Annotated in this window: 40 protein-coding genes; 19 read left to right on the top strand and 21 right to left on the bottom strand. The window is 73.2% G+C overall.

Translation table 11 applies throughout. The annotated features are described in order from the left end of the window. From ACFC02_RS24425 to ACFC02_RS24410, 4 genes are all read left to right on the top strand, one after another. On the top strand, positions 1–371 hold a 371-nt coding region (locus ACFC02_RS24425; protein WP_376361072.1), incomplete at its 5' end, for an alpha-glucosidase C-terminal domain-containing protein. 31 nt (positions 372–402) lie between these two features. Next, positions 403–1,791, top strand: coding sequence for a maltokinase (locus ACFC02_RS24420; protein WP_376361069.1), 1,389 nt, complete (start codon positions 403–405; stop codon positions 1,789–1,791). Positions 1,792–1,795: 4 nt separating this feature from the next. After that, entirely contained in the window at positions 1,796–4,018 is a 2,223-nt protein-coding gene (glgB, locus tag ACFC02_RS24415; protein ID WP_376361066.1) for a 1,4-alpha-glucan branching enzyme, read from the top strand. A 128-nt stretch (positions 4,019–4,146) separates the two neighbouring features. Further along, entirely contained in the window at positions 4,147–5,235 is a 1,089-nt protein-coding gene (locus ACFC02_RS24410) for a glutamate--cysteine ligase (RefSeq protein WP_376361063.1), read from the top strand. 2 nt (positions 5,236–5,237) lie between these two features. Here the strand turns inward: ACFC02_RS24410 and ACFC02_RS24405 are convergent, their stop codons facing one another. Then, positions 5,238–5,471: a DUF6480 family protein gene (locus ACFC02_RS24405; RefSeq protein WP_376361060.1), complete on the bottom strand. Its 234-nt coding sequence runs from the start codon at positions 5,469–5,471 to the stop codon at positions 5,238–5,240. A 263-nt stretch (positions 5,472–5,734) separates the two neighbouring features. Between ACFC02_RS24405 and ACFC02_RS24400 the strand changes: the two genes are divergently transcribed. Beyond that, positions 5,735–6,169, top strand: a complete 435-nt coding sequence (locus ACFC02_RS24400) for an ATP-binding protein (protein WP_376361057.1) — start codon at positions 5,735–5,737, stop codon at positions 6,167–6,169. A 31-nt stretch (positions 6,170–6,200) separates the two neighbouring features. Here the strand turns inward: ACFC02_RS24400 and ACFC02_RS24395 are convergent, their stop codons facing one another. Then, positions 6,201–6,572: a PRC-barrel domain containing protein gene (locus tag ACFC02_RS24395; RefSeq protein WP_376361054.1), complete on the bottom strand. Its 372-nt coding sequence runs from the start codon at positions 6,570–6,572 to the stop codon at positions 6,201–6,203. 149 nt (positions 6,573–6,721) lie between these two features. Between ACFC02_RS24395 and ACFC02_RS24390 the strand changes: the two genes are divergently transcribed. The 3 genes from ACFC02_RS24390 to ACFC02_RS24380 all read left to right on the top strand — a co-directional run bounded on the left by ACFC02_RS24390 (position 6,722) and on the right by ACFC02_RS24380 (position 11,198). Next, the gene (locus tag ACFC02_RS24390; protein ID WP_376361051.1) at positions 6,722–7,126 is read left to right on the top strand and encodes an STAS domain-containing protein; all 405 of its coding nucleotides are present in this window, start codon (positions 6,722–6,724) and stop codon (positions 7,124–7,126) included. A 223-nt stretch (positions 7,127–7,349) separates the two neighbouring features. Next, positions 7,350–8,723 (top strand): NAD(P)/FAD-dependent oxidoreductase, encoded by a 1,374-nt coding sequence (locus tag ACFC02_RS24385; protein ID WP_376361048.1) that lies wholly within the window; start codon positions 7,350–7,352, stop codon positions 8,721–8,723. Between the two features lie 252 nt (positions 8,724–8,975). After that, positions 8,976–11,198 carry an FUSC family protein gene (locus ACFC02_RS24380; protein ID WP_376361087.1) on the top strand — a complete coding sequence of 741 codons (2,223 nt, stop codon included), beginning with the start codon at positions 8,976–8,978 and terminating at the stop codon, positions 11,196–11,198. 43 nt (positions 11,199–11,241) lie between these two features. On the opposite strand, the gene ACFC02_RS24375 is transcribed toward ACFC02_RS24380, so the two are convergent. The 3 genes from ACFC02_RS24375 to ACFC02_RS24365 form a co-directional block, all read right to left on the bottom strand. After that, positions 11,242–11,682, bottom strand: a complete 441-nt coding sequence (locus tag ACFC02_RS24375; protein WP_360977696.1) for a hypothetical protein — start codon at positions 11,680–11,682, stop codon at positions 11,242–11,244. 156 nt (positions 11,683–11,838) lie between these two features. Beyond that, a complete protein-coding gene (locus ACFC02_RS24370; protein ID WP_376361045.1) occupies positions 11,839–12,702 on the bottom strand; it encodes a SigB/SigF/SigG family RNA polymerase sigma factor in 864 nt (287 codons plus the stop codon). A gap of 219 nt (positions 12,703–12,921) precedes the next feature. Continuing rightward, complete coding sequence (locus ACFC02_RS24365) at positions 12,922–13,359, bottom strand: ATP-binding protein (protein WP_376361042.1); 438 nt, start codon at positions 13,357–13,359, stop codon at positions 12,922–12,924. A gap of 533 nt (positions 13,360–13,892) precedes the next feature. Between ACFC02_RS24365 and ACFC02_RS24360 the strand changes: the two genes are divergently transcribed. Beyond that, a complete protein-coding gene (locus ACFC02_RS24360) occupies positions 13,893–14,345 on the top strand; it encodes a cyclic nucleotide-binding domain-containing protein (protein WP_360977704.1) in 453 nt (150 codons plus the stop codon). A gap of 58 nt (positions 14,346–14,403) precedes the next feature. Here the strand turns inward: ACFC02_RS24360 and ACFC02_RS24355 are convergent, their stop codons facing one another. After that, positions 14,404–15,714: an MFS transporter gene (locus ACFC02_RS24355; protein ID WP_376361038.1), complete on the bottom strand. Its 1,311-nt coding sequence runs from the start codon at positions 15,712–15,714 to the stop codon at positions 14,404–14,406. A gap of 254 nt (positions 15,715–15,968) precedes the next feature. Here ACFC02_RS24355 and ACFC02_RS24350 point away from each other — a divergent pair, with 254 nt between their 5' ends. Continuing rightward, a complete protein-coding gene (locus ACFC02_RS24350; protein WP_376361036.1) occupies positions 15,969–16,220 on the top strand; it encodes a WhiB family transcriptional regulator in 252 nt (83 codons plus the stop codon). A gap of 37 nt (positions 16,221–16,257) precedes the next feature. On the opposite strand, the gene ACFC02_RS24345 is transcribed toward ACFC02_RS24350, so the two are convergent. The 6 genes from ACFC02_RS24345 to ACFC02_RS24320 all read right to left on the bottom strand — a co-directional run bounded on the left by ACFC02_RS24345 (position 16,258) and on the right by ACFC02_RS24320 (position 23,421). Then, positions 16,258–16,731 (bottom strand): DUF6098 family protein, encoded by a 474-nt coding sequence (locus ACFC02_RS24345; RefSeq protein WP_376361033.1) that lies wholly within the window; start codon positions 16,729–16,731, stop codon positions 16,258–16,260. Between the two features lie 109 nt (positions 16,732–16,840). Next, a complete protein-coding gene (locus ACFC02_RS24340; protein WP_376361031.1) occupies positions 16,841–18,712 on the bottom strand; it encodes a sensor histidine kinase in 1,872 nt (623 codons plus the stop codon). Further along, positions 18,709–19,401, bottom strand: a complete 693-nt coding sequence (locus ACFC02_RS24335; RefSeq protein ID WP_376361028.1) for a response regulator transcription factor — start codon at positions 19,399–19,401, stop codon at positions 18,709–18,711. Before ACFC02_RS24335 ends, ACFC02_RS24340 begins: the two co-directional genes overlap by 4 nt. Before the next feature lie 104 nt (positions 19,402–19,505). Continuing rightward, positions 19,506–20,924 carry a M1 family metallopeptidase gene (locus ACFC02_RS24330; RefSeq protein ID WP_376361084.1) on the bottom strand — a complete coding sequence of 473 codons (1,419 nt, stop codon included), beginning with the start codon at positions 20,922–20,924 and terminating at the stop codon, positions 19,506–19,508. 172 nt (positions 20,925–21,096) lie between these two features. Then, positions 21,097–22,797 carry an FAD-binding dehydrogenase gene (locus ACFC02_RS24325; protein ID WP_376361025.1) on the bottom strand — a complete coding sequence of 567 codons (1,701 nt, stop codon included), beginning with the start codon at positions 22,795–22,797 and terminating at the stop codon, positions 21,097–21,099. 15 nt (positions 22,798–22,812) lie between these two features. Next, positions 22,813–23,421: a TetR/AcrR family transcriptional regulator gene (locus ACFC02_RS24320; protein WP_376361081.1), complete on the bottom strand. Its 609-nt coding sequence runs from the start codon at positions 23,419–23,421 to the stop codon at positions 22,813–22,815. 291 nt (positions 23,422–23,712) lie between these two features. Between ACFC02_RS24320 and ACFC02_RS24315 the strand changes: the two genes are divergently transcribed. Then, complete coding sequence (locus ACFC02_RS24315; protein WP_376361022.1) at positions 23,713–24,459, top strand: MBL fold metallo-hydrolase; 747 nt, start codon at positions 23,713–23,715, stop codon at positions 24,457–24,459. A gap of 10 nt (positions 24,460–24,469) precedes the next feature. Beyond that, the gene (locus ACFC02_RS24310) at positions 24,470–25,705 is read left to right on the top strand and encodes a DUF4032 domain-containing protein (protein WP_376361019.1); all 1,236 of its coding nucleotides are present in this window, start codon (positions 24,470–24,472) and stop codon (positions 25,703–25,705) included. Between the two features lie 18 nt (positions 25,706–25,723). Here the strand turns inward: ACFC02_RS24310 and ACFC02_RS24305 are convergent, their stop codons facing one another. Then, positions 25,724–26,596: a universal stress protein gene (locus ACFC02_RS24305; RefSeq protein WP_376361016.1), complete on the bottom strand. Its 873-nt coding sequence runs from the start codon at positions 26,594–26,596 to the stop codon at positions 25,724–25,726. Between the two features lie 232 nt (positions 26,597–26,828). Here ACFC02_RS24305 and ACFC02_RS24300 point away from each other — a divergent pair, with 232 nt between their 5' ends. Genes ACFC02_RS24300 through ACFC02_RS24290 form a run of 3 tightly spaced genes read left to right on the top strand, consistent with a single transcriptional unit; the run spans position 26,829 to position 30,336 of the window. After that, entirely contained in the window at positions 26,829–28,505 is a 1,677-nt protein-coding gene (locus ACFC02_RS24300; RefSeq protein ID WP_376361013.1) for an FAD-dependent oxidoreductase, read from the top strand. Further along, positions 28,502–29,977, top strand: coding sequence for an ATP-binding protein (locus ACFC02_RS24295; RefSeq protein WP_376361010.1), 1,476 nt, complete (start codon positions 28,502–28,504; stop codon positions 29,975–29,977). The genes ACFC02_RS24300 and ACFC02_RS24295 overlap by 4 nt, the downstream gene beginning before the upstream one ends. Next, a complete protein-coding gene (locus ACFC02_RS24290) occupies positions 29,974–30,336 on the top strand; it encodes a UBP-type zinc finger domain-containing protein (RefSeq protein WP_376361007.1) in 363 nt (120 codons plus the stop codon). The genes ACFC02_RS24295 and ACFC02_RS24290 overlap by 4 nt, the downstream gene beginning before the upstream one ends. A 79-nt stretch (positions 30,337–30,415) precedes the next feature. On the opposite strand, the gene ACFC02_RS24285 is transcribed toward ACFC02_RS24290, so the two are convergent. Next, positions 30,416–32,215 carry a M4 family metallopeptidase gene (locus ACFC02_RS24285; RefSeq protein WP_376361004.1) on the bottom strand — a complete coding sequence of 600 codons (1,800 nt, stop codon included), beginning with the start codon at positions 32,213–32,215 and terminating at the stop codon, positions 30,416–30,418. A gap of 331 nt (positions 32,216–32,546) precedes the next feature. Between ACFC02_RS24285 and ACFC02_RS24280 the strand changes: the two genes are divergently transcribed. The 4 genes from ACFC02_RS24280 (at position 32,547) to ACFC02_RS24265 (ending at position 36,640) form a co-directional block, all read left to right on the top strand. Beyond that, on the top strand, positions 32,547–33,842 hold the full coding sequence (locus ACFC02_RS24280) for a serine hydrolase domain-containing protein (protein WP_376361001.1): 1,296 nt from the start codon (positions 32,547–32,549) through the stop codon (positions 33,840–33,842). A gap of 50 nt (positions 33,843–33,892) precedes the next feature. Further along, a complete protein-coding gene (locus ACFC02_RS24275) occupies positions 33,893–34,570 on the top strand; it encodes an AIM24 family protein (protein ID WP_376360999.1) in 678 nt (225 codons plus the stop codon). Between the two features lie 97 nt (positions 34,571–34,667). Then, positions 34,668–35,630, top strand: a complete 963-nt coding sequence (locus tag ACFC02_RS24270) for a threonine/serine dehydratase (protein WP_376360996.1) — start codon at positions 34,668–34,670, stop codon at positions 35,628–35,630. Between the two features lie 38 nt (positions 35,631–35,668). Beyond that, complete coding sequence (locus ACFC02_RS24265; RefSeq protein ID WP_376360993.1) at positions 35,669–36,640, top strand: LLM class F420-dependent oxidoreductase; 972 nt, start codon at positions 35,669–35,671, stop codon at positions 36,638–36,640. A gap of 42 nt (positions 36,641–36,682) precedes the next feature. Here the strand turns inward: ACFC02_RS24265 and ACFC02_RS24260 are convergent, their stop codons facing one another. The 7 genes from ACFC02_RS24260 to ACFC02_RS24230 all read right to left on the bottom strand — a co-directional run bounded on the left by ACFC02_RS24260 (position 36,683) and on the right by ACFC02_RS24230 (position 42,834). Continuing rightward, positions 36,683–37,183 carry a DUF6328 family protein gene (locus ACFC02_RS24260; protein WP_376360990.1) on the bottom strand — a complete coding sequence of 167 codons (501 nt, stop codon included), beginning with the start codon at positions 37,181–37,183 and terminating at the stop codon, positions 36,683–36,685. 133 nt (positions 37,184–37,316) lie between these two features. Then, positions 37,317–38,300: an aldo/keto reductase gene (locus ACFC02_RS24255; protein WP_376360987.1), complete on the bottom strand. Its 984-nt coding sequence runs from the start codon at positions 38,298–38,300 to the stop codon at positions 37,317–37,319. Positions 38,301–38,408: 108 nt separating this feature from the next. Continuing rightward, entirely contained in the window at positions 38,409–39,614 is a 1,206-nt protein-coding gene (locus ACFC02_RS24250) for an FAD-dependent monooxygenase (RefSeq protein WP_376360984.1), read from the bottom strand. Positions 39,615–39,761: 147 nt separating this feature from the next. Next, positions 39,762–40,463, bottom strand: a complete 702-nt coding sequence (locus tag ACFC02_RS24245) for a ribonuclease H (protein WP_376361078.1) — start codon at positions 40,461–40,463, stop codon at positions 39,762–39,764. 42 nt (positions 40,464–40,505) lie between these two features. Beyond that, entirely contained in the window at positions 40,506–41,303 is a 798-nt protein-coding gene (locus tag ACFC02_RS24240; RefSeq protein ID WP_376360981.1) for a VOC family protein, read from the bottom strand. Positions 41,304–41,390: 87 nt separating this feature from the next. Beyond that, the gene (locus ACFC02_RS24235; protein WP_376361075.1) at positions 41,391–41,870 is read right to left on the bottom strand and encodes a TetR-like C-terminal domain-containing protein; all 480 of its coding nucleotides are present in this window, start codon (positions 41,868–41,870) and stop codon (positions 41,391–41,393) included. Between the two features lie 76 nt (positions 41,871–41,946). Next, the gene (locus tag ACFC02_RS24230) at positions 41,947–42,834 is read right to left on the bottom strand and encodes an alpha/beta fold hydrolase (protein ID WP_376360978.1); all 888 of its coding nucleotides are present in this window, start codon (positions 42,832–42,834) and stop codon (positions 41,947–41,949) included. Positions 42,835–42,972 lie beyond the last annotated feature (138 nt).

The following is a 42,972-nucleotide window of genomic DNA, read 5'->3' as shown; positions in this document are numbered from 1 at the left end:
ACGTCGAGGCCTCCATGTCCTCCCCCTCGTCGCTGCTGCACTGGACCCGCCGCATGATCGAGATCCGCAAGCAGAACCCCGCCTTCGGCCTCGGCACCTACACCGAACTCCAGTCGTCCAACCCCGCCGTCCTCGCCTTCCTGCGCGAGTACAAGGACGACCTGGTGCTCTGCGTGCACAACTTCTCCCGCTTCGCCCAGCCCACCGAACTCGACCTGCGCGCCTTCGACGGACGGCACCCGGTCGAGCTGATCGGCGGCGTCCGGTTCCCCGCCATCGGGGAGCTCCCCTACCTGCTGACGCTCGCGGGCCACGGCTTCTACTGGTTCCGGCTCACCAGAGCCGCATCCCGGATCGGCCGACGAGTCTGACCGTGCGGCCGAGACGAAAGGAGGCGTGACCATGACGAAGACCGCATCCCTCCAGCCGAGCAGCCCGGGCGTCGCCGACCCCATGGCCTCGCTCGGGTCGCTGCTGCGCGCCTGGCTGCCGCGGCAGCGCTGGTTCGCCGGCAAGGACCGGCCCGTCACCGACCTCAGGCTGCTGTCGATGACGGAGCTTTTCCCGGGCTGTCTGCACCTGCTGGTCCACGCCGAACACGCGGGGCTCGCCACCGGCCACGGCGGCGTCCCCGCCCCGGCCGGCATCTTCGCGCCGCCGCCGGCCGACTGCTACCAGCTGCTGCTCGGCGTACACCAGGAGCTGTCCCCGCGGCTGCACCGCGCCTTCATCGGCCGGCCGGCGGAGGGACCGCTGGCGGGGTACGCGGTCTACGACGCCCTGTGCGACCCGCGGTCGGCGCAACTGCTGCTGGAACGGCTGCGCCACCCCGGCGGCGCGGGACCGCTGCGCTTCGAGGCTGACCCGTCCGCGCTGATCCCGGGCGGTCTGGTGCCCCGGCTGCTGGACGCCGAGCAGTCCAACACCTCCATCGTGTACGGCGACGAGCTCATCCTGAAGGTCTTCCGCCGTATCCAGCCCGGCGTCAACCCGGACCTGGAGGTGCCCTGGGCGCTGGCCCGCCAGGGGTGCAGCCGGGTCCCCGCCCCGGTGGCCTGGCTGCGCACCACCCGGCCGGAGGAGGCCACCCTCGGTGTGCTCCAGCCGTTCCTGCCGGACGCCGCGGACGGCTGGACCCTGGCCCTGCGGGCCCTGGCCACCGGCGACGACTTCACCACCCAGGCGCACCAGTTGGGGCAGGCGACGGCCGAGGTGCACCTGGCGCTGGCCGACGCCTTCCCGACCGCCGGGCACCGGGAGGTCGCCCGCACGGCGGTGGCGATGACCGAGCGGCTGGAGGCGGCCGCACAGGCGGTGCCCGGGCTCAGGCCGTACGCCACCCGGCTGCGCACCGCGTTCGCCGCGCTGGCCAGCTGCGACGCCGGACCGCCCGCCCAGCGCGTCCACGGCGACCTGCACCTGGGCCAGGTGCTGCGGGCCGGACGCGAGTGGTTCGTCATCGACTTCGAGGGCGAGCCGTCCCGTCCGCTCGCCGAGCGCCGCACCCCCGAGTCCCCGGTGCGGGACGTGGCGGGCATGCTGCGCTCCTTCGACTACGCCGCCCGCCAGCGCCGCCCCTGGCGCCCGGAGTGGGCGCGCCGCTGCCGGGAGGCGTTCTGCGCCGGCTACGCGTCCCGGGCCGGCTGGGACCCCCGTAAGAAACACGCCCTGCTGCGGGCCTACGAGACGGACCGTGCCGTGTACGAAGTGCTGTACGAGGCCCGGCACCGCCCCGACTGGCTCGCCGTACCGATGGCGGCGATCGAACGTCTCGCCGTGAGAGGAGGCTGAACCCGTGGCACTGCGCGACACGTCACTTCCCGAGCCGTCCGGCTCCGTCCCGCCCGTGGCGGAACGGGCCCTGACGGCTCCGCCCCTGGACCCCGCCGACCGGGGCCGCCTGCTGTCCGGCGCCCACCACGACCCGCACGCGCTGCTCGGCGCGCACCCGGTGCCGGGCGGGGTCGCCTTCCGGGCGCTGCGCCCGTTCGCCCGCGCGGTGAGCGTGGTGACCGGCGGCGGGCGCACCCCGCTCGTCTCCGAGGGCGACGGCCTGTTCTCGGCCCTGCTCCCCCTCGACGCGATCCCCGAGTACACCCTCGTGGTCGGCTACGAGCAGGAGGAGTACGAGGTCCACGACCCCTACCGCTTCCTGCCCGCGCTCGGCGAACTGGACCTGCACCTGATCAGGGAGGGCCGGCACGAGCAGTTGTGGAAGGCGCTGGGGGCCGAGCCGATGACCCACCAGGGGGTCGACGGCACCCGGTTCACGGTGTGGGCGCCCAACGCCCGCGGCGTGCGGATCGCCGGTGACTTCACGTACTGGGACGGCACCGCGTTCCCGATGCGCTCGCTGGGTGCGGCGGGTGTGTGGGAGCTGTTCCTGCCGGGCGTCGGCGAGGGCGCGCGGTACAAGTTCGAGATCACCTCGCAGTACGGCGGCCGGTTCCTGAAGGCCGACCCGATGGCCCGCCGCACCGAGGTGCCGCCGGACACGGCCTCCATCGTGACGGCCGCGCACCACGAGTGGGGCGACGCCGAGTGGATGGCACACCGCGGGGACACACCCGTGCACGAGGCGCCGCTGTCGGTGTACGAGGTGCACCTGCCGTCGTGGCGCAAAGGGCGGACGTACCGCGAGCTGGCCGAGGAACTGCCCGCGTACGTCAAGGACCTGGGTTTCACGCACGTGGAGCTGATGCCGGTCGCCGAGCACCCCTTCGGCGGCTCCTGGGGCTACCAGGTGACCTCGTACTACGCCCCGACCTCGCGGCTGGGCTCCCCGGACGACTTCCGGTACTTCGTGGACGCCTGCCACCGGGCCGGGATCGGCGTGATCATGGACTGGGTGCCGGCGCACTTCCCGAAGGACGACTGGGCGCTGGCCCGCTTCGACGGCGACCCGCTGTACGAGCCCGGGAACGCGCAGCGCGCCGAGCACCCCGACTGGGGGACGTACGAGTTCGACTTCGCCCGTACCGAGGTGCGCAACTTCCTGGTCGCGAACGCCGTCTACTGGTGCGAGGAGTTCCACATCGACGGGCTGCGCGTGGACGCCGTGGCCTCCATGCTCTACCTGGACTACTCGCGCGACTCCGGGCAGTGGACGCCCAACCAGTACGGCGGCCGGGAGGACCTGGACGCCATGGCGTTCCTCCAGGAGATGAACGCCACCGTCTACCGGCGGGCGCCGGGCGTGGTGACGATCGCCGAGGAGTCCACCGCATGGGGCGGCGTGACCGCGCCGACCGACCGCGGGGGGCTGGGGTTCGGCCTGAAGTGGAACATGGGCTGGATGCACGACTCGCTGCAGTACATGAGCAAGGAGCCGGTGCACCGCAAGTACCACCACCACGAGATGACGTTCTCGATGGTGTACGCCTACAGCGAGAACTACGTGCTGCCGATCTCCCACGACGAGGTGGTGCACGGCAAGCAGGCCCTGGTGTCGAAGATGCCCGGCGACTGGTGGCAGCGACGGGCGAACCACCGGGCGTACCTGGGCTTCATGTGGGCCCATCCCGGCAAGCAACTGCTGTTCATGGGGCAGGAGTTCGCGCAGGGCGGTGAGTTCTCCGAGGAGCACGGGCCCGAGTGGTGGCTGCTGGAGGAGGGCAACTGCGCGGCGGGCGACCACCGCGGGGTGCGGGACCTGGTGCGGGACCTCAACACGCTGTACCGGGACACTCCGGCCCTGTGGCAGCGCGACACGCGGCCCGAGGGTTTTCGCTGGGTCGCGGTGGACGCCGCCGACGACAACGTCTTCGCGTTCCTGCGCCACGACGCGGCGGGCGCCCCGCTGCTGGCGGTGTCGAACTTCTCCCCCGTGGTCCGCGAGGGGTACCGCCTGGACGTGCCCGCCGACGCCACCGCCTGGTGCGAGATCCTGAACACGGACGCCGCACGCTACGGAGGCGGCGACGTCACCAATGAGGACCCGGTCAAGCCGGAGGACGGGCACATCCGTCTCACTCTGCCGCCCCTGGCCACCTGCTGGCTGACCCCGTACCCCGCCTGAGGGCGTACGGTTACCGGCCGGCCGCCGGATTCCGCGCACCGCACCGGGTGTCCGGCGGCCGCCCCGGGGCAGTCGGGTCATGCGACCCGGCGCCCGGCCGGTGTCACGGGAGGGAAGGGCGGCAAGAGGTGCGGACCGTCGGAGTGGAGGAGGAACTCCTCCTGGTCGACCCGGACAGCGGCGAGCCGAAGGCACTGTCGGCCGCGGTGCTCGCCCGCGCGGAGGCGGCCGACGCGGGCCAGGACGTGTTCGAGAAAGAGCTGTTCGGCCAGATGCTGGAGTTCGCCACGCATCCGCAGACGGACATGGCCGAACTCGGCGCGGAGATCGCGCGCTGCCGCAAGGAGGCGGCCCGGCACGCCGGGGAGATCGGCTGCGCGGTGGCCGCGCTGGCCACCTCGCCGCTGCCGGTGAGCCCGACCATCAGCATGAACCGCCGCTACCGGTGGCTGGCCGAGCAGTACGGCATCGCGACCCGGGAGCAGCTGGTCTGCGGCATGCACGTGCACGTGGCCGTCGACTCGGACGAGGAGGGCGTGGCGGTCGTGGACCGCATCCGGCCGTGGCTGCCCGTGCTGCTCGCGATCAGCGGCAACTCGCCCTTCTGGCAGGGCAAGGACACCCGCTACGACAGCTACCGCAGCCGGGTCTGGGACCGCTGGCCCTCGGCCGGGCCGACCGAGCTGTTCGGCTCTGCGGAGCGCTACCACCGGCTGGTCGCGGACATGGTCGCCACCGGGGTGATCCTCGACGAGAAGATGGCGTACTTCGACGCACGGCTCTCGGAGCGGTACCCGACGGTGGAGATCCGGGTCTCGGACGTGTGCCTGCGCGCCGGCACGGCCCGTCTCGTGGCCACACTGGCCCGCGCCCTGGTGGAGACCGCCGCCCGGGAGTGGCGGGCGGGCGGGGAGGCCGCGGACCACAGTGTGAGCCTGCTGCGGCTGGCCGCCTGGCAGGCGGCCCGGACGGGACCGGGCGGGGAACTGCTGCACCCGCGGACCATGCGGCGGCTGCCCGCGGAGTCGGTGCTGCGGGACCTGCTCGACCAGGTCTCCGGCGCCCTGGCCGACGCCGGTGACCTCGAGTGGGCGCGCGAGGGCCTGGACACGCTGCTCGCCCGGGGCAACGGCGCCCGCGCGCAGCGTGAGCTGATGGAACGGACCGGCAGCCTGCGGGACGTCGTCACCGAGTGCGTGCGCCTCACCCAGGAGTGAGCTCAGAAGATCAGGGCCAGGGCGTACGCCAGGAAGCCGGCGGCGACCAGCAGGACCAGGAGCAGGATGAGGACGAGGGGGGCCTTCGCCCACCCCCTGGAGGTGGCCTCGGGCTCGCGGGGGCCGGCCTGGGGCATGCTGCTCTCGGCGGGCGGGGTCTCGCCGGGCGGCACTCCGCCGCCGGGTTCGAGGCCGGACGTCCGTTCCGGATCGGGATCTGGATTGACGTGACTCATGTCCTCCGAGTCCCCACTCCTGCCTTCCGACTCCTGTGTGGGCCGCCCCGGATTCCGTGGCCGCCGGCCCCGGTCCCGCGAACGGGCCGCTTCCCGCTCTCGGCCTTCGGTGCGGCCCGGCCCGGCCGCACCGAAGGCGCGTCATTGCTGAGACCGGCGCCACGGGACGGCGACGCGTAGCCTCCCCGCCCTCGGGAACTAGACAGGGGACGAACGAAAGGGCCGCAGACGACGCCCTGCGCACGCCGGGCAGGGAAGGCGAGATGGCAACCGAGCCGCATGGGGAAGACACACTGGCCACCGAGGGCATACCGAGCCGCACCGCTCGCTTCGCGGGCGAGCTGCACCATGTGACGGGTGCGCGGCTGGCCGCGGAGGAGTTCCTGGACGACCTCGCGCGGTGCGCGCTGCCCGCGGCCCCCGAGCACTGGGACGACATCCTGCTGGTGGTCACCGAGCTGGCGGCGAATGCCGTGCAGTACGCGCCGGGGCCGTTCGTGCTGCGCCTGCGCCGGACCTTCGACGGGGTGCACGTGACGCTGAGCGACACCAGCACCACGGCACCGGCGCCGCGCCCCTTCCATCCCAGCCGGGGCGGCGGCGGCATCGGCTGGCACCTGATCCACACGCTCAGCGACCAGGTCAGCGTCGTCGTCACCGACCACGGCAAGGACGTGCACGTCTTCCTGCCCTGGTGAGCCCGGGGCCGGGCCGCGTCAGGCGGGCCCGTCAGGCGGGGCTCCTCCCCTCCGCTCCCAGCCGGTGGTAGTACTCCCCCACCCGCGTCAGGTAGTCCCGGTCCAGCGTCTCGCTGTCCGTGCGGAACCGCGGCGCCGCCTTGATCTCCGCCCGGGAACAGGCGACCTCCACCCGCCGCTCGGCCGCAACGACCCGGCGGACGGTGCCCGCGGGGACGAGCACGCTGCGGCCGAACACCCAGACGCCGGTGTCCACGACCAGATGCCGCATCCCGGAGCGTTCCGCCTCGCGGTCCACGTGGCCGATGGTGCCGTCGTGGGCGACGACGGTGAAGCCGGTCAGGTCCAGGTCCTCGCTGCGGCCGGCCTCCGGCGGATACGACCAGATTCCCTCGATGGTCACGCTGCCCCTTCCTCTCTCGGTGCCTCCACAGCACCCCTTACCCTGCGCGGTGGGCCGCATTCGACGAGTGGGGTGCGCGTCCGGGCGCGTATGGCCGGCCGGTTGCGGGGTAGACGCGGGGGCGCAGTCCGCATTCGTTGGAGGTAGTCGTGTCACTTGCCCAGAACCCGCTGTCCGTCGAGGTCACCCTCGTCCGGGAGGACGTAGCCCTGCTCGCGGTCGAGGGCTACCTGGACGTCGACACCGCGACCGAACTTCAGGCTCACCTGGCCAACCAGCTCCACCACGGCCGGCGGCACTTCCTGCTGGATCTCGCGGGAGTGCCGTTCATGGACTCCTCCGGCATGAACATCATCCTCCGGGTGTACCAGGAGGTCCGCGAACGCCCGGGCAGCGTGCACATCATCGCGCCCACCCCGGCCGTGCGGCGGATCCTCGACCTGACCGGTGTCAGCCTCACGGTGCCGGTGTCGGAGACCGCCGAGGAGGCGCTGGCGCGGGTCGACGAACCCGCCGGGGCGGCCCTCGACGACTCCGCCGGCCGGCCGGACTGAGGCCGGGGCGGCCGGTCGCGCCGTGGTGCCCGGTACGGCCGGTGCGGTCGTTTCTGGTGCGCCGACGGGCGGGGGCGGGCATGGTGGTGATCGACACGAGTGTGCGATCGCCGTGCCCGGCCGGCGGGAGGACCGGGCGGTTCGGCGGGAGTGATGAGGTGCGAAGCAGCGACCCAGGGGCAGGCGCATGACGTCGAGGCACACCGCTGGAGCCGCAGAAGGGATGAACACCGTGACACGACCCAGGATCCTGGTGGTCGGAGCAGGTTTCGCCGGCGTGGAGTGCGTCCGCCGTCTGGAACGCACCCTGTCGCCCAACGAGGCCGACGTCACCCTGGTGACGCCGTCCGCCTACCAGCTGTACCTGCCGCTGCTGCCCCAGGTCGCCTCCGGCGTGCTGACGCCGCAGTCGATCGCCGTCTCCCTGCGCCGCAGCAAGAAGTACCGCACCCGGATCATCCCGGGCGGTGCCATCGGCGTGGACCTGAAGGCCAAGGTCTGCGTCATCCGGACCATCACCGACCGGATCGTCGACGAGTCGTACGACTACATCGTGCTGGCCCCCGGCAGCATCACCCGTACGTTCGACATCCCCGGTCTCACCGACCACGCCTTCGGCATGAAGACGCTCGCCGAGGCCGCGTACGTCCGTGACCACGTCATCACCCAGCTGGACCTGGCGGACGCCAGCGACGATCCGGTCGAGAGGGCCGCCCGGCTCCAGTTCGTGGTCGTCGGCGGCGGCTACGCCGGCACCGAGACCGCCGCCTGCCTGCAGCGCCTGACGCACGCCGCCGTCAAGCGCTACCCGCGTCTCGACCCGGCGCTGATCAAGTGGCACCTGATCGACATCGCGCCCAAGCTGATGCCGGAGCTGGGCGACAAGCTGGGCCGCAGCGCCCAGGAGGACCTGCGCCGGCGGGGCATCGAGATCTCGCTGGGCGTCTCCATCGCCAAGGCGGGCCCGGAGGAGGTCACCTTCACCGACGGGCGCGTGGTGCCCACCCACACCCTGATCTGGACGGCGGGCGTGGTGGCGAGCCCGCTCATCGCCACCCTCGGCGCGGACACGGTCAAGGGGCGGCTCGCGGTCACCGCCGAGATGTGCCTGCCCGGTTACGACGGGGTGTTCGCGCTCGGCGACTCCGCGGCCGTCCCGGACCTCGCCAAGGGCGACGGCGCGGTCTGCCCGCCGACCGCCCAGCACGCGATGCGGCAGGGCAGGCGCGTCGCGGAGAACGTCGTCGCGGCACTGCGCAACCAGCCCCTGCGGCGCTACGAGCACAAGGACCTCGGTCTCGTCGTGGACCTGGGCGGCGCGGACGCGGTCGCCAAGCCGCTGGGCGTCGAACTGCACGGCCTGCCCGCCCAGGCGGTGGCCCGCGGCTACCACCTCGGGGCGCTGCGCACCAACGTCGCCAAGGTGCGGGTCGGAACGAACTGGCTGCTCAACGCCATCGCGGGCGACGATTTCGTCCGCACCGGTTTCCAGGCCCGCAAGCCGGCCAAGCTGAAGGACTTCGAGTACACCGACGCGTACATGACGGCACAGCAGGTGCAGGAGTACGTCGAGAAGAACCGGACCCGGGCGCTGTGACCCGGCCCGGGGCCGCTGGCGCCGCGTCCCGGCCCCGGGTGCGGTGACGACCGACCCGGCTCCGGACGCGGTGCCGCGGCCCCGCGTGCGGTGACGCCGCGCGGGCGGCGCGCCGCCCGCCCCCGGCCGGGCCGCGAGAGGCGGTCCGGCCGTGGCGTGCGATGCTGGAGAAACGGATCATCACGAAGGTCCACGGGGATCGGGAGAGAGTACGGCGGCGTGAGTGCAGCGGAGGGGTCGGTCTGGGCACGGCTGCGGGATCGCGTCACGGCGTCCGATCCCGGGCTCCTGCGGCTGGCCGCGGGGTCCAGGACGGCCGGTTCGATAGCGCTGACCCTGGCGGTGCTGGGCGCCCTGCGCGTTCCCGTCCCCCACCTGGTGGCCGGCGCGATCGCCTCGATGGCGGCCACGTTCGCCATCCGGGAGAAGCAGCGCTCGCAACAGGCGGTGACGCTCGCGCTCGGGCTCCCCGTGGCCCTGGCGTCCGTGTCGCTGGGGGCGCTCCTCAACACGCGCGTGGTGGGCGGGGACGTCTTCTTCGTCGTACTGATCTTCTCCGCCGTCTACAGCCGCCGCTTCGGCGACCGCGGCAACGCGCTGGGCCTGATCGGCTTCCAGGTCTACTTCATGTCGCTGTTCGTCGGCGCCACCGCGGGGACCCTGCTGTCCCTGTACACCGTCGTCGCGATCGCGTTCGCGTCCAGCGCGCTGGTGCGGTTCCTGATCGTCTACGAGACTCCGGCGGGCATCCTGCTGCGCCTGCGCGAGGCCTTCAGGGTACGGCTCGCCCAATTGGTGGCCGCCCAGCTGGAGCTGCTGGACGCCGGTCCCGAGGACGCCGACAAGGCCCTGGAAGCGGTGCGCGAGGGCACCGCCCGGCTGCACGAGACGGCCCTGATGATCCAGGGCCGCCTGGAGCAGGGCACCTCCGACGAGTCCATGGCCCGGCTGGTGCAGCGGCGCATCGCGGGTGCCGAGATCTCCGCCGAGCGGCTGGGGCTGCTCCTGCTGAACGCCCGCAGCAGCGAACGCACCGACACGCTCACCCTCCACCTGCCCGGCGCGCCCGTCCCCTCGGGCGGCAGGCTGCCGGTGCGCGAGGAGGCCACCGAGACGCTGCGCCGCGATCTGGCGGCGCTGCGCATGCTGGTACTGCGGCCCGTCGGCGAGGGCGGCGGCACGGCCATGACGCACGTGCGCAACCGGCTCCTCGGCTACCGCGAGGAGGAGAACCTGCCGGCCGCCTCGGCCGCCGTGCAGGACGTCTTCCGCGGCATCGGCGAGGCCGCCCGCGCGGTGCTGGGCCTGCGGACCGCGCTGGGCGGGCCGCAGGACGAGTCCGACGACACACCGGCCACCACCCGCTCGCGCGAGGAGCTGGACGCCGAGGACGCCGCCATCGAGGGCGCCGAGGCGGGCGAGAAGGCGCTGGAGGAGCCCGCCACCGGGTTGCGGCGGCCCACCACACGGGCCGCGGTGCAGGTGGCGCTGGGCTCGTCGCTGGCCATCGTCGGCGGCGAGTTCCTCTCCAGCCAGCGCTGGTACTGGGCGGTGCTGACCTGCTGGATCGTCTTCATCAACACCTCGTCCACGGGCGAGATCCTGGTCAAGGGCTACCGCAGACTGCTGGGCACCGTCCTCGGTGTGGTGGCCGGTATCGTGCTGGCCGGGCTCGTCGGGCCGCACACGTGGCCGGCGCTGGCCCTGGTGCTGCTGTTCGTCTTCGCGATGTTCTACACGGCGCCGCTGTCGTACACGCTGATGTCGTTCTTCGTCACGGCCGCGCTGGGTCTGCTGTACACGCTGCTGCACACCTACAGCCTGTCGGTGCTGCTGCTGCGCATCGAGGAGACGGCGCTGGGGGCGGCGTGCGGGATCATCGCGGCCGCGGTGGTGCTGCCGGTGCGCACCGACCGCCGTACGGACGAACTGCTCGTCACCGTCCTGGAGCGGCTCTACGACGTCACCGGCACCGCCGTGGATCAGCTGAGCGGCGGCCGGCAGGCCGATCTCCTCGACCAGGCGCGCGAGCTGGACCAGGCGCTGAGCGATCTGCGCGGCGCCGTCCAGCCGCTGACGCACCCGATCACACCGCTGCGGGCGCGGCGCAACACCGCCCAGTACCTGCTGGCGCTGCTGGAGACCTGCGCATACCACGCGCGGTCGCTGGCCGCGACCGCCGAACTGCTGCCCACCCATCCGTCGATAGCGGCGGACCCGCGGTTGCGCCAGGCGTGCCGCCGGATCACGCACAACATCGCGGCGCTCACCGCGCACGTGGCGGACGAGCAGAAGGCGCCGGAGATCGAGACGGGCCCGAGCATCGCGTCCCTCCTGGAGACGGGCGCGACCCCCGGCACCCCCCGCTACGGCCGGATCACCGACCGGGTGCTGCGGCATCTGCAGCGCCTGGACGAGGGCGTGGTCGGCCTGGCCCGGCCGCTGGGCGTCCGGGTGCCTGCGCCCAAGCGGTGAGCCGGAGAGCGGTGGGGCGGGGGCCTGCTGTGCGGAGGGTGCCTCAGAAGTCCGTGGGCAGGTCGCTGGCGGCGGCGATGCCGCGCAGTTCCTCGGTCTCGCGGTGCCGGTCGCGGATGTAGTCGGCGATCTCCGTCAGGCGGGCCGGGTCCGCGGCGGTCGCGGCGTCCGTGACCACCCGGACCGGGCCGGTCTCCTCGATGTCCAGGACGACCAGCTCGTTGTCCAGCCGCCCCGTGACCGCGGTGGCGATGACCAGGGCCGCCTCGTCGCGCACCTGTTGCGGCAGGCCCTGGCTCTGCGGTCCGTCCAGCGGGAAGTCCGTGGTCGGCACCCCTTGGTCCCCCTGTTCGTGGATGGCGCGCAGCACCGGGTCGACGACCGTGAGCAGAAGCTCGTAGTCGTCCTCGGGCATCCGGATCCGCAGCAGGTCGAGGTACACCTCCACGGCCCGGTCGTCGGGCGGAAGCTCGTCATCGTTCATCTGCCCCGGGTTCCCCGAGCGAGGACGCTCAGACGTCCGTGCCTGTCGGGCCCGGCGCGGCAGGCGCGTGACACGGCTGTGCGCAGTGCGCTACCGGCGCGTTCCGGTACCGCACTGCGCACCTGCGGGGACCGGGCACCGCCCTGCCCGTGCCGGTCAGAGCGCGTCGGGGCGCGAGCCGCCGGGGCGCCGGCCGGACCGCTCCGCGAGGACCTCGTCGCGCACGCGGGCGCAGCTGCGGCTGATGAGCCGCGAGACGTGCATCTGCGAGATGCCGAGCCGGTCGGCGATGCGGCTCTGGGTCATGTCCTCGAAGAAGCGCATGTAGAGGATGGCGCGTTCGCGTTCGGGAAGCCGGCGCAGTCCTGCCTTGGCCGACTCGCGGTCGACGACGACGTCGTACGAGGTGTCGGCCGCGCCCAGCGTGTCGGCGAGACTGTAACCGTCGGCCCCGGAGGACATCTCGGCGTCCAGGGACAGGGTGCTGAAGCTGTCCAGCGCCTCCATCCCGGTGCCGACCTCCTCCTCCGTCAGCCCGGTGTGGGCGGCGACGGCCGCGATCGAGGGCTCGGGGCTGCCGGGGTTCTGGGTGAGTTCACGGCGCGCCACACGCACCTTGTTGCGCAGTTCCTGGACCCGGCGGGGGACGCGCAGCGCCCACATCCGGTCCCGGAAGTGCCGCTTCACCTCGCCGGTGATCGTCGGCACGGCGTAGCTCTCGAAGGCCCCCCGGTCCGGGTCGAACCGGTCGATCGCCTTGACCAGCCCCAGCGCCGCCACCTGCCGCAGGTCCTCGATCGACTCGCCGCGGTCGCGGAAGCGGCCCGCGATGCGATGGGCCATGGGGAGCCAGGCGGTGACGAGTTCATCGCGGACCGAGTCCCGTTCGGGCCCCTCGGGCAGAGCCGCGAGGCGCCGGAACAGGGCCTCGGTCTCGGGTGCGTCGTCGTGCTGCCGCCGGGGAGGAGCGGTCTGGTCGTCGGGGGTGCCGGAACGGCTTGTCGATATGTCGATCAGCATGCGGAATCGCTCCTGAACGGTGGTTTCAGGTATGTACCGCGGGAGGCGGGGCATGGCCCGGGCGACCTGGAGGGCCTCCGGAGCACTCATGCCGCTCCCGCCGGCGCGCCTCCGGTCCGAAGCACGAAATTCCGTCTGCCCGGGGGTGGGAGGAACAAACTCCGCTTCACGGACTTCTTTGCAGCGGGCAACGCTCCTCAGGGTTTCGGGGGGATCACCTCAGGTCAGGGGCACCACGGCGCTGATGCATTTCCCGCCCGCGGGCAGATCGCAGACCTGGACGTCACGGGCCAGCCGGCACACGATCGGCCAGCCACGGCCGCCGCTGCGGCGCCGCCCCTGCGGGTCCTCCGGGGGCCGGGCCACCGGGAGCCGGTCACTGCGGTCGCTCACGCAGACCCGGACGTCGGGTCCGAGGACGTCCACGTGGAAGTCGGTCACCCCGCCGCCGTGCAGGATGGCGTTGGTGGTGAGTTCGGAGGCGACGAGCTGGGCGTCGGTGACGGCGTGCGCGTCACACGGCGGATGACCGGCTCGGCAGCATTCGGTGATCACGTGCGCCACGGCCCGCCGCGCGTCGGCCGGCCTGCACGGTCCGGGCCGGCCCTCGACGGACGGCGGCTCCACGACCGGGGTGGTCCTGTGCTTCTCGCACATCTCCTCGCTCCCTGGGTGGTGGTCGGGTTCTGCGGACGGGGCGGACTGCGACGGACCGGGACCGCGTCGGCCTCCTGAATCCGGCTAGCCCTCGCGGGCGCGGCCAAACATCCGCCGGCGAAGGTGACGGGAGAGCCATCGCAGTGCCGGGAAACGGGTACGCGGAAGGGTACTGCCGGTGCGGCGGGCCCGGACGCGCCGCTGCCGCACATCCACCCGCCCCTTCTGGCGGGTGCCGCACACGGTCCCCCTGCGGGGCAAAAACGAGTGAAACCGGTCACTCACCCCCTTCTCGACCGAGGAGAACGACCGAAAATGGTTTACGGTTCATTCATACGCGGCGACGGGGTCGACCCCACAGCGGTCCCCCGCACGCCCGCGCATACGGCCCTGGCTGGCCTCCCCCGTCCAGCCAGGGCTCTTTCATGCCCCAGGTCAGCTCGTCACCCGTCGAAGTGCCCCACAGCCCCCCGGCCGCTGAAATGGGCGTAGGCAGATGCGCGGAACCGAACGCCGGTGAGGAGTACCGGGTCATGACCAAAGCGATAAAACTGCTCACCGCCCTCCCCCGCAAGCAGCGCGAACGCCTCATGGAAGTCGCGCGGGAGGTCTCCTTCCCGGAGGACACCCGGATCTTCGAGGCGGGCGGCACCGCCGACCGCTTCTGGGTGATCCGTACCGGGGCCGTCCACCTCGACCAGCAGGTCACGCCCACCCGCAAGGTCACCGTGGCGAGTCTGGGCGCGGGCGACCTGCTCGGCTGGTCCTGGCTCTTCCCGCCCTACGAATGGGACTTCGGCGCCGAGGCCTTCAGCCAGGTGCGCGCCTACGAGTTCGACGGCTCGGCCGTGCTGGCGCTGTCCGTGGAGGACCCGCTGCTGGGCCTGTCCCTGGTGCGGACCGTCGCGGAGATCCTCGCCCACCGGCTGGAGACGACCCGGGGCAGGCTGCTGGAGCAGTACACGATCCCCCGGCGGGGCATGTAGCACGCCGGGCAGAGCCCCCGCTCCGGCCCGGGGCCCCCGCCCGGCGTGCGCGCCGTCATCAGATCCGGTAGCGGCGCAGCGCCGGCACGGCAGCCGCCAGTACCAGCATCAGGGCGACGACCAGCAGCCCGCCGCCGACGACGGCGGCGCGCGGCCCGAAGGCCGAGCCGGCCGTGCCGTGCAGCACGTCGGCCAGGCGCGGACCGCCCGCCACGACGACCGTGAACACCCCCTGCATCCGGCCGCGCATCTCGTCGGTGGCGGCGGACAGCAGGATCGCGCCGCGGAAGACCATGGAGACCATGTCGGCGACTCCGGCGGCGGCCAGGAACGCCACCGCGATCCACAGGTTGCGGCTCAGGCCGGCCCCGGCGACGGCCGCGCCCCAGGCCGTGACCGCGCCGATCACCATCCAGCCGTGCCGGCGTGCCCGGGAGAAGGTTCCGGAGAACAGGCCGCCGGCCACCGCGCCGACGGGGACGGCCGCGAACAGCAGACCGAGCGCGAGCCCTTCGCCGTAGGGCGCGAAGGTCTCGGCGGCGAGCTGCGGGAACAGGGCTCGGGGCATCCCGAAGACCATGGCGATGATGTCCGCGAGGAAGGACAGCAGCAGCACCTTGTGCCCGGAGATGTAGTGGAAGCCGGCGGCGATCTCGCGCACCCCGGCCCGCCGTCGGTCCGTGCCCGTCAGCGGCGGCAGGGAAGGCAGGCGCCACACGGCCCACACCGTGACGCACAGGGCCACGGCGTCGACGAGGTACAGCTCGGGCAGCCCGATGACCGGTATCAGCGCGCCGGCCAGCAGCGGTCCCGCCACCAGTCCGGTCTGCATGACCGTGGAGCCCAGGGCGTTGGCGGCGGGCAGTTCCTCCTCGGGGACCAGGCGGGCGATGGAGGCGTTGCGGGCCGGGGAGTTCAGCCCGAAGAACGCCTGCTGGCAGGCGAGCAGCACCATGAGCACCGCCACCGAGTCCAGCCCGGTCAGGGCCTGCACCCAGAACAGCAGGGAGGTGACGGCGATACCGCAGTTGGTCACCAGGAGCAGCTTGCGGCGGTCCACGGTGTCGGCGACGGCGCCGCCCCACAGCGCGAAGACGACCATCGGCACCAGACCGGCGAGGCTCGCGTAGCCGACCCACGCCGAGGAGCCGGTGATGTCGTAGATCTGCTTGGGCACGGCGACGGCCGTGAGCTGGCTGCCGACCGCCGTGACGATGGTGGAGGACCACAGCCTGCGGAAGGCGGGGCGGCGCAGCGGGCGGGTGTCCATGGCCCAGCGGCGCCAGCCCCGGCGGTCCTCCCCGGCCGGGTCGGGTCCGTCGCCGGTCTGTGACGGGCTGCTGCTGTCGGTGCTCTCGCTGGTGTCCACGGCTTTCCTGGTTGCTCGTTACATCTTTCGGTCCGGGGTTCACTATCGCAGCCCAGGCGGTGTCGTTCGCACACGCGTTCCGGACAGCGGACGGTTCCGGCGGCCCGGCCCCGGGGGGGGCTTGGGTGTGTGGGGATTGTGCGAAGGTCCGCCGAGGGCGCGGGAGCGCTGTTTCACGCCGCGGCGCCGGGTGACCCGACGGCGAGCACTACTTGCCGAGACACGGACAATTCTTCGATCGCAGGTGACTTTTCATGGAGAACTGGCGCGAGCACGCCGCGTGCCGCCACGAGGACCCCGATCTGTTCTTCCCGATCGGCACCACGGGTCCGGCGCTGGTGCAGACGGAGCAGGCGAAGGCGGTGTGCCACCGCTGCCCCGTCCGGGAGCAGTGCCTGGAGTGGGCACTGGAGACGGAGCAGACCCTCGGGGTGTGGGGCGGGACGAGCGAGAACGAACGGCGCGCGCTGCGGCGGCGGACCGCGGCCCGCCGGCGGCACGGGTAGGCACGCCACCGGCCCGGGCAGCGGCCCCGGACCGGTGTCAGCGGCCCGAGCGGCGCAGCGTCCCCCACCTCGCCGCCTGCCGGGACACCTCGACCCGGGCGGCGTCGATGACCTGGCCGTCGATCCAGCACAGCGGGCGCACGTCGACGACCAGCGGCTCGTTGTCCGGGCCGCGGCCCGTCTCCCGGCCCTCCAGGGCCCAGGGGCGGACGCCGGGGCCCTTGTCGTGGGGCAGGTGGGCGTAGTCGTGGAGCCGGCGCGCCACCCACAGTTCGACGGACCGGCCCTGCCACCAGTCCTCCACGTCGAGCGGGTTGGCCGACAGGCCGGGCATGCGGACGCCGGTCAGCTCGTCGGTGCTGGAGGTGGCGCCCAGATCGGTGGCCGGGCCCCGCGACCAGCGGACGTACAGGCCGCTGTGCCGCTCGACCAGGGCTGCCAGGCCGGACAATGACCGCACCACCGGCAGGTCGTTGGGTGCGCTCAACTCGTGGTCTGCCTCCTGCCTCATGGGTGCGCTCAACTCGTGGCCTGCCTCCTGCCTCACCTCGGTGAGCCCCTTCCTGTTTCCACCTCGGTCGGCCCTCCTGGCCCACCTCAGGAGGCCGGGGTACCCGCGATCAGCCGCCGGAATCGACCGGCGTGCCGCCGGGTGCGTCGCCGGAAGTCGCGGGCAGGCGGAGCGTGAAGACGCTCCCGGTGCCGGGCTCGCTCGCCGCCGTGGTGGTCCCGCCGTGGGCGTCGACCAGCTGACGGACTATGGCGAGGCCGAGCCCGCTGCCGCCGGTGCGGCGGCTGCGCGACTTCTCGGCCCGCCAGAACCGGTCGAAGACGTGCGGCAGGTCCTCGGGGGCGATGCCGGTGCCGGTGTCGGTGACGGAGAGGACCGCGTCGTCGCCGTCGGCGCGAGCGGCCAGGGTGACGGTGCCGCCCGCGGGCGTGTGACGCAGCGCGTTGGAGACGAGGTTGCCGAGCACCTGCCGCATGCGCACGGGGTCGGCGTCCAGGCAGGGTTCGCCCGCGCCCTCGGTGCGCAGGGCGACACCCGCGGTCCGGGCGGCGACCCGGTGGGCGGCGGTCACCTGGTCGAGCAGGTCACCGGCGTCGAGCGGTTCCCGGTGCAGGCGCAGGGTGCCGGCGTCGGCGGCGGCGAGGTCCTGGAGGTCGTCGATGATGCGCTGGAGGACCAGGGCCTCGTCGTGCAGGGAGGCCAGCAGGGCCGGGTCGGGTTCGACGAGGCCGTCCCGGGCCACCTCGAGCCAGCCGCGGATGTTGGTGAGCGGGCTGCGCAGTTCGTGGGCGATGTCGCTGACCATGGCCTTGCGCTGGGCTTCGAGACGCTCGCGGCGTTCGGTCAGCTCGTTGAACGTGCGGGCGAGCAGACCGGTCTCGTCGCGGGTGGTGACGGGGACCCGTACGTGCTGGTCCGGCGGCTGCCGGGCGGCCTCGGTCAGGGCACGCAGGGGCCGTACGAGCCTGCTCGCGACCACGGCGGTGACGGCGACGGTGACGGCGAGCACCAGAGCGGCGGCTCCGACGACCTTGGCCTTGTTGGCGGGTGACATGACGAATCGGGGCGCCGTCCGGTCGCCGCCGCCCAGGAAGAGCTGCGCGGTGGGGGCGACGTAGGGGTCGAGCTGGGCGCGGTAGGCGTCGTCGGCGCACTGCTGCGCCTTCTGCATCTGCCCGTCGTCGGCCCCTTCGGCGACCTTGGCGACGAGGTAGCGGCTGCCGGGTCCCGCGTGCCCGGGGTCGAAGGTCAGGAACATGCCGAGGTCCGGGTCCAGACCGGCGCGGGTGATGCAGCCGCGGGCCAGGCGCCGGAGGTCGTTCAGGCCTCGCTGCTCGGTGGGCGTGGGGGTGTTGAGGGCGCCGTCGGCGCACTGGTCGGGCACGTAGGCGGTGCCCTGAGCGCCGTCGGTGCCGACGAGGTAGGGGCGTCCGCCCGGGGTGTGCCGGATCGTGGTGCGGATGCCGTTGGCCGCGAAGCAGCTCTGCCGTTTCACGGCGAGCCCGTCGATGCGCGCGCGTTCGCCGGCCGGCAGCAGATAGGGGCCGACCGCCCGCGGGTCGACGCCGCTGAGCTGGGCGCCGCGCTGGGTGTAGGTGTCGGTGTGGAGGGGGTCGACGGTGGCGGCGGGGCTCGGCGGCAGCGGGCTGCCGTGCGGTGCGGAGTCGGCGACCGGGGCGTGGTCGGAGGTGGTCAGCGCGATCCTGCGGCCGGTTCGCCGGGCCAGTTCACGGACCGTGGGCCCGACGCCCTTCCAGTCGGGGTGGCCGGCCGCGTAGCCGCTGAGCCGGGCGAGGATGGCCACGTCGTCGGCGAGGTCCTGGCCCTGTTCCTGCCGCAGCGCGCTGGTGGTGGTCTGCACGGCCAGCCAGGCCGTCGCCGCGACCGAGCACCCGGCGATGAGGACGGAGGCGATCAGCAGGCGCACCAGCAGCCGCTTGCGCAGCGGTATGCCGCCGTCGGCCGCGGACCGCTTCGTCACGCCGCGCCGTTCAGTTTGTAGCCGACGCCGAAGACGGTCAGCAGCCGGGCCGGTCTGCGCGGATCGGCCTCCAGCTTCTTGCGCAGGTTCATGATGTGCACGTCGACGGCCCGTTCGGTCGAGGACCGGTCCAGGCCGCGGGTGCGGCCCAGCAACTGCCGCCGCGTGAAGACCCGGTCGGGTTCGCCGGTCATGGCGAGCAGGATCGCGAACTCGGCCGGGGTGCACACCACCGGCCGCCCCTCGCACCACACCTCGTGCCGAACCGGGTCGACGGCGAGCCCGGCGGCCCGCAGGACAGGATCCTCACGCCGTTCGCCGGCCCGGCCGCTGCGGCGCAGCACGGTACGGATGCGGGCCATCAGTTCGCGCGGGCTGTACGGCTTGGTCATGTAGTCGTCCGCGCCGAGTTCGAGGCCGAGCAGGACGTCGTCCTCGGTAGAGCGGGCGGTCAGCATCAGCACCGGGACGTCGCCGTCGCGGCGCAGCGCCCGGCACACCCCGAAACCGTCGATCCGGGGGAGCATCAGGTCCAGCACGACCAGGTCGGGCCGCTCCAGCCGGGCCGCCTCCAGGGCGGCCCGGCCGTCGTGAACCACGGTCGCGGTGTGCCCCTCCCCCACCAGGGAGCGGCGTATGAGTTCGGCCTGCATCTCGTCGTCCTCGGCGACCAGCACATGTGCGCACACCTGGCGGATCCTAAGCGGTCTGCGGGCCGGTGAGGTCACGGCACCAACGAGTGATCATGTGCCGATCCTGGCCGACACATGTGAGGAACTCGTCAGGGCCGGGGTCAGGGCGTGGCCGGCTTGCCGGGGGTGTCCAGCCAGGTGCGGAACAGGGTGTCCAGGTCCTTGCCGGAGAGCCGTTCGGCGAGCGCGGTGAACTGGGCGGTGGTGCCGTGTCCGTCGCGGTGGTCCGAGGCCCAGGCGCGCAGGATCCGGAAGAAGGCCGGGTCGCCCACCGCCCCGCGCAACTCGTGCAGGGTCATGGCGCCGCGCGCGTAGACGGGGGCGGCGAAGATGTTCCGGCCGCTGCCGGGGTCGCCGGGCGGGAAGGCCCACAGCCCGTCGCTCGCCGGGCGGGCGTACAGCGCGTCGAACTCGTGCTGGGCACCCGGGCCGCCGTGCTGCTCGGCGTAGAGCCACTCGGCGTAGGTGGCGAAGCCCTCGTTGAGCCAGATGTCCTGCCAGCGGGTGAGGGAGACGGAGTCGCCGAACCACTGGTGGGCGCTCTCGTGGACGAGGGTGCTCAGGTCGGGTGCCGAGTCGTAGACGGGGCGGGTCTGGGTCTCCAGCGCGTAGCCGACGTCCGGCGCGTGGTCGACGATGGATCCCGCGGCCCGGAACGGGTAGGGCCCGAAGAGCCGGCTCTCCCACTCAAGGACCGACGGCAGTTGTTTCAGCACGGGCGCCGCGTCGGCCGCTTCGCGCGGGTCGACGGCGTTGTAGACCTTGATGCCGTCGCGGGTGGTGTACTGCTCGACGCGGAACCTGCCCACGGTGGCGGTGGCCAGGTAGGCGGCCATGGGCTCCGTCTGGCGCCAGCGGTAGGTGGTGCGGGCGTGGGCGGTGCGGCTGCCGAGGAAGACGCCGTTGGCGACGGCGGTGCGGCCCTGGGGGACGGTGATCGTGAAGTCGTACGACGCCTTGTCCAGGGGGTGGTTGTTCGCCGGGAACCAGGTCATGGCGCCCTGCGGCTCCCCGGCGACGAAGGCGCCGTCGTCGGTGGGGATCCAGCCGTCCGGGGAGCCGTCGGGGTCGGTGACCGGCTCGGGGGAGCCGCTGTAGGTGACGGTGACCTGGAAGCGGTGGCCCGCGCGCAGGGCGGCGCGCGGGGTGACGACGAGTTCCTGGCCGTCGCGCCGGTGGGCGGCCTTGACGTGGTCGACGAGGACCCCGGTGACGTCGAGGCCCTTGAGGTCCAGGTCGAAGCGGGTGAGCCGCTGGGTGGCCCGGGCGGTGAGGACGGCGGTGCCGTCGAGGTGGCGGCTGTCCGGGTCGTAACGCAGCGTCAGGTCGTAGTGGGAGACGTGGTAGCCGCCGTTTCCGGCGAGCGGGAAGTAGGGGTCTCCCGCGCCGGGAGCACCGGCCGCCGCGGAACCGGCGGACGCGGGGCGGGCGGACGTGCCGGGGGTGCCCACGGGGCCGGCGGCGGCGGGTCCGCCGGCGGCCAGCAGCGCCGCGACCGCGACGGGAACGGCGGCGGTCAGGGCGCGTGGGGCGGGGCGGTGCTTGCCGGGTGGCGTCACGGTGTCTCCTCGGAAGGGGGCTGGGGCGGCGTGTGATCAAGGGCCCCCAGACTAGGACCCTCCTGACGCGTCGCGGCAGTACTGCGCGGCCCGCCCGCCGGCCCGGGGAAGGGGGGTGGGCCGCCGCGTCCGTTCAGGCTGTCTGGGCGGCCGCCGCGCGGCCGGCCGCGCGGCCCGAGAAGAGGCAGCCGCCGAGGAAGGTGCCCTCCAGCGCGTTGTAGCCGTGGACGCCGCCGCCGCCGAAGCCGGCGACCTCGCCCGCCGCGTACAGGCCGTCCACGGGCTGCCCGTCGGAACCCAGCGCACGGGAGTCGAGGTCGGTCTGGATGCCGCCGAGGGTCTTGCGGGTCAGGATGTGCAGCTTGACGCCGATCAGCGGTCCGGCCTCGGGGTCGAGGACGCGGTGCGGTGCGGCGACCCTGCCGAGCCGGTCGCCGACGTAGCGGCGGGCGTTGCGGATGCCCTGCACCTGGGCGTCCTTGCTGTACGGGTTGGCCATCTGCAGGTCGCGGGCGGTGACTTGGCGGCGCACCTCGGCGGCGTCGAGCAGCGGCCGGTCGGTCAGTCCGTTCATCTTCTCGACGAGCTCTTCGAGGGTGCCGGCGACGACGAAGTCCGCCCCGTGCCGCAGGAAGTCCCGCACGGGTCCCGGCGCCCCCTTGCCGAGCAGCCGGTCGCGCAGCACCGCCTTGCGGTCCTTGGCGGTGATGTCGGGGTTCTGCTCGGAGCCCGACAGCGCGAACTCCTTCTCGACGATCCTGCGGGTCAGCACGAACCAGGAGTGGTCGTGGGCGGCGATGTCCTCGGTGGTGCGCAGGTGCCGCAGGGTGCTCAGTGTGTCGTAGCCCGGCAGGCAGGGGTCGGGCAGCCGGCGGCCGAGGGCGTCGAGCCAGATCGAGGAAGGCCCGGGCAGGATGCGGATTCCGTGGCCGGGCCAGACGGGGTTCCAGTTGCGCACCCCCTCGGTGTAGTGCCACATGCGGTCGCGGTTGACCAGCCGTACGCCGGCCGCCGCGCTGATGTCGAGCATCCGGCCGTCGACGTAGGCGGGGACGCCCGTGACCATGCGGGCCGGCGGGGTGCCGAGCCGCTCGGGCCAGTAGCGGCGGACGATCTCGTGGTCGGCGCCGATGCCGCCGCTGGTGACGATCACGGCCTGGGCGGTGAGTTCGAAGGCACCGCGCTCCTCGCGGCTGGAGGGGACGCCGCGGGGCGCGTCGTCCGGGGCGAGCACGGTGCCGCGCACCCCGCGTGCCGCGCCGCCCTCGACGACGAGTTCGTCCACCCGGTGGCGGTGGTGGAAGGTGAGCAGTCCGTCCTGGGCCGCCTGGAGGGCGTACCGGACGAAGGGTTCGACGACACCCGTGCCGGTGCCCCAGGCGATGTGGAAGCGCGGTACGGAGTTGCCGTGGCCGTCGGCCCTGAGGTCGCCGCGCTCGGCCCAGCCGACGGTGGGCAGCAGGCTGATGCCGTGCCCCGCCAGCCAGGAACGCTTCTCCCCGGCAGCGAACTCGACGTAGGCACGGGCCCAGCGCATCGCCCACGTGTCCTCGTCGTCCGGGCGGTCGAACCGCGCGCTGCCCTGCCAGTCGTTCCAGGCCAGCTCGAAGGAGTCCTTGACGCCCAGGCGCCGCTGTTCCGGGGAGTCGACGAGGAACAGCCCGCCGAACGACCAGTACGCCTGGCCGCCGAGGTTGGCGGCGTTCTCCTGGTCGACGAGGGCGACCCTGCGGCCCCGGCTGGTCAGTTCGTGCGCCGCGACCAGGCCGGCGAGGCCCGCTCCGACGACGATGACGTCGGCACCCGTGACGTTCCCGGCACTCCTGGAGTTCATGGCGTCCCTTCCCTCTCAGTGCGTTCGCGCGGCTGTGCCGCTGCCGTCGGTGAGCAGTGCGGTGAGCAGTTGCCGCAGCCAGGCGCGGGCGCCGTCGACGTCCCTGTCCAGCAGCAGCTGGACGGTGACGCCGTCGTACGCGGCGACGACCGCGTGGGCGGCGCCGTCCGCGTCGCCGAGGACGGCGGGCAGGGGGGTGCGGGCGTGCGCACCGGCAAGCCGGCCGGCGATCGCCCCGCGCAGCCGCGCCCGGTGCTCGCTCAGCGTGGCGGCCACGGCCGGGTCGCGGGCCGCGTGCACCAGGAAGTCCGTCTTGACCAGGAGCCAGTCCAGGTCGAGCAGGAGGACCTCGGTGACCCGGTCCACGGCGGCACCCACGTCGAGATCGGGGCCGTCCGGGGCCAGCGCCCCGAAGACCTGGCCGGCGATCAGGTCGGCGCGCTCGCGGTAGAGGGCGAAGAAGAGCTCGTCCAGGGTGGTGAAGTTGGAGTAGAAGGCGCCCCGGCTGTATCCGGCGGCCTCGCAGACCTCCTCGATCGACACCCGGCCGAAGCCCTTGGCCGCGAAGACCCGGAACGCGGCCTGGAGCAGGTTGGCCCGCGTCCGCGCCCGGCGCCTCGTGATGCCCGGCCCCGCCTCCGGCTGCCGCCCTGTCTCCGGCTGCCGCCCGGTCTCCGGCTGCCGCCGCGTCCCCGGCGGCTGCCCCGGCTGCCCTGTCATGCCACTGCCACCCCGCCTTCGATACGCGAATGTATCGGATGCATCGGTGTATCGAAAGGGCCGAGGGAGCCGCTGCGGAGGAAGCCGCTGTGTCACCACCCACCCAAGCGCCTCCGGCCGGTTCCCTGCCGCCCCGTCGTGATCACGTCTGGTTTGCTGTCCCCGGCGGCAGCCATCCATGACCTGGGGAGACCGATGACGGCGGACGTGCGGCAAGTGGCCGACGGCACCTATCTGGTGCACGGCTCCGACACCAACTGGGTGATCCTCGCCGAGGGCGACGCGGTCACCCTCGTCGACACCGGTTACCCCGGCGACCGGCGGCGACTGCTCGACTCGCTGGCCGCCGTGGGCAGTTCGCCCGAGGCGGTGGCGGCCGTGCTGATCACCCACGCGCACAACGACCACCTGGGTTCCGCCGAGTACCTGCGGGCCGCCTACGGCACCCCCGTCCAGTTGCACGAGGACGAGGTCCCGCACGCGCGCCGGGAGTTCCTGCACCAGGTGAGCGTCGGGACGGTACTGCGCAACGGCTGGCGGCCGGGCGTGCTGCCGTGGGCGGTGCACTCGCTGCGCGCCGGCGGCACCGCGCACCTGCCCGTCGCCGCCCCCGAGCCGTTCCCGGGGGCCGGTCCGCTGGACCTGCCGGGGCGGCCGGTGCCCGTGCACACCCCCGGCCACACCCGCGGCCACGCGGTGTTCCACCTGCCCGACGCGGGCGTGGTCATCTCCGGCGACGCCCTGGTGAGCGGCCACCCCACCTCACGGATCACCGGCCCGCAGCTGCTGCCCGACATGTTCCACCACGAGCGCGCCCGGGCGCTGGCCTCGCTGGAGACGCTCGAAGGACTCGAAGCGGACGTGCTGCTCCCGGGCCACGGGCCCGTCCACCGGGGCCCGGTGGAACTGGCCGCCCGCCGGGCACGGGAACACGCGCTCTAGAGTTTCCGCCATGGCTTTGCAGATCAGCGCCACCAACCCGGAGCACCCCGCGCTCCTGCTCGAACTGCCCTGGGAGACGCCGCTGGAGGAGTGGCCCGAGGAGTACCTCGTGCCGCTCCCCCGCGGCATCTCCCGGCACGTCGTGCGCTACGCCCGGGCCGGCGACGAGGTGATCGCCGTCAAGGAACTGGCCGAGCGCCCGGCGCTGCGCGAGTACGAGCTGCTGCGCGACCTGGACCGGCTCGCCATCCCCGCCGTCGACCCGCTCGCCGTGGTCACCGGCCGCACGGACCGCGCGGGGGCGCCGCTGGAACCGGTGCTGATCACCCGGCACCTGGGCGGCTCGATGCCGTACCGCTCGATGTTCGAGACCACCCTGCGGCCCGCCACCATGCACCGGCTGATGGACGCCCTCGCGGTGCTCCTGGTGCGGCTGCACCTGGCCGGCTTCGCCTGGGGCGACTGCTCGCTGTCCAACACGCTCTTCCGGCGCGACGCGGGCGCGTACGCCGCCTACCTCGTCGACGCCGAGACCGGCGACCTGCACCCCCGGCTCAGCGACGGGCAGCGGGACTACGACCTCGACCTGGCCCGGGTGAACATCAGCGGCGAACTGCTCGACCTGGAGGCGTCCGGCGCGCTGCACCCCTCGGTGGACCCGATCGACTTCGGCACCGAGATCTGCGCCCGCTACGACGGGCTGTGGCGGGAGCTGACCCGCACCTCCGTCTACCCGGCGGGCAAGTACCACTACATCGAGCGCCGCATCCGCCGCCTCAACGACCTGGGTTTCGACGTCGCCGAGATGCAGATCGAGCACTCCTCCAACGGCGACACGGTCACCTTCGTGCCCAAGGTCGTCGACGCCGGCCACCACCAGCGGCAACTGCTGCGGCTGACCGGCCTGGACACCGAGGAGAACCAGGCGCGGCGGCTGCTGACCGACCTGGAGAGCTGGATGGCCACCCAGGACGACTACGCCCCGGGCGACCCCCTGTCGGCCCGGCCCGAAGTGCTCGCGCACCGCTGGGTGCGGGAGGTGTTCCGGCCCACCGTGCGGGAGGTGCCCCGCGAGCTGCGGGGCGCCATGGACCCGGCGGAGATCTACCACGAGCTGCTGGAGCACCGCTGGTACCTGTCCGAGCGGGCGCAGCACGACATCGGCCTGGACACCGCGGTCGAGGACTACGTCAGGAACGTCCTGCCCAGGGCCCGCACCACCCTGGAGCCCACCACACCCGAGTAGGCGCCCCGGCCCCGGCGCTCAGGCGTGCGGGACGACGGCCACGGGGCACCCGGCGTGGTGCAGGACGCCGTGCGCGACGGAGCCGATCCGGGCGCCCATCGCCGTGCGGCGGGCGCGGCGCCCCACGACCACGAGCTGGGCGTGCCCGGCCGCGGCCAGCAGCACCTGCCCGGCGCTGCCCATCTCAACCTGTTCGACGACGGGGACGCCGGGGAAGCGTTCCCGCCACGGCCGCAGCGCCTCGGCCAGGCCCTTCTTCTCGTACGGTTCCAGCCCGCCGGCCTCGTCGAGCAGTTTGAGGGAGCCGGGGCTGTAGGCGAAGACCGGCGGCAGCGTCCAGGCGCGTACCGCCCGGACGGTGGCGCCGCGGGCGGCGGCCGTCTCGAAGGCGAACCGCAGGGTCTCGGCGCTGTCGTCGGCGCTGCCGTGCTGGCCGACGACGACCTCCCGTCCGGCGGCCTCGGCGGCGGGTTCGTCGCCGGCCCGCACCAGGACGACGGGCCGTACGGCCTCGGCGATCACCTGCTGGCCGACGGAGCCGACGAGGAACCCGACGAGGGCGCCCTGCCCGCGCGAGCCGAGCACCAGGGCCTCGGCGTCCGCCGCGGCGGAGGTCAGCGCCTCGACGGTGCCGTCCTCCACGACGTCGGTGGTCACGGTCAGGCCGGGGTGGCGGCCGGTGAGGGCGCGCACCGCCTCGTCGACCGCCTCGCGCACCCGCTGCCCCTGCGTGTCGCGGTCGCCGAGGTCGAAGGCGTCGTGGGTCTCGAAGCGCCAGGCGTGCACGACGCGCAGCGGCGCTCCGCGGCGCTCGGCCTCCCGTCCGGCCCACGCCAGCGCGGCGAGGCTCTCCTGCGATCCGTCCACACCTGCCGTGATCGGCCGTGTCATGCCGTCCGCCTCCCTGGGTCGCGGGCCGTTCGTCGGCCCCAGTCTTCCCCACCGCCGGGGCGAGCCCGCCACCGGCCACCGCCGTCGGCCGCCGGCGCGGCGGGCCCGGAGCGGGCGGGTGCCGTCCGCTCACCCGGGCGAAGGAGGGCGGACGCACCTACGATGGGCGCAAGTGGGCTCGAAGACGGGGGGCACCGGGCCTCCCGTCGCGACCGCACGGGGTGGGAGACACATGCCACAGGCCGCGGAAGCCGCGCGGACCGTCATCATGACCGTGGACGACGATCCGGGGGTCTCCCGTGCCGTCGCCCGTGATCTGCGACGGCGCTACGGCGAGTCGTACCGGATCGTGCGCGCGGAGTCCGGCGAGTCCGCGCTGGACGCGCTGCGCGAGCTGAAGCTGCGCGGCGACCTCGTCGCGGTGATCCTGGCCGACTACCGCATGCCGCACATGAACGGCATCGAGTTCCTGGAACAGGCCCTGGACGTCTACCCGGGCGCGCGCCGGGTGCTGCTGACCGCCTACGCGGACACCACCGCGGCGATCGACGCCATCAACGTCGTCGACCTGGACCACTACCTGCTCAAGCCGTGGGACCCGCCCGAGGAGAAGCTGTACCCGGTCCTGGACGACCTGATCCAGGCGTGGCGGCACAGCGACCACCGGCCGGTGCCGAGCACGAAGGTCGTGGGGCACCGCTGGTCGGCGCGGTCCTCTCAGATCCGCGAGTTCCTGGCCCGCAACCAGGTCCCCTACCGCTGGTACTCCTCCGACGAGCCCGAGGGGCAGCGGCTGCTGCGGGCGGCCGGGCAGGACGGCCGGCGGCTGCCGCTGGTGGTCACACCGGACGGCACACCGCTGGTCGAGCCGGAGGCGCCGGAGCTCGCGGCCCACGTGGGTCTGGCGACCACACCGGCGGCCGACTTCTACGACCTCGTCGTGATCGGCGGCGGTCCGGCCGGGCTGGGCGCGGCCGTGTACGGGGCCTCCGAGGGGCTGCGCACGGTCCTGGTGGAACGTTCGGCGACCGGCGGGCAGGCCGGGCAGAGTTCCCGGATCGAGAACTACCTCGGTTTCCCGGACGGGGTCTCCGGCGCCCAGTTGACGGAGCGGGCGCGCCGGCAGGCCGCGAAGTTCGGCGCGGAGATCCTCACCGCGCGGGAGGTGACCGGCCTGGAGGTCAACGGCGCGGCCCGCACCGTGCGCTTCTCCGACGGCTCCGCGGTCGCCGCGCACAGCGTGATCCTCGCGACGGGGGTCTCCTACCGCCAGCTCCCGGCGGCCGGGGCGCAGGACCTGACGGGCTGCGGCGTGTTCTACGGTTCGGCGCTGACCGAGGCGCCCGCCTGCCACGGTCAGGACGTGTACATCGTGGGCGGCGCCAACTCGGCCGGGCAGGCGGCGATGTACCTGTCGCGGGGCGCCAAGTCGGTGACGCTGCTGGTGCGCGGGGCCTCGCTGTCCGCGTCGATGTCGCACTACCTCATCCAGCAGATAGAGGAGTCACCGAACATCTCGGTGCGCACGGGCACGGTCGTGGAGGCCGCGCACGGCACGGACCACCTGGAGCGGCTCACCCTGCGCGACCTGGCGAGCGGGCGCGATGAACAGGTCGATGCGCAGTGGGTGTTCGTGTTCATCGGCGCCGCGCCGCTGACCGACTGGCTGGACGGCACGGTGCTGCGGGACGAGGGCGGGTTCATCCTGGCCGGGCCCGATCTCACGGCCGACGGCCGGCCGCCCGCGGGCTGGGAGCTGGACCGGCCGCCGTACCACCTGGAGACCAATGTGCCCGGCGTGTTCGTGGCGGGCGACGCCCGCGCCCAGTCCGCCAAGCGGGTCGCGTCCGCCGTCGGAGAGGGAGCCATGGCCGTGATGCTGGTCCACCGCTACCTGGAGCAGTCGTGAGCGGGCGCGTGATGCCGTGCAGCCCCCGGGAGATCGGCTCCCTGTTCCTGTTCGAGAAGCTGTCGGCCGAGCAGTTGGGCCGGCTGTGCAGCGACGGGCGGGTGGAGCGGTTCGAGCCGGGGCCGGTCTACACCGAGGGTGATCCGGCCACCTGCTTCTTCGTGATGCTCGAGGGTACGGTCGTGCTCTCCCGCCGGGTCGGCGACGACGACGTGGAGGTCGCCCGCACCTCGCAGCGCGGGGTGTACACGGGCGCGATGCAGGCGTACATCGGCGACCGGGTGCGGCAGGTGTACACCAACTCGATGCGTGTCACGGAGCCGACGCGCTTCTTCGTGCTGCCCGCGGACACGTTCGCGAGCATCATGCAGCAGTGGTTCCCGATGGCGGTGCACCTGCTGGAGGGGCTGTTCTTCGGGTCGAAGAACACCCAGGCGGCCATCGGGCAGCGCGAACGGCTGCTGGCGCTGGGCTCGTTGTCCGCCGGTCTCACGCACGAGCTGAACAACCCGGCCGCGGCGGCCGTGCGGGCCACGGCGACGCTGCGCGAGCGGGTGGCGAAGATGCGGCACAAGCTCGCGGTCATCGCGGAGGGGCCCTTCACGCGCGAGCAGTTGGCGGACCTCATCGACATCCAGGAGCGCACGGCCGAGCGGGTGTCCAAGGCCCCCGCGCTCAGTCCGCTGGAGGCCAGCGACCGCGAGGACGCCCTGACCGACTGGCTGGACGACCACGGCGTCGGCAACGGCTGGCAGCTCGCGCCCGCGTTCGTGCAGGCCGGGCTGGACGTCGACTGGCTGGAGCAGGTGGCGGCGGCCGTCGGCGAGGACATCCTGCCCGGCGCCGTGGGGTGGCTCAACTACACGGTGGAGACGGAGCTGCTGATGGACGAGATCGCGGACTCCACCACCCGTGTCTCCCGCCTCGTCGACGCCGCCAAGCAGTACTCGCAGCTGGACCGGGCGCCCTACCAGGTCGCCGACGTGCACGAACTCCTCGACAGCACGCTGCTGATGCTGTCGGGCAAGACGGGCCCGCGGATCAAGGTCGTCAAGGAGTACGACCGGACGCTGCCGCGGATCCCGGCCTACCCGGCCGAGCTGAACCAGGTGTGGACCAACCTGATCGACAACGCGGTCTCGGCCATGGACGGCACGGGCGGCGAGGGCACCCTGACGGTGCGCACGGCGCTCCACGGCGAGCGGCTGCTGGTCGAGTTCCGGGACACCGGGCCCGGGGTGCCGCCGGAGATCCGCGGCCGCATCTTCGACCCGTTCTTCACCACCAAACCGGTGGGCCAGGGCACCGGCCTCGGGCTGGACATCTCCTGGCGGATCGTGGTCAACAAGCACCACGGCAGCCTCGCGGTGGAGTCGGTGCCGGGCGACACGCGCTTCAAGGTCCTGCTGCCGCTGACCGCGACGGACGGCGACGGCACGGCACTGGGTCCCATCCCCGAGGAGACGGTATGAGCGACGACGACCGCGTGGACGGCTTCATCGACCCGGCCGCGGCGCCGAGCGGGCCGGGCTGCGTCGAGTGCGAGGCGGCCGGCGGCTGGTGGTTCCACCTGCGGCGCTGTGCGCTGTGCGGGCACGTCGGCTGCTGCGACGACTCCCCCGGCAAGCACGCCGGCGCCCACTACCGGGCCACGGGGCATCCGGTGATCCGCAGCTACGAGCCGGGCGAGGAGTGGTTCTGGAACTTCGCGACGGAGGAGCTGTACGACTCCGGTCCGCCGCTGGCGCCCCCGGCCGCCCACCCGGCCGGCCAGCCGGTTCCGGGCCCGGCGGGACGGGTCCCGCACGACTGGGCGCGGACCCTGCGCTGAGCGGCGGCCGGCGGGGCCCCGCGGGACGCAGGATGCCCCGCCGGGAGCGGGGCATCCAGGTCACGGGTCCGGGGGTCCGTCAGGGACGGGCCGCCGGGGTGTTGGCGGCGGTGACGTTGACCGCCGCCCAGGCCGAGTCCACCGTGCGGTACTCGGTGCTGTTCGCGCCGTAGAGGTCCTTGGCCGCCTGCAGCGTCGCGACGCGCGCGTCGTGGAAGTCGGTCGTGGAGACCATGTAGCGGGTCAGCGCCCGGTAGAAGATCGCGGTGGCCTTGGTGCGGCCGATGCCGCGCACCGACAGTCCGCCGTAGGTCGGCGAGTCGTAGGCCACGCCGCCGATCGTCTTGCGGCCGCTGCCCTCCGCGAGCAGGTAGTACGCGTGCGAGGAAACCCCGGAACCGGCATGCACCTCGGTGTAGTACACCGACGGCGACCAGTAGTCGATCGCGCCCTCGAGGGTGTCGAGGGAGGGGTGGTCGAGGCGGCGCAGGAACTTCTGCGCCAGGCCCAGCTTCTCGCCGAGGAGGTAGTTCGGCGGGTTCTTCGGGTTGTCGGCGAAGAACTCGACGTTGGAGCCGAAGATGTCGGCGAGCGACTCGTTCAGCGACCCCGGTTCGCCGTACTGGTTGCCGGCGGCGTCCACCCGGGTGGGCTCCAGCCGGGCGGTGGAGTCCACGACTCCGTGGGTCAGTTCGTGGCCGGTGACGTCGAGGGCGACGAGCGGCTTCTTGAACATCTGGCCGTCGCCGTCGCCGTACAGCATGCAGTCGCACGTCGGGTCCCAGAACGCGTTCGCGATCCCGTTGCCGAAGTGCACCATGGCCTTGGCGCCCTTGGAGTTGTTCTCGATGCCCTTGCGGCCGAAGGTCTTCTTGTAGAAGTCCAGCGTCTTGCTGATGCCGTACTGGGCGTCGACGGCGGCGGTGACGCGGTTGGAGACGGCGCCGTTGCCCCACTTGTTGTTCGTGCTGGTGATCTTCGTGCCGCGCGCGAAGCTCTCCTGCAGCTGGTTCCTGGCGTCCCGGGTCTCCGTGCCGTAGCGCGTGGGGTCGGCCAGCACGAAGCCGGTCCGGGCCGTCTGCGTGGTGGTCAGGGCGACCGGGCCGACGAACAGGGACGCGCCGCTGCCCGTGGTGGTGCGCGGGTAGCGGCCGGAGGAGAGGGAGGTGCGGCCGAGCGAGTCGAGCGAGCCGGGCGGCGGGACGCTGCCCCTCGTCGGCAGGGTTCCGCTCTGGCGGCTCAGGGTGGCGCGCAGCTTCGGCGACAGGAACTCGTCGCTGTCGGGTGTGTTGCTGCGCACCTTGCCGGTGACGGCGTCGATGACGACCGTCCGCGAGCGGGCTCCCTCGGTGGTGGCGCTGTCGGTGACGTGGACCTGGTAGGCGAGCGCCGGGGCGCCGCCGCGGGCGTCCACCACGAGCTGGGCGGTGCCCGCCTCGCCCTTGGCCGTGGAGGCGGCCTTGGCGGCGGCCTGCGCGGGCGTCACCGCGGCGCGGGTGGTGGCGGGCTCGACCGTCCGGTCGGAGGCCCGGGTGACACCGGTGTACGCCAGGTTCCGGTTCAGGTGGACGACGAGGTCGCCGCCGAGCACCGTCATGCCCCGGTGGGCGCGGACGAAGCGGACGTGACGGGCGCCCTCGGGGTCGATCATCACGTCCTGGGCGCGCAGTTCGTCCCCCTGGACGACGCCGGTCGCCGACGCGTGGGCGAAGGCGGCGGCGCGGGCGGCACTCACCACCGTGGCGGTGGAGGTGCTGGCGGCCGACACCGTGCGGCCCGGCCCCTTGGCGGGGGCGGCCACTGCCGGGCCGGCCAGGCCCGTGACGGCCGTCGTCGCGGCGACGGCGACCGCCACGTTGCGTATGTGGGGTCTGTGCACTCTTGAGGGTTCCTTCGGTGGTGAAGGCGGCCGGGCTCACCAACCGCCCCGACGCATGGCGCGGTTGCGCCATGAGGGCCGGTCGGGCCCCGGAAAGAAACCCTTGTGGGCAAGCCATGCACATGTAAAGCACGAATGATCCATTCCGTGCCGCCCAGGGCAATCCTTTGCCAATCCAGTCCCACTCGGTGATCAACGAGTGATCGGTGAGTGACCAACTGTGTGTCGTACGGGGAGATGTGACGCGATACGAGATGGTTGCCTCGATCGAATGTGATCAATCTCGCAACGGCCCCCACGCCGGCGGAGACGGAGACGGGAGCGGACACGTATGGCCTCACGCACGACGTGCACGAGCGCGGTGCTCGGATCGCTGGTACTGACCCTGCTCACCGGGCCGGCGCGGGCGGCGGACGGCGCCCCGAGGACGCCGGCGCCGGACACCCCCGCGCTCCCGGCCCCCGCCGCCCCCGCGCTCCCGGCCCGCGGTGCCCCGGCGGCCCACGCACTGCCCGCCCCGGACACCGCGGCGCTGGACGGCCTCCTGCGCACCGCGCTCACCCGGGGCGCGCCCGGTGCGATGGCCCGGGTCGACGACCACCGCACGGCCTACGACGACCACGCCACCGTCCACCAGGCGACCGAGGGCAGTGCCGACCGCGGTGACGCGCGGGCGATGGACACCGCCGACCGCTTCCGCATCGGCAGCGTCACCAAGACGTTCACCGCCGTCGTCCTGCTGCAACTGGCCGCCGAGGGCCGGGTGCGGCTCGACACCTCCGTCGACCACTACCTGCCGGGGCTGCTGCCCGACGACCGGATCACGGTGCGCCACGTGCTGGGCCACCGCAGCGGCCTGTACGACTACACCGAGGACCTCTTCGCCGCCACGGTCCCGGGCTTCGAGGCCGTGCGCACCCAGGTCTTCACCTACCGCCAGCTGCTGGACCGGTCCCTGCGCCACCCGCGCACCCACGCGCCCGGCGCCGCCTACGCCTACTCCAACACCAACTACGTCGTCGCCGGCCTGCTCGTCGAGAAGCTGACGGGCCACCCGGTGCGCACCGAGTACGAGAACCGCATCATCAAGCCCCTGAAACTGAGCGACACCTTCTACGTCCACCCCGACACGCAGATCCCCGGCCGCCACGCCCACGGCTACCTCACGCCGGACGAGGCGAAGGGCGCCCTGGTGGACGCCACCGACCAGACGGCGTCGTGGGCGCAGAGCGCGGGCGCGCTCATCTCCTCCACCCGCGACCTGAACACCTTCTTCTCCGCGCTGCTGGGCGGCCGGCTGCTGCCCGCCGCCCAGCTGACCGAGATGGAACGCTGGAACCCCGCGGGCACCGCCCAGGCCTACGGGCTCGGACTGCGCCGCCGCGACCTGTCCTGCGGGATCTCGGTGTACGGGCACACCGGGACGGTGCAGGGCTTCTACACCTACGCCTTCACCAGCAAGGGCGGACTGCGCAGCCTGGCCGCGGTCGCCAACACCTCCAACAACGGCGCGGTGCACGAGACGATGCTGGCCACCCTGGAGGCCGCGTTCTGCGGCAGGAAGGCCGCCGCGCGCCCCGCCACCCCGCCGCCGCGGACGGCCCCGGTGCACGACCTCGCGCGGTGAGCCGGCCCGCGATCTTGGCGGAATCAGTCCTTCCGGGCCAGGATGCCCCCATGAAGGGTGATCTCTTTTCCAGTGAGCACGTGGTGCGGCCCGCGACCGCACCGGGCATGTACGTCGAGAACGCCAAGTGCGTCAGATACGTGGTGAACGGCGAGATGCTGGCCCGCCAGGGCGCCATGGTGGCCTGGCGCGGCAGCCTCCAGTTCGAACGCAAGGGCCAGGGCGTGGGCGGCATGCTCAAGCGCGCGGTCACCGGGGAGGGACTGGCGCTGATGTCGGTGCGCGGACAGGGCGAGGCCTGGTTCGCCCACGAGGCGCAGAACTGCTTCATCGTCCAGCTCGACCCGGGCGACGAGTTCACCGTCAACGGGCGCAACGTCCTGTGCTTCGACGCCTCGTTGTCGTACGAGATCAAGACGGTCAAGGGGTCGGGCATCGCGGGTGGCGGCCTGTTCAACAGCGTCTTCACCGGGCAGGGCAGGCTCGGCCTGGCGTGCGAGGGCAACCCGCTGGTCATACCGGTCACCCCCGACCAGCCGGTCTACGTCGACACGGACGCGGTCGTCGGCTGGACCACCCGCCTGCAGACGTCGCTGCACCGCTCGCAGTCCATCGGCTCGATGCTGCGCGGCGGCTCCGGCGAGGCGGTGCAGCTGATGCTCCAGGGCGAGGGCCACGTCGTCGTCCGCCCCAGCGAGGCGACCCCGCACAAGGCCCAGCAGCACTGAGCACCGAACCGCCGGACACGTGTTGACCTGCGGGGCACCGACGGGTGAGGCTCGGGGTGGCGCGGATTCCCGCCCCGCGCCGGGAGGATGAACCGCCTTGATCGGCATCTCGCAGATCGAAACCACGGCCGAACGGATCGCCGGTCATCTCGTGCGCACTCCGACCGTGCCGAGCCCCGGCCTGTCCGCGCTGCTCGGCATCCCGGTGACCGCGAAACTGGAGCTGCTCCAGCGCACCGGCTCGTTCAAGGCGCGCGGCGCGACGGCGAAGCTGCTCTCGCTCGACGAGACGGAGCGGGCGGCGGGCGTGGTGGCGGTCAGCGGCGGCAACCACGGCATCGCGCTCGCGGTGATGGCCGCCGCCCTCCAGGTGAAGGCCACCGTCGTCATGCCCCGCACGGCACCGGCCCGGTCCCTGAGGATCGCGGAGGAGACGGGCGCGTCGCTGCATCTGACCGACGGCATGGACGAGGCCTTCGCGACGGCGGCGCGGCTGCGCGACGAGGGGCTCACCCTCGTCCATCCTTTCGACGACCCGGTCGTGATCGCGGGGCAGGGCACCGTGGGACTGGAGTTCGCCCAGGACGCCGGTCCGCTCACGGACGTGCTGGTGAGCGTCGGGGGCGGCGGGCTGATCGCGGGCGTCGCCGCGGCGCTGCGCGCGCTCCGCCCCGGGGTGCGGGTGTGGGGTGTGGAGACCGAGGGCGCCCAGGCCATGTCGCAGGCGCTCGCGGCGGGCGGGCCGGTGCCGGTCGGCCTCTCCTCGATCGTCACCACGCTGAGCGCCCCCTCGGTGTCGCAGCTGACGTACGAGCACGCCCGCGACCTGGTCGAGGAGGTGCTCGTGGTCCCGGACCGGGCCGCCGTCCAGGGCGTGCTCGACCTCGCCGAGCACGCCAAGGTGTGGACGGAGCCCGCGGCCGGCTGTCTGCTGCCGGCCGCCCACCTGGTGCGGGAGCGGGTCGGCGCCGACGCGCGGCTGGGGCTGGTGGTGTGCGGCGGCAACGCGTCGGCCAGTGACATCGCGCAGTGGGCGGACCGGTTCGGGCTGCACCGATAGGGCCGTTTCCGGGGGCGCCGGCCGGGGACTCGGCCACCATGGTGCAAATCGGATACACGATGATGACCGAGCAGGCCGGTCCGCGTGAGCTGGTGGACCACGTGGTGCGGGCCGAGGAGGTCGGCTTCGACTTCTCGGTCATCTCGGACCACTACTTCCCGTGGCTGCGTGCGCAGGGTCACGCGCCGTACGCGTGGAGCGTGCTGGGGGCGGCGGCTCAGGCGACCTCGCGGATCCCGCTGATGACGTACGTGACCTGCCCGACCTTCCGCTACCACCCGGCGGTCGTGGCGCAGAAGGCGGCGACGGTGCAGTTGCTGGCGCAGGGCAGGTTCCGGCTCGGACTGGGGTCGGGCGAGAACCTCAACGAGCATGTGGTGGGCGGCGGCTGGCCCTCGGTGGACGTGCGCCACGAGCGTCTCGAAGAGGCCGTCGAGATCATCCGGGCGCTGTTCCAGGGCGGGCATGTCACCCGGCACGGCGCGCACTTCGACGTGGAGTCGGCCCGGCTGTGGGACCTGCCGGACGAGCCGCCGCCCATCGGCATCGCGGTCTCCGGCGAGCAGTCCTGCAGGCTCGCCGGGCACCTCGCCGACCTGGTCATCGCCACCGAGCCGAAGGCGGGGCTGCTGGAGGCCTTCGACCGGCACGGCGGCGAGGGCAAACCCCGGGTGGGGCAACTGCCCGTCTGCTACGACACCGACCGGGACGCGGCGATCGGGCGCGCGCACGAGCAGTTCCGCTGGTTCGGCAGCGGCTGGAAGGTCAACTCCGAGCTGCCGCACCCGGACTCGTTCGACGCGGCGACCCAGTTCGTCACCCGGGACGACGTCGCCGAGTCGATCCCGTGCGGCGACGATCCGGAGGCGTTCGTGGAGGCCGTACGTCCCTACGCGGAGGCCGGGTTCACGGAGGTCGCGCTGGTCCAGATCGGCGGCCGGTCGCAGGAGCCTTTCCTGGACTGGTCGGCGAAGGCCCTGCTGCCGGCGCTGCGGGACGCCTTCGGCTGAGCCGCCCGGCGCGCTCACCGAGGCCGCGGGGCGGGCCGGCGCTCAGCGGGACGTGTGGCGGCGCCTGGCCCACAGCGGCAGCACGAACCAGCACAGCAGGTACCAGCCGACGACCGGCGCGACCAGCCACGGCACCAGCCCGTCGTGCGTGGCCACCCGGAGGACGAGCAGCAGCGAGGCGGTCATGGTGGCCAGCAGCAGCACCAGGCCGACGAAGGTCATCCGGGACGCCCAGCGGACCGCCTGGGGCTTGACCCGGCGCCCGGAGACCAGGCGGTGCAGGGAGACGGGGCCGATGAGCGCGCCGGTCGCGGCGGCGCCCAGGACGACCGTCACGACGTAGATGGTGCGGTCGGCGGGGGCGAGCGTCGCGTACTTGGGCTGGAACACCACGGTGAGCAGGAAACCGAAGAGGATCTGGACCCCGGTCTGGGCGACCCGCACCTCCTGGATCAGCTCCACCCACATACGGTCGGCCCGCTCCTCCTGTGTCTCGTCGCGTCCCCGGCGCCGCCGTTCCTCCGCCGCCCGCTCCGTCGCCATCGCACCGCCTCCCGGACCCGTGGCCCAGCCCCTCGGCGGGCCGGGCTCCCCCCGCGTCTTCCCCGCAGGGCGGGAAACCTGCCGCACGGTCCGGCACGCCGGGCGCCCGGACGGCGGTGGGCGGCCGGCGCGTCTACCAGCGGCTCTCCACCTGGTCCTTGATCCGCCGCTCGTAGAGGTCGCGGATCGCGGCCACCGTCTCCTCGGGCAGCGGCGGCAGCTTGCCGACGGCGGCGTTGGCGCGGGCCTGCCGCGCCGAGCGTGCGCCCGGGATGACGGTGGTGACGCCGGGCTGCTGGATGATCCAGCGCAGGGCGAGCTGGGCCGGGGTGCAGCCCTCGGGGGCGAGCGCGGCGAACTCGGCCGCGGCCTCCACTCCGGTGGCGAAGTCCACGCCGGAGAAGGTCTCGCCCTGGTCGAACGCCTCTCCGTGCCGGTTGTAGGTGCGGTGGTCGTCGGCCGGGAAGACGGTGTCCTTGGTGTATTTGCCCGAGAGCAGGCCGGAGGCGAGCGGCACCCGCGCGATGATGCCGACGCCCGCCTCCCGCGCGGCGGGCAGCACCTCGCGCAGCGGCTTCATGCGGAACGGATTGAGGATGATCTGCACGCCGGCCACGTTCGGCCGGGCGATCGCCGTCAGCGCCTCGGCGCAGGTCTCCACACTGACGCCGTAGGCGGCGATCCGCTCCTCCTCGACGAGGGTGTCGAGCGCGTCGAAGACCGCGTCCGTGGAGTACACGGACGTCGGCGGGCAGTGCAGCTGCACGAGGTCGATGCGGTCGACGCCGAGGTTGCGGCGGGAGCGGTCGTTCCAGGCACGGAAGTTGTCCAGGACGTAGTGCTCGGGGATCTGCTCGACGCGCCGGCCCATCTTGGTCGCGACGAGCACGTGCAGGTCGGGGCGGCTGCTGAGGAAGGTGGCGATGGTCTGCTCGCTGCGCCCGTCGCCGTAGACGTCCGCGGTGTCGAAGAAGGTCACGCCCGCCTCGGCGGCGGCCTCCAGTACGGCGAGGGCTTCCTTGTCGTCGACCTCGCCCCAGTCGGCGCCCAGTTGCCAGGTGCCGAGGCCGACGACCGAGGCGTGCTGGCCGGACCTGCCGAATTCACGTTCGTTCATGCCGTCAGTCTGTCACCCGGCGCCCGCCGGAACGGCGTTCGCGCGGCCCGCGCAGGCGGACAGCGGCACGGCGGCACGGCGGACCGAGGGGTTCAGCGGGCGTGTGGTTCAGCGCGCCTGTGAGCGGGCCTGCACCGTCCGGGCGACCCTTGGTCCGAGCCACCGCTTCAGCCGTCGCGCCACCGCGAGCCGGCCGGCCGCCTTGTCGATGCCGTAGTAGAGCTGCGGCGGGACGTGGGGCAGCAGCGGTGAGTGGCGCTGGCCGAGCAGCGCGAACATGCGGTGCGGGGGCAGGTGGATGTAGCGGGGCAGGTTCTCGTACCACTGGGCGCTGTGCCGGGCCGCGCTCTGGACGGGCAGCAGGGCGAAGCGGCGTTCACGCTCGTAGGCGGCGAGGGCCGGCCCGAGGCCGGCGTGTGCGCGCAGGGCGCCGGCCAGGCAGATCGCGTCCTCCAGCGCGAGGGTGGTGCCGGCACCGACCGAGTAGTGCGTGGTGTGGGCGGCGTCGCCGAGCAGGACCAGGCCGTCGCGGTACCAGGTGCGGTTCGTGAGGGTGCGGAAGGTGAGCCACGGCGCGCTGCCCGCGCCCGCCGTGCGGCCGATGAGCGGATGTCCGTCGAGCACCCCGGCGAAGACCTTCTCCAGCAGGGCCGACGTGCCGGCCTCGTCGAGCCGGTCGAGCCCCAGGCCGGTGAAGGTCCGGGCGGAGCACTCGACGACGCAGGTGCTGTGCGCGTCGTCGTACGCGTAGCCGTAGCACCAGATCCAGCCGTGGCCGGTCTCGACGAAGGCGAAGGTGAAGGCGTCGAAGACCTTCGTGGTGCCGAGCCAGAGGTAGCGGTTGCGGCCGAGGTGGGTGCGGGTGCCGAAGTGCGCGGCGTGCCGGGTGCGCAGCGCGCTGTGCACGCCGTCCGCGGCGACCACGAGGTCGGCGGCGGGCAGGTCGTCGGCGGTGACCTCGCTCTCGAACTCCACCCGTACGCCCAGGGCGCGGGCCCGGTCGGCGAGGATCTCCAGGAGCCGGTGCCTGCCGATGCCGAAGCCCTCATCGCCGCGGTGACGGGTCGTCAGGTCTCCGACGCGGGCGACGCCGTCGCGCCAGCGGACGGAGTGCGCCCGCACGGCAGCCGCCGACTCGGGGTCGTGGGTGTGCAGCAGGTCGAGCAGCCCCTGCCAGTACGTGACGCCCCAGCCGTAGGTCGAGCCCTCGGGGTTGCGTTCGTGGACGGTGATGTCGTGGGACGGGTCCTGCCGCTTGAGCAGGATGGAGAGGTACAGGCCGGCGGGCCCGCCGCCGACGCAGGCGACCTTCACGTACACCCCTGAGGCTACCGAGAGTGGTCGATGGGCAACGAAGGGTAACAGAAAGTAAGTCTCTCGCCACGCACCGTCACCGACACTCCCGCCCGTGCTCCCGCTCGTCGTGGGACAGGCCTGTCCCACGACGTGGGCCCGGGCCGGTCAGGCCTCGGCCGTGCGGCACTCCGGGTGGCCCCAGCCCTGGGCGTTCTTGGCGATGGACTCGCCGGCGGCGTAGGAGCGACCGCACAGGCAGCGGCCGGGGAACTTCGCCTTGATCGTGCGCGAGGAGGCGGAGGAGGCGGTGGCGCCGGAGCGGCGGGGGGCCTTGCGGCGCGGCGCGGCGGCCTTGGGGGTGTCGGGCGAGGACGGGGGTTCCGGTGAGCCGAGTGCGCTGCCGGCCGGTTCCTGCACGCGGGCGGCCTGGCTGGCGGCGCGGTCGGCGAAGTCGTTGAGCGGGTCGCCGTCCACCTGGTGGGCGGGGACGTAGCGGAAGTCGACGCAGCGGCCGTCGAGCAGTTCGTCGATCCGCACGACGAGTTCCTGGTTGGCCACGGGTTTGCCCGCGGCCGTCTTCCAGCCGTTGCGCTTCCAGCCCGGCAGCCAGGTGGTGACGGCCTTCATCGCGTACTGGGAGTCCATGCGGACCTCGAGCGGTGTGTCCGGGTCGGTCGCCGAGAGGAGCCGTTCCAGGGCGGTCAGCTCGGCGACGTTGTTGGTGGCGGTGCCGAGGGCACCGGCCTCCCAGCGGGCCGCGGTCCCGGTGTCGTCCGAGACCACCCACGCCCAGCCCGCCGGACCCGGATTCCCCTTCGAGGCCCCGTCGCAGGCGGCCACCACTCGTTCACGCATGGGCTCGATGATGCCACGGCCCGGCCGGTGCCCGTGCCCTCGCCCGACGGACCCCTACGAGACGTCCTCGACCTGCGGTTTCTCCCCCTTCGTGGTGGTGATGTCGATCACGGAGAAGTGGGCGCCCTGCGGGTCGCCGAGCACCGCCGTCCGGCCGAAGGGGCTGTCCGCCGGGCCGTAGCGCACCACGCCGCCCAGGCGGGTGGCGGCGGCGGCCGCGGCGTCGCAGTCGGCCACCATGAAGTACACGTTGAGGTACGAGGGCACCTCGGGCGGGAAGTCGCCGGTCATGCGCATCCGGCCGAGCACCGTGTCGTCGCCGAGGTCGAACGTGCGGAAGTCGATGGCGTCGTCCTGGAGCTGCTTGGCGGTGTAGCCGAAGACCGAGGTGAGGAAGGTGTCCGCCGTGCCGGGCTCGCGGGTGAGGAGTTCGGCCCAGCAGTAGGCGCCGGGGACCCCGGTGACCTCGAACCCTTCGTGGGTGCCGCCCTGCCACACGCCGAACACGGCGCCGCTTGGCTCGCGCGCCAGGCACATGGTGCCGAAGTCGCCGACCCGCATCGGCTCCATGAGCACCTCGCCGCCGTGGTCGCGGATGCGGTGCGCGGTGGCCGCCGCGTCGGGCGAGGCGAAGTACAGGCACCACTGGGACTGCCCCTCCTGCCCGGGCATCGGCGGTACGACGGCCGCCACCGCCCTGCCGTCCACGTAGGCCTCGGTGTAGTTGCCGTACTCCGAGGACGACTCGCCGAAGGTCCAGCCGAGGACCTCGCCGTAGAAGGTCTTGGCCTGCTCGACGTCGGTGAACATCGCGTCGGCCCAGCAGGGGGTTCCCTCAGGTCGTACCGCCATGGCTGCGGCCCTCTTCCGGTCGGTGGCTCGTCCGCCTCCTCACGCTAGCCACCCGCGCGGGCCGGCGCGCGGCGGGAAGCGGCCGCCTCAGAGCGCGCGCAGGCCCCGGTCGGCGAAGGCGATCAGCCACTCGAAGCTCTCGTCGACGTCGGCGCTCCACTGGAAGCCGCCCGCCGACTGCAGGGTGGCGAAGCCGTGGCAGAGGCTGCGGAGCATGCGCAGGGCGTGGTCCACGTCGGACTCCGCGACGGTGTAGCCGCGCAGGACCGCCATGAACGCGTCGAGCAGCCTTTGGCCGGAGGCGGCCAGGGGATCGTCCGGGCCGGACGGTTCCACGCCGATCGTCGCGGCGTACCGGCCGGGGTGCTCCAGGACGAAGGCGCGGAAGGCGCGTGCCGCGGCGGCCAGGGCGTCGCGGCCCGCGCGGCCCTGGACCGCGCTGCCGACGGCGTCGGCGGCCTGGCCGAGCGCCAGGGCGGCGATCCGCCGGTTGAGGTCCTCCTGGCCGCCGACGTGCTTGTAGAGGGAGGGCGTGCGTACGCCGAGCCGTTCGGCCAGCAGGCCCATGGTCAGGCGGGCGAGGCCCACCTCGTCGGCGACGGCGGCGCCGGCCGCGACGACGGCCGCCGGGTCCAGTCCGGCCCTAGGCACGGGCCGCCTCCGTCCCGAGGAAGGCGAGCACGAGCGAGAGCACCTGGTCGGGGAACTGGTCGTGCGGGTAGTGCCCGGCGCCTTCGATCATCTCCAGGCGGCCGATGCCGGCGGGCAGGGCGTCGACGATCGCGGAGCCCTCGGCGTGCGGGTCGGCCCAGTCGGGGTCGAGGGTGCCCATCACGACCAGGACCGGACGGCGGACCTCGCCCAGGTGCGCTCCCGCGTCGGCGGGGTCGGTGCGGCCCATGCCCTGCATGGCCTTCATCCGGCCCGGCTCGCGCAGCAGGGTCTCGAAGCGGCCGAGCCGCTCGGCCCAGTCGGCCGGCTTGACTCCGGGGTAGGCGATGTCGAGGTAGGAGCGCCACAGCGGCACGCTGCCGAACACGCCCGCGCCGAGCAGTCGCAGCATGCCCTGCCGGAACCGTTTCACCCGCAGGTCGCCGAGGCGGATCGACTGCTTGCGGGTGAAGGGCGCCAGTTCGACGACGCCGGTGACCAGTGAGGGTTCCCGGACGGCGGCGATGGTGGCGGCGCCGCCGGAGATCGAGTGGCCGACGAGCACGGCCGGGCCGCCCAGGTGGCGGACGACGGCGAGCAGGTCGCCGGCGATGGCGGTGCGGCTCCAGTCCTGGAAGGCGGTGCCGGACTCGCCGCAGCCGCGCAGATCGACCGCGGCGACCCGGTGGCCCGCGGCGGCCAGGGGCGGGATCAAGGCGCGGTAGGCGGCTCGGCTGTCGCCCATGCCGTGCGCGAGGACGACCAGCGGGCCGGAGCCCGCCACCTCGTAAGCGATCGTGCCGCCGTCGACGGCCAGGTACTCGGTCATGACGCCCTCCTTGGCTAACCTCGTTAGCCAAAAGCTAATGTCATTAACCAAGCTTGTCAACGCCTGCCGGACGGCCGGCCCACTCCCCCGGACCCGTGTCCGCCGGGGCGTCGTCGCCACCGGCCCACGCCGACAGCCCCGAGCAGGCCAGCAGCATCACCAGGTAGACGGACCTGGTGAGCTGCTCCC

It is taken from the genome of Streptomyces sp. NPDC056160, from assembly GCF_042268205.1.
Classification (GTDB): domain Bacteria; phylum Actinomycetota; class Actinomycetes; order Streptomycetales; family Streptomycetaceae; genus Streptomyces.
This window is presented reverse-complemented; position numbering and strand designations above follow the sequence as displayed.

Coding starts and splice junctions, on each gene's coding strand:
- ACFC02_RS24420 (WP_376361069.1), top strand. CDS start 403: ATGACGAAGACCGCATCCCTCCAGCCGAGCAGCCCGGGCGTCGCCGAC.
- ACFC02_RS24405 (WP_376361060.1), bottom strand. CDS start 5,471: ATGAGTCACGTCAATCCAGATCCCGATCCGGAACGGACGTCCGGCCTC.
- ACFC02_RS24400 (WP_376361057.1), top strand. CDS start 5,735: ATGGCAACCGAGCCGCATGGGGAAGACACACTGGCCACCGAGGGCATA.
- ACFC02_RS24385 (WP_376361048.1), top strand. CDS start 7,350: ATGAACACCGTGACACGACCCAGGATCCTGGTGGTCGGAGCAGGTTTC.
- ACFC02_RS24375 (WP_360977696.1), bottom strand. CDS start 11,682: ATGAACGATGACGAGCTTCCGCCCGACGACCGGGCCGTGGAGGTGTAC.
- ACFC02_RS24370 (WP_376361045.1), bottom strand. CDS start 12,702: ATGCTGATCGACATATCGACAAGCCGTTCCGGCACCCCCGACGACCAG.
- ACFC02_RS24365 (WP_376361042.1), bottom strand. CDS start 13,359: ATGTGCGAGAAGCACAGGACCACCCCGGTCGTGGAGCCGCCGTCCGTC.
- ACFC02_RS24360 (WP_360977704.1), top strand. CDS start 13,893: ATGACCAAAGCGATAAAACTGCTCACCGCCCTCCCCCGCAAGCAGCGC.
- ACFC02_RS24350 (WP_376361036.1), top strand. CDS start 15,969: ATGGAGAACTGGCGCGAGCACGCCGCGTGCCGCCACGAGGACCCCGAT.
- ACFC02_RS24345 (WP_376361033.1), bottom strand. CDS start 16,731: ATGAGGCAGGAGGCAGACCACGAGTTGAGCGCACCCAACGACCTGCCG.
- ACFC02_RS24325 (WP_376361025.1), bottom strand. CDS start 22,797: ATGAACTCCAGGAGTGCCGGGAACGTCACGGGTGCCGACGTCATCGTC.
- ACFC02_RS24315 (WP_376361022.1), top strand. CDS start 23,713: ATGACGGCGGACGTGCGGCAAGTGGCCGACGGCACCTATCTGGTGCAC.
- ACFC02_RS24310 (WP_376361019.1), top strand. CDS start 24,470: ATGGCTTTGCAGATCAGCGCCACCAACCCGGAGCACCCCGCGCTCCTG.
- ACFC02_RS24305 (WP_376361016.1), bottom strand. CDS start 26,596: ATGACACGGCCGATCACGGCAGGTGTGGACGGATCGCAGGAGAGCCTC.
- ACFC02_RS24300 (WP_376361013.1), top strand. CDS start 26,829: ATGCCACAGGCCGCGGAAGCCGCGCGGACCGTCATCATGACCGTGGAC.
- ACFC02_RS24290 (WP_376361007.1), top strand. CDS start 29,974: ATGAGCGACGACGACCGCGTGGACGGCTTCATCGACCCGGCCGCGGCG.
- ACFC02_RS24280 (WP_376361001.1), top strand. CDS start 32,547: ATGGCCTCACGCACGACGTGCACGAGCGCGGTGCTCGGATCGCTGGTA.
- ACFC02_RS24275 (WP_376360999.1), top strand. CDS start 33,893: ATGAAGGGTGATCTCTTTTCCAGTGAGCACGTGGTGCGGCCCGCGACC.
- ACFC02_RS24265 (WP_376360993.1), top strand. CDS start 35,669: ATGGTGCAAATCGGATACACGATGATGACCGAGCAGGCCGGTCCGCGT.
- ACFC02_RS24260 (WP_376360990.1), bottom strand. CDS start 37,183: ATGGCGACGGAGCGGGCGGCGGAGGAACGGCGGCGCCGGGGACGCGAC.
- ACFC02_RS24255 (WP_376360987.1), bottom strand. CDS start 38,300: ATGAACGAACGTGAATTCGGCAGGTCCGGCCAGCACGCCTCGGTCGTC.
- ACFC02_RS24240 (WP_376360981.1), bottom strand. CDS start 41,303: ATGGCGGTACGACCTGAGGGAACCCCCTGCTGGGCCGACGCGATGTTC.
- ACFC02_RS24235 (WP_376361075.1), bottom strand. CDS start 41,870: ATGGGCCTGCTGGCCGAACGGCTCGGCGTACGCACGCCCTCCCTCTAC.